General features: G+C 43.1%; 47 protein-coding genes and 2 pseudogenes (2 of these 49 only partly in view). 23 read left to right on the forward strand and 26 right to left on the reverse strand.

Translation table 11 applies throughout. The annotated features are described in order from the left end of the window. Positions 1 to 308, reverse strand: the 5' portion of a protein-coding gene (locus LYNGBM3L_RS32465; RefSeq protein ID WP_131826842.1) for a surface-adhesin E family protein. Its footprint begins 133 nt before the window's first position; 308 of the gene's 441 nt are visible here — the first part of the coding sequence; it begins with the start codon at positions 306 to 308; its stop codon lies off the left edge, out of view. A 98-nt stretch (positions 309 to 406) separates the two neighbouring features. Next, positions 407 to 1531, reverse strand: coding sequence for an SGNH/GDSL hydrolase family protein (locus LYNGBM3L_RS32470; RefSeq protein ID WP_044495733.1), 1125 nt, complete (start codon positions 1529 to 1531; stop codon positions 407 to 409). 358 nt (positions 1532 to 1889) lie between these two features. Here LYNGBM3L_RS32470 and LYNGBM3L_RS32475 point away from each other — a divergent pair, with 358 nt between their 5' ends. From LYNGBM3L_RS32475 to LYNGBM3L_RS32510, 8 genes are all read left to right on the forward strand, one after another. Further along, the gene (locus tag LYNGBM3L_RS32475; RefSeq protein WP_008191425.1) at positions 1890 to 2138 is read left to right on the forward strand and encodes a hypothetical protein; all 249 of its coding nucleotides are present in this window, start codon (positions 1890 to 1892) and stop codon (positions 2136 to 2138) included. Further along, positions 2135 to 4201: an AAA family ATPase gene (locus tag LYNGBM3L_RS32480; RefSeq protein ID WP_008191426.1), complete on the forward strand. Its 2067-nt coding sequence runs from the start codon at positions 2135 to 2137 to the stop codon at positions 4199 to 4201. The genes LYNGBM3L_RS32475 and LYNGBM3L_RS32480 overlap by 4 nt, the downstream gene beginning before the upstream one ends. A 200-nt stretch (positions 4202 to 4401) precedes the next feature. Continuing rightward, entirely contained in the window at positions 4402 to 5028 is a 627-nt protein-coding gene (locus LYNGBM3L_RS32485) for a hypothetical protein (protein WP_008191428.1), read from the forward strand. A gap of 403 nt (positions 5029 to 5431) precedes the next feature. Beyond that, on the forward strand, positions 5432 to 6832 hold the full coding sequence (locus LYNGBM3L_RS32490; protein ID WP_008191430.1) for a TldD/PmbA family protein: 1401 nt from the start codon (positions 5432 to 5434) through the stop codon (positions 6830 to 6832). 684 nt (positions 6833 to 7516) lie between these two features. Beyond that, positions 7517 to 8296 (forward strand): 16S rRNA (uracil(1498)-N(3))-methyltransferase, encoded by a 780-nt coding sequence (locus tag LYNGBM3L_RS32495; protein WP_008191433.1) that lies wholly within the window; start codon positions 7517 to 7519, stop codon positions 8294 to 8296. Positions 8297 to 8932: 636 nt separating this feature from the next. Beyond that, positions 8933 to 9367 carry a helix-turn-helix domain-containing protein gene (locus tag LYNGBM3L_RS32500; protein ID WP_008191437.1) on the forward strand — a complete coding sequence of 145 codons (435 nt, stop codon included), beginning with the start codon at positions 8933 to 8935 and terminating at the stop codon, positions 9365 to 9367. Positions 9368 to 9735: 368 nt separating this feature from the next. Then, positions 9736 to 11667, forward strand: a complete 1932-nt coding sequence (locus LYNGBM3L_RS34460; protein WP_008191438.1) for a right-handed parallel beta-helix repeat-containing protein — start codon at positions 9736 to 9738, stop codon at positions 11665 to 11667. 1588 nt (positions 11668 to 13255) lie between these two features. After that, positions 13256 to 14005 carry a filamentous hemagglutinin N-terminal domain-containing protein gene (locus tag LYNGBM3L_RS32510; protein WP_008191439.1) on the forward strand — a complete coding sequence of 250 codons (750 nt, stop codon included), beginning with the start codon at positions 13256 to 13258 and terminating at the stop codon, positions 14003 to 14005. Between the two features lie 521 nt (positions 14006 to 14526). Here LYNGBM3L_RS32510 and LYNGBM3L_RS32515 read toward each other — a convergent pair. After that, on the reverse strand, positions 14527 to 16176 hold the full coding sequence (locus LYNGBM3L_RS32515) for a response regulator (RefSeq protein ID WP_008191440.1): 1650 nt from the start codon (positions 16174 to 16176) through the stop codon (positions 14527 to 14529). A gap of 639 nt (positions 16177 to 16815) precedes the next feature. Between LYNGBM3L_RS32515 and LYNGBM3L_RS32520 the strand changes: the two genes are divergently transcribed. Both LYNGBM3L_RS32520 and LYNGBM3L_RS49240 read left to right on the forward strand, forming a co-directional pair. Further along, on the forward strand, positions 16816 to 17790 hold the full coding sequence (locus tag LYNGBM3L_RS32520; protein WP_008191442.1) for a 2-keto-4-pentenoate hydratase: 975 nt from the start codon (positions 16816 to 16818) through the stop codon (positions 17788 to 17790). A gap of 4 nt (positions 17791 to 17794) precedes the next feature. Continuing rightward, a complete protein-coding gene (locus tag LYNGBM3L_RS49240; protein WP_267872132.1) occupies positions 17795 to 17926 on the forward strand; it encodes a hypothetical protein in 132 nt (43 codons plus the stop codon). A gap of 124 nt (positions 17927 to 18050) precedes the next feature. Here LYNGBM3L_RS49240 and LYNGBM3L_RS32525 read toward each other — a convergent pair whose 3' ends face one another. Continuing rightward, positions 18051 to 18467 (reverse strand): ribosomal maturation YjgA family protein, encoded by a 417-nt coding sequence (locus LYNGBM3L_RS32525; RefSeq protein WP_008191443.1) that lies wholly within the window; start codon positions 18465 to 18467, stop codon positions 18051 to 18053. A 171-nt stretch (positions 18468 to 18638) separates the two neighbouring features. Between LYNGBM3L_RS32525 and dacB the strand changes: the two genes are divergently transcribed. After that, on the forward strand, positions 18639 to 20225 hold the full coding sequence (gene dacB, locus LYNGBM3L_RS32530; protein ID WP_008191445.1) for a D-alanyl-D-alanine carboxypeptidase/D-alanyl-D-alanine endopeptidase: 1587 nt from the start codon (positions 18639 to 18641) through the stop codon (positions 20223 to 20225). Positions 20226 to 20272: 47 nt separating this feature from the next. After that, entirely contained in the window at positions 20273 to 21439 is a 1167-nt protein-coding gene (gene wecB, locus LYNGBM3L_RS32535) for a non-hydrolyzing UDP-N-acetylglucosamine 2-epimerase (protein ID WP_008191447.1), read from the forward strand. Between the two features lie 320 nt (positions 21440 to 21759). Here wecB and LYNGBM3L_RS32540 read toward each other — a convergent pair whose 3' ends face one another. From LYNGBM3L_RS32540 to LYNGBM3L_RS48155, 13 genes are all read right to left on the reverse strand, one after another. Next, positions 21760 to 22536 (reverse strand): class I SAM-dependent DNA methyltransferase, encoded by a 777-nt coding sequence (locus LYNGBM3L_RS32540; RefSeq protein ID WP_008191449.1) that lies wholly within the window; start codon positions 22534 to 22536, stop codon positions 21760 to 21762. A 151-nt stretch (positions 22537 to 22687) separates the two neighbouring features. Beyond that, the gene (locus LYNGBM3L_RS32545) at positions 22688 to 23794 is read right to left on the reverse strand and encodes an RNA-guided endonuclease InsQ/TnpB family protein (protein WP_008191451.1); all 1107 of its coding nucleotides are present in this window, start codon (positions 23792 to 23794) and stop codon (positions 22688 to 22690) included. Continuing rightward, complete coding sequence (locus LYNGBM3L_RS32550) at positions 23781 to 24410, reverse strand: IS607 family transposase (protein ID WP_008191453.1); 630 nt, start codon at positions 24408 to 24410, stop codon at positions 23781 to 23783. Before LYNGBM3L_RS32550 ends, LYNGBM3L_RS32545 begins: the two co-directional genes overlap by 14 nt. A gap of 353 nt (positions 24411 to 24763) precedes the next feature. Next, entirely contained in the window at positions 24764 to 26704 is a 1941-nt protein-coding gene (locus LYNGBM3L_RS32555) for a DUF4335 domain-containing protein (protein WP_008191455.1), read from the reverse strand. A gap of 300 nt (positions 26705 to 27004) precedes the next feature. Beyond that, positions 27005 to 27592 (reverse strand): DUF3038 domain-containing protein, encoded by a 588-nt coding sequence (locus LYNGBM3L_RS32560; RefSeq protein WP_008191457.1) that lies wholly within the window; start codon positions 27590 to 27592, stop codon positions 27005 to 27007. A gap of 247 nt (positions 27593 to 27839) precedes the next feature. Further along, positions 27840 to 30440, reverse strand: coding sequence for an endonuclease MutS2 (locus LYNGBM3L_RS32565; RefSeq protein WP_008191459.1), 2601 nt, complete (start codon positions 30438 to 30440; stop codon positions 27840 to 27842). A 545-nt stretch (positions 30441 to 30985) separates the two neighbouring features. After that, positions 30986 to 31870 carry an SDH family Clp fold serine proteinase gene (locus LYNGBM3L_RS32570; protein WP_008191461.1) on the reverse strand — a complete coding sequence of 295 codons (885 nt, stop codon included), beginning with the start codon at positions 31868 to 31870 and terminating at the stop codon, positions 30986 to 30988. A gap of 746 nt (positions 31871 to 32616) precedes the next feature. Beyond that, positions 32617 to 34251, reverse strand: a complete 1635-nt coding sequence (locus LYNGBM3L_RS32580; protein ID WP_008191468.1) for an amidase family protein — start codon at positions 34249 to 34251, stop codon at positions 32617 to 32619. A 123-nt stretch (positions 34252 to 34374) separates the two neighbouring features. Then, on the reverse strand, positions 34375 to 34644 hold the full coding sequence (locus tag LYNGBM3L_RS32585; protein WP_008191471.1) for a DDE transposase: 270 nt from the start codon (positions 34642 to 34644) through the stop codon (positions 34375 to 34377). Positions 34645 to 34798: 154 nt separating this feature from the next. Then, positions 34799 to 35947 carry an RNA-guided endonuclease InsQ/TnpB family protein gene (locus LYNGBM3L_RS32590; RefSeq protein WP_008191473.1) on the reverse strand — a complete coding sequence of 383 codons (1149 nt, stop codon included), beginning with the start codon at positions 35945 to 35947 and terminating at the stop codon, positions 34799 to 34801. A gap of 56 nt (positions 35948 to 36003) precedes the next feature. Beyond that, a complete protein-coding gene (locus tag LYNGBM3L_RS32595) occupies positions 36004 to 36483 on the reverse strand; it encodes an IS607 family transposase (RefSeq protein ID WP_008191475.1) in 480 nt (159 codons plus the stop codon). A 579-nt stretch (positions 36484 to 37062) separates the two neighbouring features. Then, on the reverse strand, positions 37063 to 37293 hold the full coding sequence (locus LYNGBM3L_RS32600) for a hypothetical protein (RefSeq protein ID WP_131826843.1): 231 nt from the start codon (positions 37291 to 37293) through the stop codon (positions 37063 to 37065). Then, the gene (locus LYNGBM3L_RS48155; protein ID WP_008191478.1) at positions 37268 to 37429 is read right to left on the reverse strand and encodes a hypothetical protein; all 162 of its coding nucleotides are present in this window, start codon (positions 37427 to 37429) and stop codon (positions 37268 to 37270) included. Before LYNGBM3L_RS48155 ends, LYNGBM3L_RS32600 begins: the two co-directional genes overlap by 26 nt. A gap of 197 nt (positions 37430 to 37626) precedes the next feature. Here LYNGBM3L_RS48155 and LYNGBM3L_RS32605 point away from each other — a divergent pair, with 197 nt between their 5' ends. The 3 genes from LYNGBM3L_RS32605 to LYNGBM3L_RS32615 all read left to right on the forward strand — a co-directional run bounded on the left by LYNGBM3L_RS32605 (position 37627) and on the right by LYNGBM3L_RS32615 (position 41945). Continuing rightward, positions 37627 to 38331 (forward strand): OB-fold-containig protein, encoded by a 705-nt coding sequence (locus LYNGBM3L_RS32605; RefSeq protein ID WP_008191480.1) that lies wholly within the window; start codon positions 37627 to 37629, stop codon positions 38329 to 38331. Positions 38332 to 38447: 116 nt separating this feature from the next. After that, positions 38448 to 40553, forward strand: coding sequence for a flotillin family protein (locus LYNGBM3L_RS32610; protein ID WP_131826844.1), 2106 nt, complete (start codon positions 38448 to 38450; stop codon positions 40551 to 40553). Between the two features lie 228 nt (positions 40554 to 40781). Further along, entirely contained in the window at positions 40782 to 41945 is a 1164-nt protein-coding gene (locus LYNGBM3L_RS32615) for a GuaB3 family IMP dehydrogenase-related protein (protein WP_008191485.1), read from the forward strand. 582 nt (positions 41946 to 42527) lie between these two features. Here the strand turns inward: LYNGBM3L_RS32615 and LYNGBM3L_RS44785 are convergent. Then, on the reverse strand, positions 42528 to 42701 hold the full coding sequence (locus tag LYNGBM3L_RS44785) for a hypothetical protein (RefSeq protein ID WP_154659989.1): 174 nt from the start codon (positions 42699 to 42701) through the stop codon (positions 42528 to 42530). Positions 42702 to 43130: 429 nt separating this feature from the next. On the opposite strand from LYNGBM3L_RS44785, the gene trxA reads away from it, so the two are divergent. Next, complete coding sequence (trxA, locus tag LYNGBM3L_RS32620) at positions 43131 to 43454, forward strand: thioredoxin (protein WP_008191489.1); 324 nt, start codon at positions 43131 to 43133, stop codon at positions 43452 to 43454. Positions 43455 to 43520: 66 nt separating this feature from the next. Here the strand turns inward: trxA and LYNGBM3L_RS32625 are convergent, their stop codons facing one another. Together LYNGBM3L_RS32625 and LYNGBM3L_RS32630 are read right to left on the reverse strand one after the other, a co-directional pair. After that, positions 43521 to 46481, reverse strand: coding sequence for a methyl-accepting chemotaxis protein (locus tag LYNGBM3L_RS32625; RefSeq protein WP_008191491.1), 2961 nt, complete (start codon positions 46479 to 46481; stop codon positions 43521 to 43523). A gap of 443 nt (positions 46482 to 46924) precedes the next feature. Then, on the reverse strand, positions 46925 to 47287 hold the full coding sequence (locus LYNGBM3L_RS32630; protein ID WP_008191493.1) for a response regulator transcription factor: 363 nt from the start codon (positions 47285 to 47287) through the stop codon (positions 46925 to 46927). Between the two features lie 532 nt (positions 47288 to 47819). On the opposite strand from LYNGBM3L_RS32630, the gene LYNGBM3L_RS32635 reads away from it, so the two are divergent. Next, on the forward strand, positions 47820 to 49022 hold the full coding sequence (locus LYNGBM3L_RS32635) for an aminotransferase class V-fold PLP-dependent enzyme (protein WP_008191495.1): 1203 nt from the start codon (positions 47820 to 47822) through the stop codon (positions 49020 to 49022). Positions 49023 to 49405: 383 nt separating this feature from the next. Here LYNGBM3L_RS32635 and LYNGBM3L_RS49650 read toward each other — a convergent pair. After that, positions 49406 to 49669, reverse strand: a pseudogene (locus tag LYNGBM3L_RS49650) (ATP-binding cassette domain-containing protein); the annotation flags it as partial. A gap of 135 nt (positions 49670 to 49804) precedes the next feature. On the opposite strand from LYNGBM3L_RS49650, the gene LYNGBM3L_RS32645 reads away from it, so the two are divergent. After that, positions 49805 to 50782: a 2-hydroxyacid dehydrogenase gene (locus LYNGBM3L_RS32645; protein WP_008191500.1), complete on the forward strand. Its 978-nt coding sequence runs from the start codon at positions 49805 to 49807 to the stop codon at positions 50780 to 50782. Between the two features lie 46 nt (positions 50783 to 50828). Then, complete coding sequence (locus LYNGBM3L_RS32650; RefSeq protein ID WP_008191502.1) at positions 50829 to 51401, forward strand: hypothetical protein; 573 nt, start codon at positions 50829 to 50831, stop codon at positions 51399 to 51401. Positions 51402 to 51459: 58 nt separating this feature from the next. Here LYNGBM3L_RS32650 and LYNGBM3L_RS42370 read toward each other — a convergent pair whose 3' ends face one another. Continuing rightward, complete coding sequence (locus LYNGBM3L_RS42370; RefSeq protein WP_131826845.1) at positions 51460 to 51840, reverse strand: hypothetical protein; 381 nt, start codon at positions 51838 to 51840, stop codon at positions 51460 to 51462. Between the two features lie 470 nt (positions 51841 to 52310). Next, a pseudogene (locus LYNGBM3L_RS50735) lies at positions 52311 to 52779 on the reverse strand (class I SAM-dependent methyltransferase); the annotation flags it as partial. A gap of 120 nt (positions 52780 to 52899) precedes the next feature. Between LYNGBM3L_RS50735 and LYNGBM3L_RS32665 the strand changes: the two are divergent. After that, on the forward strand, positions 52900 to 53301 hold the full coding sequence (locus tag LYNGBM3L_RS32665; RefSeq protein WP_008191510.1) for a pre-16S rRNA-processing nuclease YqgF: 402 nt from the start codon (positions 52900 to 52902) through the stop codon (positions 53299 to 53301). Positions 53302 to 53444: 143 nt separating this feature from the next. Then, positions 53445 to 53582, forward strand: coding sequence for a hypothetical protein (locus tag LYNGBM3L_RS44790; protein WP_154659990.1), 138 nt, complete (start codon positions 53445 to 53447; stop codon positions 53580 to 53582). Here the strand turns inward: LYNGBM3L_RS44790 and LYNGBM3L_RS32670 are convergent. From LYNGBM3L_RS32670 to LYNGBM3L_RS32680, 3 genes are all read right to left on the reverse strand, one after another. Next, positions 53552 to 53815: a DUF3146 family protein gene (locus LYNGBM3L_RS32670; protein ID WP_008191512.1), complete on the reverse strand. Its 264-nt coding sequence runs from the start codon at positions 53813 to 53815 to the stop codon at positions 53552 to 53554. The two genes, LYNGBM3L_RS44790 and LYNGBM3L_RS32670, sit on opposite strands and share 31 nt — an antisense overlap. Positions 53816 to 54108: 293 nt before the next feature. Continuing rightward, positions 54109 to 55197: an RNA-guided endonuclease InsQ/TnpB family protein gene (locus tag LYNGBM3L_RS32675; RefSeq protein ID WP_287264024.1), complete on the reverse strand. Its 1089-nt coding sequence runs from the start codon at positions 55195 to 55197 to the stop codon at positions 54109 to 54111. After that, positions 55100 to 55570 (reverse strand): IS607 family transposase, encoded by a 471-nt coding sequence (locus tag LYNGBM3L_RS32680; protein WP_008191518.1) that lies wholly within the window; start codon positions 55568 to 55570, stop codon positions 55100 to 55102. The genes LYNGBM3L_RS32675 and LYNGBM3L_RS32680 overlap by 98 nt, the downstream gene beginning before the upstream one ends. A gap of 272 nt (positions 55571 to 55842) precedes the next feature. Here LYNGBM3L_RS32680 and LYNGBM3L_RS32685 point away from each other — a divergent pair, with 272 nt between their 5' ends. Together LYNGBM3L_RS32685 and LYNGBM3L_RS32690 are read left to right on the forward strand one after the other, a co-directional pair. After that, positions 55843 to 56022 carry a PEP-CTERM sorting domain-containing protein gene (locus tag LYNGBM3L_RS32685; protein ID WP_008191520.1) on the forward strand — a complete coding sequence of 60 codons (180 nt, stop codon included), beginning with the start codon at positions 55843 to 55845 and terminating at the stop codon, positions 56020 to 56022. 882 nt (positions 56023 to 56904) lie between these two features. Then, positions 56905 to 57671: the 5' portion of a DUF3598 family protein gene (locus LYNGBM3L_RS32690; protein WP_008191524.1), read on the forward strand. 82 nt of this gene lie beyond the right edge of the window; 767 of the gene's 849 nt are visible here — the first part of the coding sequence; the start codon lies at positions 56905 to 56907; the stop codon falls past the right edge of the window.

Below are 57671 nucleotides of genomic sequence, written 5' to 3' on the forward strand. Positions count from 1 at the left end.
CCCTGGGAATCGTATTGTTCAAAACGCGATGTACGTATGGAACGCTCAGGGCAATTAACTTGAACCGTGATAATGGCAGAATACACTCCTGGTTCGAGAGGATTACCAAATACTATCCTACTATCAAAGGAGTGGATGGGATTGCCCATTTCATCAGTGGTGGTGACCAAAGAATCGACATCAAAGTAGTGGATATTGCCTGTCTGAGCATTTGACATGACTCTGACCCAACGCCTTGGTTTTGTCTGAGCTATAGCAGTCTGAGATAGACAAGCGATCGCAGATAAGATTAACAGAAATTTACCCATAGAATTTACCAATAGTAGTATCAATTTATTTAGTATCAATTTAGTATCAACGGTGACAGCTCGGAAAGCTGCCACTGTGTTACACTTAATAGTAAAATCTAGCAGGATTTATTCAACTGTTTCCGAAGCAACCAGGCAAGCCCTATCACTCCTAAGGAAGCAGAAGACACTGGTTCTGGTACAGACTTAGATTCAGGCTTGTCTTGGGACTTAAGTGCTGCTAAGGTGGATTCCGCTAGGATCTGATGGCCAGCTGTCGTTGGGTGGAAGCTATCCCAGAATAAAAACTCGTCTGGATTAGCACAGGCAATCAACGTTGCTTGATCTAAGCACGTTTCCGTCACATTCGTGAAACCAAAGTCTCCAGGATTGGTCACAACCTGATTAAATAGGTCATATTCATCAAAGAATATCAGGTTAATGTCAGGTAATGATTGGCTCAAAACCTTAAGGGTGGAGTCCAACACAGAGTTATGCTGCTCGATCAAATCCGTGAGGCGAGTCGATAATGCACTACCTAGCCTCAGTGATTGAGGTATCTTTCCCAAATCCGGTAAGTTAAGCACTAGGAAATTGCGAGCACCAAAGTTATACAGGGAGTTCAGTGCTGTCTGTATATTCCCGACGACCTCAGTAGGATTAGGAGGTTCCACACTCTGGTAATCATTAGCACCTGACCACAGAATATAGAGGGCGTTGGGGTCAGCCATCTGATCAGATACGATTAGGTCATTGGTAAACCCTGGGACTTGGGTGAGTAATCCCGGTACAACCTCCCCGAACTGACCAATCCCAGCCAATCCGGTTCCAGCACCACCAAAAGCAAAGTTTACGCTTTGAGTAGTCGTCGCACCATTGAAGAAAAAACTCACCCGAGGGCCATCGGGAGTGATAGTGATTGGAGACAGTATCGGGGAATCCGGTAACAGCAACGACAAATCAGTAGATCGCTTCAGGTCTATGTCCAGAGCATCTGCTAGATAATCTACCCAGATCGGACCATTGCTAGAACGTCCCTGAAAGTAGGGTGGACTCTGGGGGATGATGGGAAGAGTGGGATTTAGCTGATTGCTTGCCTTACTGATATTGAACAAATTGCCAGTATCCGATAGGCTATCACCAAACACATAAAGATTAGTGAAATCTAAATCATATGCCCTAGCTTCAGAGGGCAACATTAAAGATAATAGAGAAAATCCGAAAGCCGTAATTGCGTTTTTCATTTTTGATTGTCTGTGATTGTGGGCAGGTTTCAATCGAAAACTAAAAACCTACAGAGATAGAGTACTGCTTTGGGTGACTCTCTTTATTAAGAGCTGGCAAAATTTTTGGGTTATAGTATAAATAAACAATAAAGTCTTACAATAAATTTAGTCAGGCTGGATATGGTATCATGTCCGGGAACATCGATAGTGTAAAGCGTGGGTAATTGATAATTGGTAATCGGGAATTGGTAAGTGTGATTACTACCAAGCTATTCCCTATTTACCCTTACCGATTACTAAAATAAACAACAAATAACACTACCGAAACAACCGGACACGATCTGACAGGTTAGTCGCTTTTTTAAAAAATACGGTTATGACATTTAGATACTCTACCAGTGGTGCTACATCAGTCATTTCCAGAAGAGTAGCTGAAAAATCTTCTACTTATTCTCCTAGCAAGAATGAACTCCATGATGTCCAGGAGCCGATTATCACTGCTCCCCTAGAAGTGCGCCGAATTATAGAGCGAGTCTTGCAGGCAGAAAAGGATAAACTCTATATGAAAACTCCCCGTAATATTAATGATGATATCCTGAGAATTGTCAAGGAAGAAGTTCAATGAAGCTGCTATCTATTCAGCTATTTAATTTTCGTCAGTTTTATGGTAAGACTCCCGTGATTGTGTTAGCCAGTGGCGAGCAAAACACTACGATTATTCATGGGAATAATGGTGCAGGTAAGACTACCATCCTGAATGCTTTTTCGTGGGTACTCTATGAAAAGTTTAGTGCTGCTTTTGCTTCAGAAGACCAACTGCTGAATAAGCGAGCTCTTGCTGAAGCTCAGTTCAATAAACCAGTAGACTGTTGGGTAGAAGTGGCATTTGAACATAATAATAAACGCTACCAAGTCAAACGTCTATGTCGTACTTACAAAACTGAGTTAGGAGTCGATCAAGGTAACACAGAATTGTATCTCCAAATCGCTGGAGATGATGGACGCTGGTTATTACCTCAACAACTACCCGAGGATATCATTGGTCAAATTTTACCAGCTAGTTTGCACCAATACTTCTTTTTTGATGGGGAACGAATTGAGCAACTGGTACGCTCCGATAAAAAGTCAGAAGTTGCGGAAGCAACCAAGACCTTGCTAGGGGTAGAAGTTTTAAATCGCTCCATTAAACATTTAAGGGAAGCGAAAAAAACCTTAGACTATGAATTGTCTTTAATTGGCGACTCTGAAACTAAGCAATTGCTTAAACAACAGCGAAAATCGGAAAAGAAGAGCCAGAGTCTAATCAAGCGTCAAAGGGAAATCAAGCAGGAGTTAGAGGAGCAAGATGAGCTAAAGAAGATAATTGGTCAACGGTTATTAGAACTCGGTGGCGCTCAGGAGTTACAACAACTGCGGGATGAACTAGAAGCTAGAGAAAAGTTAATTAGAGAACAGCTAAAACAAAGCCAAAATATCTTGAAACGAGCTATATCAACTCGTGGCTATACGGTGCTGCTCTCAGAGGTAAGCTCAACTTTTCAAGAGATTGTCAAAGACTTAATAACGGAAAGAGGGGAATTACCTGTTGGGATTAAGCGGCAATTTGTTGGGGATTTACTTAAACACAAGCGCTGTATCTGTGGTGTAGAATTAACTGAGGGAACTCATGCTCATCAGCAAGTAGCAGCCTGGATGGATAAAGCCGGAATGGCTGAAGTGGAAGAAACGGCAATTCGTATGGGTTCCCAGGTTGATGAAATTAACCAACAGGTGCCAGAATTTTGGCAGGATGTTGACCAACAACAAGATACTATTGCTCAGGGAAGAACTGAGCTTTCTAGAATTGAGACCCAACTAGATGATATCAAGAAAAAGTTACGTAACTTTCCCGATGAGGATATCAGTCATCTCCAACAACAATTGGATGAGATAGATACTAGGATTCGGGAGCTAACCCTAGAGCAAGGAGGTAATCAACAACAAATTGAACAGTTGGATACAGACATTGACTTAAAGGATAAGCAGATTGCTAAGCACAAAATGAATGAAAGTAAGCAGGCGTTGATACAGCGACGGATTGCTGCTGCTCAAGATTCTATTGAACGGTTAATTGAAGTTAGGGAACGTTTAGAAACTCAGTTTCGGACTTCTTTGGAGAAGCGGGTCCAGGAGATATTTATCTCAATTTCCTTTACACCTTACATTCCTAAGTTGAGTGATAAGTATGAGTTAACCTTAGTAGAAAGTACTCTTGGGGAAGAAAACCTAGTTGCTGCGTCTACGGGAGAGAATCAGATTCTAAGTTTATCCTTTATCGGCGGAATTATTGACCGAGTTAGGGATTGGAGTCAAGAGCATTCTCTGATGGGACCCGATAGTAGTACTTTTCCTATTGTAATGGATTCTCCCTTTGGAAGCTTGGATGAAATCTATCGTCGGCGAATTGCTAATATCTTACCTAGACTGGCGAATCAATTAGTAGTTTTAGTGACTCAGACTCAGTGGCGAGGAGAAGTGGCTGATGAGATACTTCCTTTTCTTGGTAAAGAGTATGTGTTGACTTACAATTCTCCTAAGTCTGATTGTGAAGAAGATGTTATTGAGCTAGCTGGAAATCGTTATGATTTGGTAAGGCGTAGTCCAAATCAGTTTGAATATACTGAGATTGTTGAGGTAGATTATGAGTAACTATTCAGCTTATGCTTAGATGGGCAAATTACCATAGTTTCAATACTCTCAATCTCGAATGATTAAATTCTCCTGTTCCAGATTTATTTTAAGCTGTTCGCGTAGGATGAGCTTTTAGCTCACGGCTGACAGCTGACCACTGAATTCTTATGATAGTACCTCAAAGGATTGATAACAGCTACATATAGCTAGCTAAAGCCATGTCTTACAGTGAATTTACTCTAGATACACTCAAACATCAATTTAACCTATCGATTCAAGAACGAGTTAACTTATTTGAATCAGTTGAACCAGTTACTCCTAGTCCTTTATTGAAAGAGATTTTAGAAGAAAACCTACCTCTAGGATTGGAAATCGATACGGAAAAAGCGCGCTCTGAATTGATTGTTGCTCCTATTTTAGTGGAAATTCGCAAGCAATTCAAGCGTCAAATCAGCCTTTTCTCTGGCACAGAGTTTACTATTGATAAAAGTAAAGGGCTAAACGGTAGGTGTGATTTTATCATTAGTCATTCTCCTGAACAGTTGGAGGTTACTGCTCCTATTGCTATTCTAGTAGAAGCCAAAAATGATAACCTTAAATCCGCTATCCCTCAGTGTATTGCTGAAATGGTTGCTGCTCAAATTTTTAATGAGCACAAAAATAATCCTATTCCGTTTATCTATGGTGGAGTCACAACTGGAAGCCTATGGAAATTTCTCAAATTAGTCAAAAATTCGGTTTATATTGAGTCAGAAGAACACTTTATTGGTAATTTAGATGCTCTGCTCGGTATTCTGTCACATATTATTAATAGCACTCGCCCTCAATCTGTTGCTGAAAGTTAGTGATAATTTTGGGATAGTGGCAAGAAAAGTCGGTAAGTAAATAGACACTACATCAAGGGTTAAGCAATAATATTATTGGTCTAATTCTTATTGTTATGATTATCGAAATAATTAAAATTTAGAATAACGTCGATAATTATGTATAATAAGGTTAATTGTTACAAGTAGTCAATATTATTGAAGTGACTAGGGTTGAGGCTTACCTTACTGCTTATGTTGAATAATCTAAGGGGTAAATTATGCTATAATAGTGTAAGTTTTAACATGATATGACGTAAAACAAAGAACATAAGCTGTTCGCGTAGCGTGTGTGTAGCACATAAGCTGACGACTAAATGCTTACGATAGCACTAGAGCCCCTACTCATTGCACAATAGAATAGTTATTTGCTCTTTCCCCTACTATGCCAATTGTCCTAACTGATACCAAAAACTTACTCTGTGACCTAATTGCTCAATATGGCTCCCGTGTCGATTACTTAGCTATTCGCTTAGAAGAAGCCGAAGGAACTAGCATTTTATTACGGGGTGACAAGATAGAAACCCTTAGTGAAGGTCTTTCTATCGGTGGACAAGTAAGAGCATGTTATAATGGAGGATGGGGTTTTTCGAGTTTTAACCAGCTTAGCGCTATTAAAGAACGAGTCGAAGACGCGATCGCAGCAGCTAGGATTGTGGGTAATCAAGAAACCACCCTTGCTCCCATTGAACCAAGACAGGATGTTTGTAAGTTACCCCTGACTGGTACAGACCCTAGACAAATTCCCTTGGCGCAGAAGAAAGCATTATGCGATCGCTACAATCAAATTCTCAGAAGTTATGACAGTAGCATTGCTACCACTTCTGTCCGGTATGGGGATGTTAACCAGCGCATCATCATTGCTACTTCCGAAGGTACCTTGATAGAGCAATCTTGGGCAGATCTGGAAATGCGTTTTGCTGCTACTGCTCGTAATGGCGATAGTGTCCATACTGGTAGAGAAACCATTGGCTCTCGCCAAGGCTATGACGACCTGACCAATCTTGATCAACAAGTCCATGGAGCAGCTCAACGTGCTGTAGATGCTCTATCCTTACCACCTGTAACTGGTGGTAATTATACAGTAGTTATCGACCCCATCCTGACTGGTTTGTTTGTTCACGAAGCCTTTGGACACCTTTCTGAAGCCGACATGGCTTATGAAAATCCTGACTTACTAGAAGTGATGAGTATAGGGCGTCGTTTTGGCTCAAAGGAGTTGCAAATCTTTGATGGAGCTGCGACCCAAGGACACCGGGGTAGCTATTTCTACGATGATGAAGGCACTCCAGCCACTACCACTCAGTTGATTAAAGATGGTGTATTAGTTGGACGTCTTCACTCCCGTGAAACTGCTGGTAAGTTAGGCGAAACCCCTACTGGTAATGCTCGTTGTCTCAATTACCACTATCCCCCGATTGTTCGGATGACTAATACTTGGATAGGACCCGGAGCTACTCCAGTAGCAGAGTTATTCGATGATATCCCAATAGGAGTCTATGCTCGAAATTGGCTAGGAGGTATGACTAATGGTGAAATGTTTACCTTTAGTGCTGGAGAAGCGTGGATGATTCGCAATGGTCAAATTGCTGAACCTGTGCGAGATGTCACTCTTTCTGGTAATGTGTTCAAGACCTTAGCTGATATTGAAGCTATTGGTGATGATTTCTATTGGGATGAATCCGGTGGCTGTGGTAAAGGTGGACAAAGCGGCTTAGCTGTAGGTTGTGCAGGACCAAGCTTAAGGATTCGGAATGTGGTAGTTGGTGGAGAAGCTGAAGGTTGAAGGTTGAAGGTTGAAGGTTGAAGGTTGAAGGTTGAAGGTTGTCTGTCAGAATGAAGAATTTAGAATGAAGAATTTAGAATGAAGAATTTAGAATGAAGAATTTAGAATGTAAAATTTAGAATGTAAAATTTAGAATTTAGAATGAATTATACATTCTGGTTGTTCCGTACTTGTTATCCTAAATAAACAGTCTGTAGTCTGTAACAGGGAAAAGCGGCTCTGGAAATAACAGTGGTCAAAGGCCGTATTCAGAAAATTTTATCAGTTAAATAGCCTAATTTTCCCTGTAGATTAAGCTTTATGAGCTTTTTAACGGCAATTATAGCATAAAAGGTACTGAAGAGCCAAAATTCTAAATTCTAAATTCTAAATTCTAAATTCTAAATTCTAAATTCTAAATTCTAAATTCTAAATTCTAAATTCTAAATTCTAAATTCTAAATTCTAAATTCTAAATTCTAAATTCTAAATTCTAAATTCTAAAATGTTGAATAGCCTAATTTACCCTGTAGATTAAGCTTTCTGAGTTTTTTAACTGGAATTTTAGCATAAAAGCTACTGAAGAGCCAAAATTCTAAATTCTAAATTCTAAATTCTAAATTCTAAATTCAAAAATATCGAAGCCTATTCTCTGTGATTGTTATTTAATCCGGAATTCCCTACAACTGCGGCAACAGTAATGAGTATGCAACGGTTGGTGATATCACCTGCACAGCGTCAAGACCAAGGGATTGTTTTAACTGATGCCCAACAGCATTATCTAATTAGAGTGTTGCGGCTGAGAAAGGGCGATCGCTTTATTGCTATGGATGGAGAGGGTGGCTGGTATGTTAGTGAGTTAGAAGGTGATTTGACTCAAGCTAAAATTGTCGCATCTGAGCACATTCAAACCGAATTGCCTAAACAGGTAACCTTGATGGCTGCGATGCCTAAAGGGAGTGGATTTGAGCAAATTTGTCTGATGGCAACGGAGTTGGGAGTGACTCGGATTGTGCCGTTGAAAAGCGATCGCACTTTACTCAATCCTAGTCCTCAAAAGCTCCAGAGGTGGCGGCGCATCACCCAAGAAGCAGCAGAGCAATCAGAACGGGAAGTTGTGCCGAAAATTCTTGAACCTGTTGACTTTTCCGATAGTCTTCAGTTACCGGAAACCCGAGAAGCCTATCGCTATATTTGTGTAGCTCGGGGAAAGGCTCCCCATCTACTCAATTGCTTATTAGATTTACGATTAGGATTCGATACTGGCCAAACAGACCCTGCTCAACATCCTGGTATTGTAATTGCTACCGGACCGGAGGGTGGTTGGACAACTCAAGAGCTAGAACAAGCTACTGCTGCTGGATTTATCGCTGTTTCTCTAGGAAGTCGCATTCTTCGAGCTATCACTGCTCCTATTGTTAGCTTGTCTATAGTAGCAGCAGTCTCGGAGTCATCAGTTAAGACAAAAGGTGATAATTTTGCTTGAGCAATTGACAACATCCATCGGCAAGTGAGCCAATAAACTTGATTTATCCTACTCAAATCAGACTAGTGCTCAATAATGACAATCCGGTTAACTATAGCGCTATTTTAAAAGCAAGATTAAATCCAATTACTTGATCTATCCCTTAAGCCCTGAATAAGGTTCGCGCTATACTAAATAATGTTTACTATAGCGCTATAAATAAATCTAATCTGCTCATCCTATATAATCCTTAAATCCTCTAAAAGGGTAGCGCTAATTAAATTTCCCAGATCCCCAAATCCTCTAAAACTATAACGCTATATTAAACTGGCTTAAATAAAAATAGCGCTAGATAATTTGTGATCTTCATAACTATAGCGCTATTTTAAAAATAAGGATTAAATCGAATTACTTTATATGCCCCGTAAACCCTTGACAAAATTAGCGCTATAGTAAAGCGTCCATAAATCCCAAAATTAAATTAGCGCTATAGTAAACCGACCATAAAACCCAATAATCCCATATAGTCTTTACCACCTCTAAAAGACTAGCGCTATTAAAATTCCCTGCATGAATTTGTAAAAATTTGTAAAAATTACCCACAACCATAAATAATGTGTTAAGCTAAGTATAGCGCTATTTAAAGGAGCAAAAAAAATGACAGTGGTCGGAACTACCCAAGCAGCTTTTCTTCTAGGGATTTGTGTCCAACGAGTCCGTCAACTTCTGAAAAATGGCAGAATTAAGGGCGCTCAAAAAGTTGGCAGATTTTGGCAAATTCCCTTATTTAATGGCTTGCCCAAGGTCAGTCCCGGTCGCCGTGGACCAAAGGGAACCTGGAGAAGAGGTTTCCAAAAGGTGGCCACTTACGTTCATGTCAACCAGAACGTCATTAGGCAAAATAAAAAGAACAACACCTACGAGCCTGTCCTAACCGTCAAACAAGGTAATCGCAACACCTACGGTCATTATGTAGAAATCAAAGGACCGTCTCGGTTGGTTTATCAGCCCAATTGTCCCAAGGATTGTGGAGCTACAGTGTGGCTGGAAGTTGATCCTTCTGTGGAAATTTTGACCAAACTTTTTGGCTAGTGGGACTTTACTATTTTTGGGTCTGTTTAGGGGAACTAGCGGTGAATCGTTCTCCCAATCTGGGGTGAGCGCTCATGTGAGTGTAAGATTGTGTCAAACTTTATTGGCGCTGATTGCTTTTAAGACCTTCAAAATTTCTGCCTTCTGCCTTAAAAAGATAAGCAAAGTACTTCACCCAATTAAAAACTGCTATACTATTTATTTATCTAAGTAAACCTGCGGCATGAATGTAGGATAGAGTTTCATCAGCAATCTTGATCTATATAAAAATTTATTTTGGATAGAAAGAGAGACGCTTCTTCTATCAATAACTTGGGAACTGCTTATAAAGTTATTTTTTGTCGTTTTACCGAAAATACTTTTAGACTGTGACAAGTAATTTTAATTCAAATAAAACCGTAGTTGTTGCTAAATCGGATAGGGCTGACTACACAACAATTGGGGAGGCGATTAAAAATGCCCAACCTGAAACCAGAATTTTAGTAAAGCCAGGGATTTACAGAGAAAGTATTGTTATTGATAAATCCCTAGAAATTTTAGGAGATGGTAAAGCCTCCGATATCCTTATTGAGGGCACTAGCCTTAACTGTATTCTGATGCAAACAGACTATGCAATAGTGCGAGGCTTAACTTTGCGAGAATGCAGTGTAGGTGTGTGTATTCCCAAGGGAGAGTTAATCCTTGAAGATTGTGATCTGACCGCCTATGACTGTGGTATAGTTATTTGTGATTCTAAAGCAAATCCCATTATTCGTCGCTGCTGTATTCATGATGGGCAAGGTAACGGTATTAAGATTAAAGATAATGGTCAAGGAGTAATAGAAGACTGCGACATTTATGGTCATACTTATCCAGGAGTGGAGATCTCTAAAGGTGGCAATCCCATGATCCATCGCTGCCGTATTAATGATGGTAAACAAAACGGAATTTGGATTACAGACAATGGATTAGGAGCTATAGAAGACTGCGACATATATGGCAATACTTATTCAGGATTGAAGAGCGATAAAGGTAGCAATCCTACTATCCGTCGCTGTCGTGTTTATGATGGTAAACGAAGCGGAATTTGGATTACAGACAATGGATTAGGAATCCTAGAAGACTGCGACATCTATGGCAATACTTATCCAGGAGTGCAGATCGATAAAGGTAGCAATCCCGCAATCCGTCACTGTCGTATTTATGATGGTAAAGGATACGGAATTTGGATTCAAGACAATGGATTAGGAACTCTAGAAGACTGCGACATCTATGGCAATACTGATACAGGAGTGTATATCAATGAAGCTAGCAATCCCACTATCCGTTGCTGTCGTATTTATGATGGTAAAAGTTTCGGAATTGGGATTAGAAACAATGGATTAGGAACTATAGAGGACTGCGACATCTATGGCAATAATAGTCTAGGAGTGGTTATCTCTGAAGCTAGCAATCCCACTATCCGTAACTGTCGTATTTATGATGGTAAAAGTTTCGGAATTTGGATTACAGACAATGGATTAGGAATCCTAGAAGACTGCGACATCTATGGTAATACTTATTCAGGAGTGTATATCAATAAAGATAGCAATCCCACGCTCCGTCGCTGTCGTATTTATGATGATAAACAAAACGGAATTTGGATTACAGACAATGGATTAGGAACTCTAGAAGACTGCGACATCTATGGCAATACTTATTTAGGAGTATATATCTCTAAAGGTAGCAATCCCACGCTCCGTCACTGTCGTATTTATGATGGTAAAGGAAACGGAATTTGGATTACAGACAATGGATTAGGAACCCTAGAAGACTGCGACATCTATGGCAATACTAGTCTAGGAGTGGAAATTAATAATAATAGTAATCCTACTTTCCGTCGTTGTCGAATTGAAAACCATCCTTTTCCAGGAATTCAAATTGAAGAAGGATGTAATCCATTGTTTCGTCGCTGTATTCTTAGGAGTAATAGACCATTCTATTTAGGAATTGCTGGTATACTAAGTCTTTCTATTGCCTTACCTGTAGCTATAGCTGGGGATTTGGTAATCACTCCCACTATAGCTGTAGCCTTAGCTGTGATTGGATTTGTATTTTACAAACTGCGTAAAAATAGGTTTAATAAACTTGATAGTATCGAAATAATATATCTCACCCTAGCATTAGGCGCAAATTTAGGATTAACTTTTTTGCTAAGTTTTAATATTTATAGCTGTTTAGCTTTATTGGTAACGGGTTGGCTCTGGCAAAGGAGGCTTTTTAAGCCACTTTTTAAGCAATCTAAGTTAATATCTAAGTATCAGATTAATAGATTGCCTTAATTAAATTATTTTTCCCTCAACTATGTCCTAAATTTTGAGGCATGATCAGTTTTAAAGACTGGGCAATTATCAATAAGCATAAGTTAATGACATGAGGTGAATTCGGACTTTTTCAGTCCAATTCGTTGACTGTCGTAAATTTCAGCAATTTTTGATGATCGTGCATACGCCTTCAGCCGTGTTGATCGCGCTATCATTCACATTCGCATGCTTAAGCTGTGGATAACTATAGCGCTAGTTAATGCTTTAGCTCAATTAGTTTCCTATCGTGAATTTTAACAATTTGGGATGATCGCGATCGCGTAGCGTGACTGCATTTCAATCGCACTAGCAATCACAATGCGCGATAGTTATCGAAAATTCCAGCAATTTTGGAGTCGGCGCGATCGCTTTTAGCGGAAGCTGAGGCCGTAGGCCACGCTTTGCGAACGCTTCATCACGTAGCGTGACTGCATTTCAATCGCACTGGCAACAGCAACAAAGCCGTGAAAATCCTTTACTGTCAGAAATTACAGCAATTTGGGATAATCACAATAGCGTTAGCTTGAGCAACGCGCGATAGTTATCAAAAATTACAACAATTTCGGATAATAGCGATTCGGGCAAAGCCCGACGCTACGCGAACGCGCTAGGTTAATCAGCAAAGGGTGAAAATCCTTTACTGTTGGACATTTCAGCCATTTTGGATAATGTTGACTGTTGGAAATTCCAGCAATTTGGGATAATAGCGATTCGGGCAAAGCCCGACGCTACGCGAACGCGCTAGGTTAATCAACAAAGGGTGAAAATCCTTTACTGTTGGACATTTCAGCCATTTTGGCTAATCACGATAGTGCTAGCAACAGCAACTTCGATGAAAATCCTTGACTGCCGGAAATTACAACAATTTTGGATAATGTTGACTGTTGGAAATTCCAGCCATTTGGGATAATAGCGATTCGGGCAAAGCCCGACGCTACGCGAACGCGCTAGGTTAATCAACAAAGGGTGAAAACCCTTTACTATCGTAAATTCTAGCAATTTTCGATAATCTTGACTGTCGCAAATTTCAGCAATTTCGGAACGATAGCGCTAGCTTAATTAACTTCAGTCGAATTCATTCACTGTTGGAAATTTCAGCAATTTTCGATAAGCGTGCGATGCTAGCTATTAGCATCCTATTCCTAAACTATAGCGCTAATAAAAATTACTCAGATTAGGCGGGGGATAACTATAGCGCTAGTTTTATGAGTTTCAGCCCAATTGATTCGCTGTTGGAAATTGCAGCAATTTTGGATGTGATTGGATGTTATTTATCAGTCGCTTCTTCGGATAAGCATTACCTGTCGCACTGGTTAACCTAATTTAACATAATTAACCTAATTTAACAAAACTTTACATCAAGAGCTGCCACCTATAAGTGTATAATAGCCGAAATTATTCTTTCGACAGAAAATAACAGCCTCAAGCCATTATCAATCCGACTGATCAGTTGTCAGTAGGTTAATCAAAATTAGATTAATCAAAATTAGGTTAATTGATGGCAAGACATTGATTAACCTTAAGTGCAGTAAAAACACTCTACCCAGGATCAGGAGAAATCTAAGCAATGGCATTATATGTCTGGAAAAATTATAACACTCAGTTAGGTTTAGCGCTATGCTTAGCCATTAGTGGAGCGTACGCATTTTCAGTAAAGCAAGCTAATGCTCAGATTACTCCTGATACTACTTTACCAGCAGCCGAAAGGTCTTTGTTTCACCAAAGCTCGGGTCAGGTAAATGGAGAAATTGTTGATCTAATTAAAGGAGGATCAATCCGGGATATCAATTTGTTCCACAGTTTCCTAGAGTTTAATGTCGGAGATGGGCAAAGGGTTTATTTTGCTAATCCAGCTGGCATTGAAAATATTCTGTCTCGGGTAACTGGTGCGAATCCCTCTAATATTTTTGGCACCTTGGGTGTCGATGGTGGAGCAAATTTGTTCTTGATTAATCCCAATGGGATTTTCTTTGGTAATAATGCCAAGCTGGATGTATCGGGTTCATTTGTGGGCACTACTGCTGATGGGATTGGCTTTGGAAATCAAGGAGTGTTTAGTGCCTCTAATCCAGAGCCTCCTTCCCCATTGTTGACCGTTAATCCTAATGTGTTTTTCTTTAATCAAATTCCCGGTAATATTACCAGTCAAGCTAAGTTGGAGAAGCTGGCGGTTGATAACCTGTTGTTACTCGGTGGTGATGTTGAGGTTATCGAAGATAGTAAGATATCGACTAATCTTCGAGCCACGATCAACCGATATCCAGCCAATGCACATTATGGGCAATTTTTTCTTGCGCTTACCCTGGACATGATATGATTTGACATCATAGTATTTAAAAAAAAACTTTAGCTGTCCGGCAAAAGAAGCCCCACACCTAATGCGTAGCATAGGTGTGGGATGAATTTTGCACAGGGTATTATAAAATTGCTATAATATATGTACTGATAAACAAAGCCGTTCGCGTAGCGTGGCCTACGGCCTTAAATGCTGGGCAAGTCAGCCACTTACGTGCCTAAAAAATAGAACTTATTGTATTGTTCCGGTGGGTCGGGGCATCCCGTGTCGTTAATAAAGTAACCCGTGTATCCGAACGCGCCCCGCGTCGGCGAAAGCCGATAGTGATGGCTGGAGTTGGTAAGAAGCCCACACTGTAATCTTCGATGAGCGTGTGGGAGTATGTCACTGACTTAATAAATCTCAAAAAAGTTAAAGGTTAAAAGGGAAAGGTAAGCATATGCGCTACGCGCACACTACTTGAGGTGCGGTCAGCTATCAGCCAACGGCTGACCGCTTATGGCTGATAGCTGAATGCTTACTAAAATTGTTCTTAGAGTACCTCAGTCATCAACCCACTGCAATTGCAACAGCTGCTCCAACAAACCAAGTAACCGATCCTGGTCAATGGGTTTCGGTAGAAAACCTTCACAGCCCAGCATCTGACTCTGTTTCTGAACTATTTCAAAAGTACGGGCTGAAAGGGCAATGATCGGCACATTTTTCAGATCAGGTATTTCCCGCATTTCTGGCACCATGGTAAAAGCAGTTTTGACGGGCATGAATAAATCAGTCAAAATCAGATCGGGTCGGATCGCTATGGCGACATCCAATCCCTGCTGACCATTTTCTGCGGTTACCACTTCAAAGCCTAAGGGTTCAAGCATGTTGAGTAATACCAACCGATTTTCTTTGTTATCATCCACCACTAGCAGTTTGCGTCGTTTTCCGTGGTAACCCATCACAAGACCTGCAATATTCCGTTTTGCTTCGGTAACTTTAACCACAGGTAAGGCAACATCAAACCAAAACATTGACCCCTTAATTAACTCACTTTTAACGTTTAGTTGGCTTCCCATAAATTCCACCAACTGCCGAGATATGGCTAAGCCTAAGCCGGTTCCAGCTGCCCGATATTTGCTATCCCCCGTTTGTTCAAAGGGTTGGAAGATAGTCTCTAATTGTTGAGGGCTAATTCCTATCCCGGTATCAATCACCTCGAAGCGAATCGTCCGATGTTGGATTTGGGAATCTTTCCCCTGATCAAGGGAGGTAGGGTTTTGGTCTTCAATCACTCCAACGTTGAACGTTACATTGCCTTGGTCGGTAAATTTTACTGCATTGTCTAACAAGTTGATCAGTACCTGTCGGAGCCGTTTCTCGTCTGCCTTAACACCAGTCGGTAAGTTAGTGTTTTGTTCAAATCTCAACACAATATTTTTTTCACTAGCTCGCATGCGGATGATTCCAACAACTTCCTCTAAGAAGGTTAGTAAATTAAATTCTGTGGGATACAGTGCCATTTTGCCAGCTTCGATTTTAGATAAGTCTAAGATATCGTTGATCAAAGTCAAGAGATGGCTACCGCTTTTCTGAATGATTTTTAAGCCTTCGAGTTGCTTGGCGGTTAAATTTCGTTCACCTTTGGAGGCGGCTAAAGCCGCATCACGTTGGAGAATTTGAGCATATCCTAGAATACCGTTGAGGGGAGTACGGAGTTCATGACTCATGTTAGCTAGGAATTCACTCTTGGCTTGGTTAGCTACTTCTGCTTTTTCTTTAGCCTCTTGGAGATAGGCATTTTGTTCAGCGAGGGTTTTTGTCAAAAAATATAGTTTTAAATGGAGCCTGACTCTAGCTAATACCTCTTCTTGTTCAAAGGGTTTTGGGATATAGTCTACTGCACCTAACGATAATCCTTTTATCTTATGGTTTATATCAGCAAACGCGGTCATGAAAATTATGGGAATATCTTTAGATATTGGATTATTTTTGAGTTTTTTGCAGGTTTCAAATCCATCAATAACGGGCATATTTACATCTAACAATATGAGATCAGGGGGTTCATACTCTACTTGTTCAATAGTTCCTTCACCATCCATTTCCACTCTGACTTGAAACCCAGCACTTTCCAAAGTTTTGTAGAGAAATGATAAATTATTGGGATTATCATCAACGATTAAAATTGTTCCAGTGTTTGGTGATTGGTTCATTTTCACTTATTGATATATTTCCTAATCGCCAAGGTATGATAGCAAGTCCGGAGGTGCGCTTGACCTTGGCGAATTTAATTCGCCAAGGTCAAGCGCACCTCTTAATCACTTCCTATTCAGGGAAATTGTGACTTGTTACTTATTACTCGTTACTTGTTACTTGTTACTTATTACTCGTTACTTGTTACTTGTTATTGTGTAGTGCAAGCATCTTGTTAGCTGACTATAGGCTAGTCAGCGAGACGCTCACACTCCAGTTACACATTTCGGATGTTCCGAGATCAGTGTTAAACCGGACATGATCTGACTTGGACTAATAATCTCTTGAAGCTGATCCTCGAAGACAGGGAATAGGATTTTCCGTTGACGGCTGAGTGTATTCAGTCAACCGTTAACAGTTAACCGTCAACACTACCGATTGCTGATTAGCTCGCCGAAAGTCGAGATCAACTAGTGTATTGATTCAGTCATGGGATAAGCTGAAATCATCCCCCCTTTGTCTAGGCTTTTGTCTAGACTTTTCTCTACGCTTATGGTTACCTCCTCTTGGTCGTCAATTCTCTATATGTATACTTCCCCTTCTGTAACTCATAAGTAACACCACAAAATTGAACTGAAGCAATTTTCGGCTCTTGAGTTATGCCAAATGGTTTGAATCCTGAAAACAGCTCTAGCAACACCATGCAAGATATCAAATCTATTTCCCTAGCAATTTTACTATTGGCTTCCGTTGTATATCTGCCAAGCTGCAACCTTACTGGGGCTAAGAACAACTCCAACTCAACTAGTAGCTCTCCTACTAAAGTTTTAGATCAAACCCCTGATGCTCGTCTGGTGGAGGAATTGACAACTAGCTATCTCAACAAAACCCCAGCTAGGGCAGTTGCGACTCAGCTAACCGTTGAACAAGCCCAGGCTTTGCAAGACCAATTTGTACAACAGTTGAGCTCTAGTTTAGGAAACGTTGTAGGTTACAAAGCTGGACTGACTAATCCTGCTGCTCAAGAGCGCTTCAAAGTCTCTGAACCCATACGAGGTGTACTTCTCGAAAAGATGTTGCTCAACAGTGGAGCGGTTGTCTCTGCCAACTTCGGTGCTCGACCTGTATATGAAGGAGACTTAATCGTTAGAGTTGGTAGCGAAGAGATTAATAGTGCTACTACCCCTAGGGAAGCTTTAGCTGCTCTTGATGCCGTCATTCCCTTCATGGAACTACCAGATTTAGTTTATGACCCAAAAGTGAATCTTGATGGGCCTGCTTTGGTAGCCATTAATGTCGGTGCTCGCTTGGGAGTTTTAGGAACACCGATTCCTTTATCTGCTACCCCTGATTGGGAAGAACGATTAAAAAATATAAAGATTGTAATTGTAGATAAGGCTGGCAATGAGTTAGCTGTTGGTAAAAGTAGTGCTTTATTAGGAAATCCGTTACAGGTAGTACTTTGGTTAAAAGATTCTTTGAAGGCATCAGGTAAAGTTTTGAAGAAAGGCGATTTACTGTCTTTAGGCTCCATGACTCCCCTAGTTCCTGTTAAATCTGGTACTACTCTTCGTGCTCAATATATTGGATTATATCCCAAAGAAAAGGTAGAAATATCCGTTAGTTTTGAGTAATATCATGTCGGGTATAATAAAGGGAATAGGGAGTCGGGAGTCGGGAGTCGGGAGTTGGGAGGTAAGCATTCAGCTATCAGCATTAAGCTATCAGTTAATGCGCTACGCCCACGCTGCGCGAACAGCTTTTGACTAAAACAGGTAAGTATTAGTTTAATCTATTTTATGTCAGCTGTTCCCATAGCGAAGGAGGTTTATTTTAAGCTGACGGCTGACAGCTGACGGCTGAATGCTTACTGATTAATTAAGCGGATTTACTATTATCTGATCAGTTTCCGAAACTGGGAGATTTGCCGTAACCATAGCCAACCTAAGACGCTGCCAATGGCATAATAGAGGAAATCCCACCATACAAAGGTAGTTCCTAAGATGAATTTACCGATTAAGGAAGCACGAATCGGGGCTAAGAGAGGGGTTTGCCAAAGTTGTAATAATTCTAGGGCACAGGTAATGCTAAAAACTACTAAGGTAATTCTGGTTATTGCTTGGCGATTGGGGATAATAAAAAATATCAATAAACACCAAAAAATCTCATATAAAATAGCACCAGAGTAGTCATGAACCCATTTTTCTCCAAGACCAGAGTAGTACTTGGAAAGAATCCCTAATGGTGTGATAATCAATAGGGATAGGATAATGAGCCAGCGTTGATGAGTAATTTTTAATAGTTTAGTCATTAACGGATTAGACAAATGAATTGAGTGCTGAGGGCGTCAGTAGGTCAGTTGTGAGTTGCGGCAGGAAACGGGCAAGATGCCCATTCCACGCCTGATGCCCGTTCCACGCCTGATGCCTGTACCTCAGTTATGAGTTGTGAGTTATGAGTTGTGAGTTATGAGTTGTGAGTTATGCCAAATCCCTTACATCGATGGGGAAAACCAATAACTTTGCTGCTGTTGTGGTTAGCTGTACAGTTAGTCATCAAGCAAGGGGTGATGGCGACACCGGCAGCAGTTGAAGTAGTTGAGGAACCGAAATCCTTTGGAGACAAGATTTGTCCTGCTGACTTAACTACAGCCATTGATGCCATAATCAGTCGTCCCGAATTTATGCGATCGCGTTGGGGTATTTTGATTCAACCCTTAGCCGACTCAGCTCCCCTCTACAGTCTTGAATCAGAACGTTTCTTTATTCCAGCATCCAATATCAAACTCCTTACCACAGCAGCAGCGTTACGTCAACTAGGTCAGCAATACCGGATTCGCACACCGGTTTATGGTACTGGCACTAGCCCCTATTTGACTTCCTTACGGATTGTGGGACAAGCAGACCCAAGCTTAACCAATACCCAGTTAACAGATGTGGCACAACAACTAAAGGGTCAAGGGGTGACGTGGGTGCAACAGTTAATTGTAGAAGATGGCTATACTCCCTATGGTATTATCAATCCAACCTGGGAGTGGAGCGATAGTTATCTATACTATGGCGCTTCGGTTAATCGACTTATTCTCAATCAAAATACTGTTGGACTAACCCTATTGCCCCAACAGCCAGGAAAACCATTGCGCGTTAGTTGGAGTGATTCCATAGCGGCTAGACAGTGGCGTGTGGATAATCGTGCTGTTACCGGTAAGGCCGGAATACCATACTCAGTAGAAATAATGGGAGTTTTAGGTGAGCCGGTGTTAGTGATTAACGGTCAACTGGCGGCAGATGCTGCACCAGACTTCTGGGGGTTAGCAGTTCGCGACCCAGCCCATTATTTCCTAGAGTCCTTCCGCCGTATCCTGGAAGCTGAGGGAATTGGTGTGATTAAGGCATTGGTAAAAGACAGTTCAGCTGAGATGGTCAGATCATCAGATCAGGGGATGGGAAGAGAGGTTAATAATAGATTTCGTTCTAATGTTAATAATACAGAAATAACCAATACACAAACAACCAGAGAGTTAGCAGCAGTAGAATCTCTTCCGTTAGCGCTATTGTTAAAGGAAATCAATCAGCACAGTAATAATTTGTATGCTGAGGCATTATTGCACCAACTGGAAACAGAGGTAGGGAGTGAGTCTAGCCCTAAGTTGGGTCTGGTCGCGGTTCAACAGAGCTTAACGGAGTTAGGGGTTGACCCAAAAAGCTATAGCCTGGCTGATGGGTCTGGGCTATCTCGCCATAATTTAGCTAGTCCGTTTGCGATCGCACAAACTCTGAGACTGATGGCACAAACCCCATTAGCTCAGGTTTATCGAGAATCCTTGGCTACGGCTGAGGTTAGTGGAACTTTACGCGATCGCTTTCGTGATACCGCAGCTCTTGGTAAGCTCCAGGCCAAGACTGGTACATTAAGTGGTGTCTCAGCCTTATCCGGCTATCTTGATATTCCTGACTATAAAACTTTGGTATTTAGTATTCTGGTAAATCAATCTGACCAATCTGCTGCTACACTCCTTCGTGCTATTGATGAAATTGTTCTATTATTGACTCGCCTGGGTTATTGCTGAGTGTTGAGTAACGAAACTACCTCACCCAATTGAGAAATATTATAATTATGAAACCCCTGGAAATTCCCCCAGACCTTAGACCCGAGACCCTAAATCAGGGTTCAACCAAGTCTCCAATTCAAATCTGTATCACATTAGGGACTCGTCCGGAGGCAATTAAGTTAGCTCCAGTGATTCTTGAGTTCCAAGGCTCTGGGAAATTTAAGACTCAGGTGGTGTTAACGGGTCAGCATCGGGAAATGGTAGACCAGGTAATGCAGATGTTTGAGCTGAGGGCGGATCGGGATTTAGAAATTATGCAGCCCAAGCAAACTCTGACCGATATTACTTGTTTGAGTTTACGGGGGTTAGAGGAGTTATTTCAGGAATTGCAGCCCCAGTTGGTAGTTGTGCAGGGGGATACAACTACGGCCTTTGCTGCGGCCTTGGCAGCGTTTTACCAACGTATCCCGGTGGGTCATGTGGAGGCAGGATTGCGCACCAATGATTTGTTTAATCCCTATCCAGAGGAAGCGAATCGACGGCTGATTTCTCAGATTACTCAATTACATTTTGCCCCCACTCCCCTAGCAGTAGAGCATTTGCAGGGGTCTGGGGTGACTGGCGCAATTCATAAAACTGGGAATACAGTGATTGATGCCCTGTTGATGGTGGCTGAACGGGAACCAGTGTGTGAGGTTCCGGGTTTAGATTGGGAAGGATACCGGACGATTTTGGCAACGGTACACCGTCGGGAAAACTGGGGGAAACCACTGGAAGATATAGCCCAGGGGTTCCTCCAGATTTTAGATAAGTTCCCAGATACAGCATTATTGTTACCTCTCCATCGTAATCCTACGGTCAGGGAACCCCTAAGGGCAATGTTAGGTGACCATGAGCGGGTATTTTTAACAGAACCGCTGGATTATGTGGAATTGGTAGCAGCGATGCAACGGTGTTATTTAGTGATGACTGATTCTGGCGGATTGCAGGAGGAAGCACCGAGTTTGGGTAAGCCAGTGCTGGTGTTGCGTAAGACCACGGAACGACCGGAAGCGATCGCAGCTGGGACTGGGAAGTTGGTAGGGACTAACCCAGAGCAGATGGTGGGGGCGGCAAGTTTGTTGTTGAGTGATTCAGTAGCTTATCAGGGGATGGCAAATGCCATTAATCCCTTTGGGGATGGTCGTGCGGCGGAGCGTATAGTAAAGATTGTGGAGGATTATTTTGGGTAAGCATTCAGCTATCAGATATCAGCTATCAGCCAAAGGCCAAGGTCTATGGCCACACGAAGCGAATGGGCACACTCATTGAGGTACTTATGCGCTATGGGCACGCTACTGTTGGCGCAGCGTGCGCGTAGCGCAATCGGTGGTTTTGAATAAAATAAGCTGAGTGCTGAGTGCTGTTCGCGCAGCGTGCGCGTAGCGCATATGCTTACTAATTTGGTTGTAATCCCCGTTATTGGGCAATAACCGGTTTGTCTGCATATTAGCTTCCCGGTTAGCCGAATTTTAGATAGCTTTGCCCTGTCAGGATGACAACCCAAGTGAGTCTATTCAAGTGAGTCTATTAAGGAGAGCGGAACATCAGAATTTTTTTTGCCCCCTAGGGCAAAGTAATAGAGCTTTTCACCTTCGAGGGAGAACCGATGCCGATACCTTTTCAGATGATAAAGATCCAAAAATTCCGAGAAGATCAGTTTCCGAATCAGCTGTGAAAATCCAGAATCATCACTTGAATCAAGGAAGGTTTCTTTGATATTAAAGGCAACCCAGGCATTTTCGCTAATTACATTGAAGGCTTCCAAGAAAGCCTTTGCTGGTATGTCACCGAACCCAAGTGCTGCTACTGAAACCAGGCAGTTAGGTGACCAAGAATTGAGTTCATCACGATCTTTATCACTGAGATTGCAGAAATCCATCACATAGAATTCATCGTAGATTCCAGGCCGATCTCGCTCAGTAGCAGCCTGGGCTTCGGGAATAATATCAACTCCGATCAGCCGTGATACTCCGTGTTGTTTCAGCTTTTCACCAACTATCCCGTTTCCTGCCCCAAGATCAATTACCCGAAGCTCGTTGAGGCTCTGGTCCCCTTGAGAGACGGCAGACTGCAGGATATCCACTACAATTGATGGAGACTGGCACTTCAGACGCTCATATACAACCTGCTCGTATAATTCAGGAACTTCGAATATCCGCTCATAGTCATGTAGACGGATTTTCTCCCTGGATTCTCCATTAACAAGGTAAAAATAGACCTCATCTTGGCCAAGCTCTCGAACATTTGTAGGTGGAAATTGGATTTTATGCTTCTTCATAACTTTCATGATTCCTTTCAGTTTGAACCCAGATAAAAACGAATTGTGAAGGGTGGAGGATTCTAATAGCCAACGTCAGCAGCGCAAGACCAACTCAGGGCTTACCCAAAGACTCTAGATATAGAGTTTAGTTAACTTGCTTGTGCAACATTTAACCTGTCTAAACCTGCTCATCAGCAGGAATGACCTGTATAGCACCAGGTGAAAACCTGATGGTTGTTGCCGACAAAGCGCGGATCATTATGTTCCGCGCGCCATTCCAATCCCGTGGTAAAAAGAAACCACATTCTGGGCATTGAAATTTTTTGTTACCGCCTAATTTATCGTGAATGTGCCCACATTTTGGGCAGGTTTTACTCGTGTAAGATTCATTAACTAAGACCACCTTCACACCATGGCGATCAGCCATTTGAATCAAATGCTGACGAAACTTATAGTGGCTCCAATTGAGCAGATTACGAGCTGTCTTCTTATTTAACTTTCTGGCTGATTTTACTACCATCTCAGAGGTCTCAAATGTGGGGATAAAAATCAGCTTGTAGTTCTTGACAAGAAAAGAAGCTGATTTATTGTGGCAGTCTTTAATTAAATCTTGGATTTTTTGACGCAATCGATGGGCAGCTTTCCTCATTGCTCGTCTCTGACGCTTTGCAGAGCTTAAGTCAATACGACTCATCAACCGATCTAGTTGCTGACAAAGTCTTTGAATCCTGCCAATATCCCCAGACCCGATCTCGATATAGTTTTTGCCATCAAAACCAGTAAGAAATGTCCTAATGCCCGGATCCAAGGCTATTACTTGATCCTTATTAGTAGGAGTAGGTTCAATATATTCAGGAAAAATACCGTACCACTTACCTTTGATCCAAACTAACTGAGTACCATAAATGCACTGATCAGGCCAACCTTGAGGGCAACGTAAGGATAAGCCTTTTACCTTGGTGGGATACCAGGAACCTTTTTTGAAATCTCCAACTTTGAATTTGATCACTTGACTTGTTTGCCGACAGGATTTGAACTTGGCAAAACCGCCATTGGCCAAGGCTTGTTTGACAGCATCGATCCCATCAGCAACAGCTTCTTGTAATTGATGTCCTGGTAAGGTTTTCACCCATTCTGGCCTATCAAAATTTCTGGCCAGTTTCTGTAAATCGTAAGCACTGCCTTTATAGCCATTTTTGATAGCATCTATTGACCAGTTGTAGATCCACCTGTATGCGTTAAGCCAAGTTTTCCAGACCCTGTGAAGCTCTTTAGATGGAAACACCCTGATCTTCAATACACTGTTTGGTGTCAACTTCACTGTCTGGTTCCGAGGTTTTCTCTTGTACCGCTTGCGTGACTTGCTTTTGATATTTTCGGAGTCCGTAAAGCCTAGCAGAGAAACAGTGGAGGATGGACAGGATATCTTCGACGAGCTCTTGTTCTGGGGAGAGTTTGCGTTCATTGAGAACCACGAGCTTGACTCCACTTTTTTGGCATAACCACTCAAGTAATGGAAATCCAAATCGGACTGCTCTATCTGGGTATGCGACCACAAATGCCGAGATATCACAGCTGTATATTCGTTCCAATATTTTGAGGAACTTTCGCCGTTTAAAATTGAGTCCCGATCCAACTTCTGAAACAACTTCAGCATTTGGGTATTTTGACCGTAAAAATTCAGCTTGTCGATCAAGGTCATCTCGTTGGGAGTGTGTAGAGACTCTTGCATAACCGACAATGGGCTTACTCTGCGGATCTTCCCCTTCAATACAGAACCTTCTTTGATTGCCCTGAGTTCTGATGCTGTCAAGTTTTCCGTATTTGTCCCATCTTCTGAGGGTTGTAATGGAGACACCGTAATATTCGGCTGCCTCTTTTGGGGTGACATATTTTTTCATAACGGCTTAACCTCTACAAATCTATACTAAGAGATTTGTAGATTTATGACAAGGTTTGGAAAGATTATAGGCTAATAGCTACACCTCCGGACTTACTATGCCAAAATGCTACTTAAAACAACTGCCAAGATAGTTATACCTAGATTTTAAACTTCCCCATGGTAAATAAAAGGTTAATAGGGTGAGACCCCGCATTTTCCAAAGGAGCGCTAGGGAGCGCACACAAAAATACTGTCCAAAATTTCCTAACAATAGTTTTGGACATCCTAGGAAGGAATTTAACCTATTTAACCTATATTTAACCTATATTTAACCTAATAGGTGGTAAGCAAGAGCCCCTATTATTAATTACCTCAATTCATCCCTTCCAACAAAGTTTGTACTTTACCATCCGGGTGTAGCAGCACCCGAATTTTTGGTATACCTTCCCCTTCTAAAGGGGAAACAAAGGATTCACCGATCAGAGGTATGGGGGCGTTATCTATATAGGTTTTGGCTGCTTGCCCAAGGGGAATTATACGTCGGATTGTACCATTATTATTTAACCACAAACTATAGTTCAAGGTTTTCTGTAGCCCTTCGGGAGGTTGCCAGCGCTCCTGGAAATATCGTCTAGCTTCTGCTACCTGAGAAATCTTATCCAACAGGGTATTTTGAGATATCTGATTCGCAACGGTAGGCTCGGATGGTTTTAAGGAATCAGAAACAGGGCTACTCGGGAGATTCAGTCCAGGCACAGCTTGATCGATAACAGGGCTACTCCCGACATTTAGTCCAGGCACAGCTTGATCGATAACAGGGCTACTCCCGACATTTAGTCCAGGCACAGCTTGATCGATAATTCTAGAGGTAGAAGAACCTCTCTGGAGACTGGACACATTCTGTTGAGGAGCAGGGATGGCTTGAACCGCCACATTAGTAGTATAAGACCTAGAAGAAGTAGAAGTAGAAGTAATAGAAGTAGAAGAAATAGAAGACTCGGCCTCAGGGATTACCACTGTTTCTGTGGGGATCGATAGACTTTCTCTAGAGGAATCCTGAGTTGCCACGTCAGTAGGAGAGGGCGCTGGTTTAATCACTGGCAATTCTGACACAGTTTGTACTACAGCGATGGGACTGGGTGGAGTTGGTTTGGGTTGGGTATTTGCATCAGCAGTAGGTACATTGGTTTTACTAGCCTCAGAAACAGGTGCATCACCGTTACTAGCCCCAGGAGCAGCAGCAGGACTAACAGCAGAACTAGCTACAGGACTAGTAACAGAACTAGCTACAGGACTAACACCAGAACTAGTAGCACTCAGTTTAGGAGAGTCTGGTGTCCTAGCTGGAGCAGGAACAATCTTGAGCATCGGACGTGAATTCGGGCGTGAGGCTATTGCTGGCGCAGTGCGTACTGGTGCTGGAGAGGGTGGCTTAACGGGAGGCGGTGGTGGAGTGCGTACTGGTAGAGAGGGTGGCTTAACGGGAGGCGGTGGCGGTAACTTGGTTCCTGGGGATAAACGGGGTGGTACCGATGGAGTTGGGATGGGAGTGCTCGGTGCTGGGGGAACCTTGGAGATGGCTCGCTTTTTCCCAATTTTGCTGGAGTCTAATGCTTTTGTTTGTGATTGTGCTGTTGTTAGTGTTTTCGCTTGCTCAACAGGCTGAGGTTTATCAAGCAACTTAATCACTGCCGCTGTTACACCCACTGCCAAAAGCATTGATGCTGCTGTACGCATCCAAGCCGATGATTCTGGTTTCCAACTGGGCTGATTGAGTTTTGGTAGGGATACTACTTCAGCCGCATATTCATCCAAAGCGCTAGCTAAATCAAACAGCTGTGTAGCACTTAAATCAAGTACTGACCCAGATTCTTCATTAGCCAGCTTACCGAGAAACAGGCTATGGCTCAGTAACCCTTTCGATTGCAGATGGATTTGCTGAGTTGGAACTGCTGTGGCATTTTCTTCCTGAGGGGTTGGAAGAGTTAACAGATTTAAGGGAGTAACCTCAGCCGATCGCGTAGCGTGGCCTACGGCCTTAGAGTTTCCAGAGGCAACCAGTTGCTTTGGGGACGGCTCAAGGAAGTGCTGAACATAGCCATCTACCGCTTCATACAACACATCTAAATCTTCTGCGTTGCCTCGTAAGGTTACCTGTTGTTCTTCTGGCTTGCGGGGGTCATCAAAACGCAACTCAAACCGCAACTTCTTCACCACAGATTCTCCCACCCAGCGGGATAAGGGTGAGCGGTTTGCCCAAATTGATAGGGTACAGGTAGGAGGAGTGTAACGTCGCAGGACTATGTTGGTCATTGGTGATTATGTATTAGTCATTTGTTAATTGTTAATTGTTAATTGTTAATCGTTAATTGTTGATTTTTATAGCATTTACAAATAGATCATAAAACCAAATGCTGATTTATCATAACACCAAAAAATCAAAGGCCTTAGGCCACGCTACGCGATCGGATAGTCTTAATTCAATAGCCAGTGGACGAAACCGTCTGAGGTTGGCGCTGTATGGATATTTTATACTGTTCCCTGTTCCGAATTTCCCATCAATCCTAGTTTTACATCTCAAATAAAAATGCTATATTTTACTGCATACAATTATTAAGATACTTTACCTAATAAGGCTAACCATAAACGCTGATGACCTTTGGCTCCACTATAGAAGAGTAAATTGATTAATAGTTTAAGAGCCAGTTGCTTTAGACTATCAGTTGATACCTTTTCTTCTTGGGTCATCCGTTCTCGGTAAGTGTTGTTAAAGTTATCTAAATAATCTCCCAATAAAGCAGCACGATGAGGTTCACTGTTTTGTTGTGTCATTTGTTCGAGTAAAGCCACCGCACGACGGATCAATTCTTGATGGTTTTTAGCCAAGTGACAGATGATTAAAACTAGCGATCGCGCTTCCTCCACATCCAGCTTTTTCCGACCTCCTGAACTTTTGCGCAGGGGATTGGACTGACGCAGACGCCACAATGCTACTCGGTCTGTGATCATTGAGTCTAAATTTAATTCAGCAGCAGCTTGCAGCATCTCCTCTGAACCAATACCTGCTAGAGCTTCTAGACTAAGCAAGACTAAATCTAGCTGGGTTTTGATATTATCGAGATCGATTGAGTCTGCGGCTTGACTCAGAGGCAAATCCTCCCAAGCAGGAGGTGATTTTGGCGTCTTGACAGTGGAAACCATAATTTTATTTTAATAAAGCAAATCCGGTTTACCCGTCGCTGTTACAGGTTTGGAAACAGGACTACCAAAGATTAAGGTATGTTTCCTGCTGGTAAAGCTTTGGTTTAAAATTAGAAGATTGAAGGTTAGAAGATTGAAGGTTAGAAGGTTGAATGTTCACGCATTGCATTCTAACTCGCTAACCTGTTAACCGGCTAACCTGTTAACCGGCTAACCTGTTAACCCGCTAACCGGCTAACCTGTTAACTTATTTAAGGTAAGCAACGGTAACACCAGTCCCACCATCAGATTGTTCGGCTAGCTTAAAACGCTCCACTAGAGGGTGCTGTTCCAAGAAAGCGTGGACACCTTGTCTTAATCGACCAGTTCCTTTGCCATGAATAATCCAGAGTACTCCAAAGTCTATCGCCTTAGATATTGCTTGGTCGATGTCAATCTCTGCATTAGCTACCCGACTTCCTCGAATATCAATGGTATTTTTTGAGGTGCGCACAGCCGTAGCTGGCGGCGAGACTAGAGTTGGGGCAGGATCTGGTTTTGATGTAGTTTTTACCACATTTTCGGGTTTTTGTCCATCCAAAGATTCCACATCTGCTAGGGCAACGGTCATTTTCATTAAGCCAAAGCGTACCGTTAGCTCCCCATTATCTGCGGCACTGAGGATCTCAGCTGTCTGATTCAATCGGGGAATGCGAATGCGATCGCCTACTTTGGGACGGAATCCTGGTTTTGGTTTAGGAGGCGGTGCGGCTGGGATTTGACGCTGGGCAATCTCCTTAAGAGCGTTTGTGGCTTTTTGGGCATTTTGAGCAGTTTGGGAGCCTTGCTGCAACTGGCGAATCACTTGGGCAATTTCTTTCTTAGCTTCTGCGATCGCATCTTGCACAGACCGTTCCTGGGAAAGCTTCAATTCCCGTTCCCGCTCCTGCAAAAGTTTTGCCCGTTCAGAGAGTTTCTGATGGAGAGATTCAGCTTGTTGCAGTAACTGATTGGCCTCTTGGGCTTTAGTTTCCTGAGTGCGCCGTTGAGCTTCTAAACCCGCAATTACCTGATTCACATCTTCCGAAGCTCCCCCCAAAAGGGTTTGAGCCTGATCCACCACCGATGGGTTTAACCCTAAGCGTCTAGCAATGCTCAAGGCATTGGAGCGACCGGGAATACCCCACAATAAACGGTAAGTTGGTGACAGGGTTTGATCATCAAACTCCACCGAGGCATTCTCAAACCGCTCGTCTTGATATTTTAGTGCTTTGAGTTCCCCATAATGGGTAGTCGCAATGGTTAATTGTGTTGTGTTTGCCAGGTATTTCAGTAATGCGATCGCTAATGCACTACCTTCTGCCGGGTCAGTCCCTGCTCCTACTTCATCTAATAGTACGAGTGACGCACGAGGAGTTGAAGGTTGTTTAAGGTTGGCCGGTTGAATGTTGGCCGGTTGAATGTTGGCCGATTGTTCGCGTAGCGTGGCCTTTTGGCCAAGGTTATCTGGTTCAAGGTTAGCCGGTTGAATGTTGTCTGGAAAACCTTGGCCTTGTGGCCACGCTTCGCGAACAACCTTCAACCTGCCAACTTGCAACTCCCTGCCAACTTGCAACTCTTCTTTTGGGGTAGTTATCGCCTCAATAATCCGACTAATCCGACGAATGTGACCCGAGAAAGTGGATAAACTCTGTTCTATAGACTGCTCATCCCCAATATCTGCCAGAATTTGCTCAAACCAAGGCAGTTCTACTGGTTCCCTTGCTGGCACAAATAAACCAGCTTTTGCCATCAGTGCCGCTAAACCAAAGGTTTTCAAGGTAACGGTTTTACCGCCAGTATTGGGACCGGTAATAGCAACTACCCGAATGTAGGACTGAATCTGGACATCAATCGGAACAACTGATGTGCCTTGTTCATGTTTTTGCTGCCACACCAGTAGAGGATGGCGCAGTTGCCGCAGAGTAATGCTTTCATTCTGATTGCGGTCAATGAATCTAGGGGGATTTGCTTCTAACCACAGACTATACCTTGCCTTAGCGGTAGCTAAATCTAGGGTAGTTGCTACAACCAGCAACCGTTCCAAGTCTGCCTTAACTGCTGCTACTTGTTCACTCAAGGCACGACGTACTGCTTCCGCTTCCACTTGTTCTTGCCGCCGCTGGGTCCGAAGTTGATTGCCTAACCCAACAATGGCCTTCGGTTCTACGTATAGGGTGGCACCGGTACTAGAGGTATCGTGAACAATACCAGGAATAGCATCTTTCTGGGGAGCTTTAACCGGGAGTACAAACCGATCACCCCGTTGAGTAATTAACTGTTGCTGTAATGCGCCCCCTTTACGCTGGACAATCCCCTGGAGGATTTCATAAATTCGGTCTCGTAATGATTTCATCTGAGTCCGAATCCCTGCCAGCTTCGGGGTTGCCCGGTCAGCTACATCGCCTCGGTCATCGATACAACGGTGAATTTCTTGTTCAAGTTCTGGGTAGGTGCGGCTGTCAGCCACCAGTTCCTTCAGAATTTCTACATCCTCTTGGTCTTCAATAAACCGCCGTAGACGCCTCACACCAGCTAAGGTTGTTGCGATCGCTAATAGTTCCTCACCAGACAAAATGCCTTGGAGCTCTGCCCGATCCAGAGATTCACCAATATCTTGGATGCCGTCAAAAGTTAGTCCTGTGTCTAAACTCGTTTCCAGTTGATAGGCTTCTTTGGTTTGGGCTAGCAGGTCTAGGCTTTCCCGTTGAGTTGCTGGGGGGTGGAGATAACGAGCCGCAAAGGCTCCCAGCTTAGTAGCCGCAAAGGTAGCCAGGTGTTGGCACAGGCGGGACCATTCCAGTAGTTCTAAGGTTTCAGATTGAATCAAGGCTCAGAGACAAACGCATACCTCAATTGTATTATCCTATAATTCGGTTAGGACTGGGAAAGTTAAGATTGATCAAATTACCAATTACGTAAGTATTCAGAAGTCAGCGGTCAGCCGTCAGCTTATTTTATTCAAAAGTCTCGTTCCCTTAGCCTGGCCTACGGCTAATGGGAATAGCTGATTGCTGAACGCGCACGCGTGCGCGTAGCGCATATGCTGATGGCTGATGGCTGATGGCTGATGGCTGATTGCTCCTAGCTGATTGCTGATAAATGATATATCATAGCTTACCTAATTACTAATTGCCATCTGAAAAAGACAAAAAAAAACCAAATTGGGATATGCTGGGATAAGTTGATGTATGCCCTGCCAGATTTATCCTAAATTCTCCTTCTTCAGATGGTTTAATCGTATGGTAGGGCTTCCCTAAGGTTTTTAGCCCCAGTACGAGTAATGATTACTGAGTCCTGAGTCCTGAGTGGAGCAATTGAGTTTATCCACCTCACCCGATTATCTCATCATTCCACCATTATCAAAAATTTCTACTACTTGTCCGATAACGGTCTGCTGGTGGTATCCGGTAACGTAGGAGTAGGTTTATAGGGCAGAGGAATATACTGTACCGATGGACGTCCACCTTGAGGTTGGGGGTACAAATCCATTAGTTTATAGATAGCTTTAGGTAGACCAACCGTGACAGGTAGACCTAGTTCAGAGGCTTCCTCGACAGTAATCGGACAGTCATGGGTGATTTGACCAGTAGTAAGAAAGTCAATAATTCTATCGATGTGTTCTGGGTCAATCTTCTGCTTAGGGATATCGTCTAGCAGCAACGTTCGCACGAAACGTTGCACCTGCTTAATGGCTTTACTTGCCAAATCAGCCATCATCAAGGTTTGGTCATCAATAGCCTCAAGGGGCTTTTGCTCCACAACTCTTAGAATGCTAGCAGCAGCAGTATTCCCTAGTTGAGGGTCAACTGGTCCAAGGACAGCATTGGCATCCATCACAATTTCATCAGAGGCTAGGGCTAACATAGTACCACCACTCATGGCATAGTGGGGTACAAAGACAGTAACTTTAGAAGGATGACGAATTAAAGCTCTAGCAATTTGTTCTGTAGCCAGCACCAATCCCCCAGGAGTATGTAAAATAAGATCAATAGGAACATCTGGTGGAGTTAGACGGATTGCCCTGAGCACTTGTTCAGAATCTTCAATAGATATGTAGCGGGACACAGGGATGCCAAACAAGCTAATAGACTCTTGTCGGTGAATCAGTAAAATTAACCGACTTTTGCGGTTCTCCTCGAATTCTTGCAAAGCTCGAAAACGTCTATATTGCATCTGGCGACGTTGCCACAAGGGCTGCAACGACGAGATGATTAGAAAAATCCAGAACAGATCAAAAAAGTTAAAGCTAAAGTTCATCGCTTACTTACAGGTATCTAGTAGTTTTACCCTTTAGTTTTCCCGTGCTTAGGATGCTTTATTGCTAATTTTTAGTTTTTTTGGCTTAGTGTTGTGGGCTGATGCCTTGCTAGAGAAACCCAGACTGTTTTTAAGTCTTCAGCAAGTCCTGATAATAGTGTGTCCTATCACCTGTAGTTTAAGCAACGCCAAAACTCCTGTACATTAAATTAAGTTAAGTTTTGTTACAAAAAGCCAACTTCAGTCATAAAAGTTAAGGGTTAACCCTGATAAGTATTTAGTGACTCAACCCTTGAGTATATGCCCTTACTAATCAGTTTGGTGATTGCCGCAGTAGCTACTTACCTTTCTCTGAACACTACAGAAGAAATCTTGAAAGTGGCATCATTATTAATAGTGATAATTTGCCTGTTGCTAAGCTTTGTTTTTGCTCCACTACTAATTAAAGTGTTGATTGTCGGAATTTTCCTAGTAATTCCGACAATCCCCAAGAAATCTTAAGTCTTGTGGCTGAATGCTTAAACCCACATTCTGCAGGTTGGAGAGGAGATTAGAAAAACCCCTACAATAACTCGTAGAGGTTTGTGAATGATTTCGATTGATTTATTGGTTGTTACTAGATTGCTGAATTAGGCCATCTAAAATAGTTCCGATTGGCTCATTAGCAGCACTAGTAGTACCTTGATACTCAGTTATTTGTGATTTGGTCTGTACTTGTCTAGATCCCAAAAAATCTCAGTTACCCACTAATAGTCAAAATTTTCACCAGGCAAAGCAGGAGTGGTTGTTGGAGGTCGCCGAAACTGGGTTGCCTGTTCATAAGCATAAGCGAATCCCAGTAAGGTAGGCTCACTGTAAGGCTTACCAAAGAAAGTCAGTCCTAGGGGTAATCCCTGCTCAGTAAAGCCCATTGCCACGGAAATGCCGGGAAAACCAGAAACATTGGCTAAGTACCCTGGTATGTAGGGGTCATTTGAGGCACATTGATAGGTTGGATCCTCGACATTATAGAGCGGACCGGCAGGACAAGTCATGGTGGGCCAAATAATCGCGTCGAGATTTTGGGCATTCATAATCGATAAAATCTCCTGGCGAACCCTGGGAAACTCGAAATGGAGAATATAAAGATATTCGGTATCAGCCAGTTCTGGATGCTTTAAAGACTCTCCAAACCCTCCGACGCGACCGGGATTGAGAGCCTGTTCTGAATTGACTAATGGGTTAGATAAGCTCATCGAATACATTTCCCTCAGGGTGTCAGGGAATGGAAGCTGGAGGTTTTTGAGGTAACTATCGATCTGGGGTTCAAACTCAGCCTCTGTTACCTCTTCCATGAAAGGCCAGAGGTTTTCCAATTTGGGAGAGAAATCCACCGACTCAACTGTTGCACCTAATTCCCTCAGCTTAGCAACTGCTGCATCAGTTGCAGCATCTACCTCAGGGTTCCCACCCCGAAAATCAATCGCCACCCCAATTCTTGCCCCTTTTAGGGCTTTTTTATTGAGAAACTGGGTGTAGTCCTTATATGTTTTCCCAACACTTTCCAGGGTACGGTAATCATTGGGATCAACCCCTGCCATTACACCCAAAGCGATCGCTGCATCTGTCACGGTTCGAGCCATAGGGCCTGCACTATCAAAGGAGAGGGTTAGGGGGATAATACCATCTCGACTAACCAGTCCCTGAGTGGGTTTGATACCGACAAGACCTGCTACTGCTGCAGGGCCACGAATTGAGCCTGAAGTATCGCTTCCGGTGGCTAAAACAGCAAAATTTGCCGCAATTACAGCCCCACTGCCTCCACTCGAACCCGAAGGATCACGAGTTAATTTGTAGGGATTGCGTGTCAGTCCCCCAAGGGAACTGTAACCTAGCCTACCATAGGATTCAGCAAATTCACTCATGTTTGCTTTACCAAGAATAATGGCTCCTGCCTCTCGCAACTTCTTAACAGTAAAAGCATCATCGGGGGGTAAGGAACCTTCCAGCAGCACCGATCCTCCTGTTGTGGGTAAATCGGTAGTGTCATAGTTATCTTTCAGAATGATGGGGATGCCATGTAAAGGACTTCGCGGTCCTTTCTGCTGGCGTTCTTGGTCTAACTCCCTTGCTTCTTTAAGGGCATTGTTATTGATAGAAATTAGCCCATTAATTTTCGGTCCCTGATCGTCATAGGCTTCAATACGATTGAGATAAAGTTGCACTAATTGTTCGGAAGTGAGTGCATTCTTCTCAAAAGCTTGGTTAATCTCTGCGATTGTTGCTTCCCTGAGACGAAAGGTCTCAGCGACTGCCTCTGAGGGAAAAGTACTCAGACCTAACATGAAAAGATAAGTCAGCCCTTGTTTAGCTATTTGCCACCAGGTCAGTTTTTGTTTCATATATAAATTGAAATTGCCGCATCAAGAATATTACTGATTGAACTAAGAGGATGTTTCACAAGTGATCAGAGGTCAAATTTTAGGCCAAGCGGCGATCCATGATCCGTATCATAGCCAGATAAATCAATGTCTCTGATGTTTGAGCCAATAACTCATAAGTCTCTGACCATATCGACAGCATCCCATCAGCCAACCAAAAGTGCGCTCCACTACCCAACGCTTTTTAAGCAGTACGAAGCTTTTGGTCTGTTGGGGTCGGAGTAAGAATTGTACCATCCAACCGCACAAATCCATGACCCACATGATCAAAGGCTCACAACTATTGCCTCCATCAACCCAAATCAGATACAACCGCGAGACCGCCTTGCCCATCTGTTTGACTTTGTCGAGCACTCGTTTACCGATACTTTTTAGCTACCAAAATCTACCAAAGTACATCTTAGCCCGCCAATGCAAGCTGATTTCTCAGCCAGGGGGTATCTCCCAAAGCGCGAAGAAAAATTCCTCGCGCGCCATTGATGTCCCGTTCGCGAAGCGTGACCAAAGGTCAATCCATTACCTGACCATCAATTCTTGACTTAATAGTCTTGTTACCGCCAATGTTTACTAATTCGCCAGTCCAACTAACAGTTTTACTGGTATAAGCTTCACAGACGTCAACTACAAACTTCCCTGTCTCTTGAGCCTTATGCTTGAGAAACTCTTTGAAACGATAGTGAGCAAATGATAGTAAGTTGCGAACCGTTTTAGATCTGATTTTTCTGTTTCCTTTTTTGGACATTTCAGAAGTTTCAAAAGTAGGAAGCAGTATCACATCAAAGTTATCTACTAGGAATCGGGCAGCTTTGTGATGTAATTCGTTGATCAGATTTTTGATCTTGATGACTATCCGTCTGGCCGCTTTTCTCATCCGATATTTCTGCTTGCCTTTTGCTTTACTTATTTTTGACAAAAGGCAATCGAGATGGGAACAAAGTCGCTGAACCCGAGAAAAGTCACCATTCCCAATCTTACCAACAGAAGTCTCACTAAAAAAGGTCAAAAATGTCCTAACACCGGGGTCTAAAGCCACTACTATACCTTGGTTTTCGGTCTTAATTTGAGTTGTCTTGTGGGGAACTGTTAAGTAGTAGTTCCCATTGGTGCTAGTTAATCGACAGTCCCCAATCTGATCGGGGACTGTCTCAGCAAAGGTCAATCTACCTAGTTTTGTGTGATAAACACCTTTGTCTGAGACAGCTGACTTCGGGATATAACAAGACTGAACTGGATTCTTACGAGACCTAAATCGAACTCGGTTAATTTGCCCAGTCTTCTTAGATTTTTTCTTCGCCTCCCTAACAGCAGTGCAAGCATCCTTAATCGCTATGGATTTAATCTGATAAGGCACTGTCCCGCACCATTCAGGAAGACCATGCAATATTCCGGTTTTAAGGGCTTTCCAGTTAGCTTTTATTTCGCCATTTTGCAGTATTTTGACGGTTTTATTAAAAACATACCGGGACACTCCGAACCACTTACGGACAGTCGCCCTCTGCTGTGCATCCAGGAATATCCGGATCTTTTTTGATTTTTGACCCGTACTTCCTGAGTCCGTGGACAAGGCAACAGAAGACGTGAATGATTCAGAGAAGATCTGCGGTAAGCTCGGATTCTGGACAACTTTCAGGTTGGTCGAGAACCAAGATTTTTCCACCGTTGAGACTGACCGGAGATGAAACCTTAGAGTAGTGCAGCCTTACTACAAAACCTTTACCCTATGCTGCATAATTTACCAACTATAAAGGCTGCACTACTCTTACGGTAACTTCTAACCAAGTACTCAATGAGTTCAAACCCAAATCGGGTAAGTCTGTCTCTACAGGCAACAACAATCGTGAGCTGATCACAGCGCATAAGTCGCTCCAGTATGGTTCTAAGACCAAAGCGTTTGTAGTTAAGTCCTGAACCGATGTCCTGGATGATTTCTGCTTGCGGGAAGAGGGAGTGCATGTAGGCAACTTGTCTGGCAAGGTCGTCAAATTGTTTGCTACTACTGACTCGGCAGTAACAGATTGTAGCCCGTTGAATTCCTTGGCTTTTCCCAAGGCGTTGGAGACTACCTGTGTCAAAGAGCCTGTATCCGCTTGGGGTTCTTTCAGATTTGATCGTGCCATTGTCTGCGTACTTCCTTAAGGTGTTCCTGGAGAGTCCCGTAAGTTCGACCGCCTTACGGATTGGTACTAATGCCATTATTTAAGTCTAACAAATAATTCTAGAGATTGTTAGACTTTGTTAAACTTTTTACTACTGTTTACCAACCCTCAAATTGTTCCGTCCTATAGCAGTCGAAGCAAATAATAGGACATACTAGTCATCAAGTCAATGGTTATTAATTAATTAATAAAAGCCTAGTTTCTGACAGTTACGATTTAAGAACAAAAGTCATGAGTGCTATTGACGATGCCATGGGAAAAACTCAAGCTAGTCATATCTTGGAAATTAGCCGAAATACAATTATCTGCTTAAAAAAGAGAAAGTCAACAGAAAATTATAGGTAAAAAGAGGGTTATAAAAATAGATAAACTCCGAAAATCAGGGATTTTTATTAATTTATTGATATTAAAAAAATCAGTTAATTTAATAACGAAATAGCAAAGTTGTGAAAAAAAAATTATTTATATCACTATAAAGCAAGCCTTAAAAATTATTTTTATCCGAAAAAATAAACTTACGGCTATGGAGAAAATAATGAATAAAAAAGGCAAGATTTTCTAGATAAAATTTCTAAAGCGATGCAGAGGTGCGACCCGTGGCGAATTTAATTACGGGTCAAGCGCACCTAAGCGGTCTTGGGGTTTTCCGCCATGAGCGACTGCCGTGGGCTTGAACGTGATAGGTGATGTCGTTCGGTTGGGTTCGAGCTTTGGGCTTGCCCCGTTTCTGATAGTGGGGTTTCGACACCACAGTGCGGGTCTCCAGTCGATGCCAGGGTAAGCGCTGTTCAAATTGATCGAGACCAGCCCATGCATCTGGCTCACAGGCCAACTCTTGCACGCTCAATTTCTGTAGTTTGGTTTGCCAGTGGGGTGTTGCAATGGCTAAGTTTCTTCTGCAGTTGCTTTAGGTCAGACTCCTTGGGCTTCTGACTTTCTACCACAAACCAGTGTTGTTGCACTCCTGGGTATTTGCTATACATTCTCGGATCAGCGATAGCCTTCTATTCCTTTCTCAGTTAATTGTGATTGTGAGACTTTAAAGTCCGGAATATCGGCTAATGGTTAATCTTTCAAGAACATTAAAAATACTATACATTTTCCCGATTTCCAAGAAAGCAGTCGTTAGGCTGAATATATAGAGCAACAATTCATTCAAAAAACGCGATCGCATACACCCATGCTATTTAACCTAGCCAACCTCCCCTACTGGATCTTTTTGGGTATGGGAGTTCTACTGTTTCTGTTAGTCATTGTTTCTGGTGGCGGAGACGATGACATTGATATAGATGCAGATCTAGATCTAGATGTGGATCTCAATGTAGATGTGGATGTCGGTACTGATACAGATACTGATGCCGATGATGATTTAGGTGGTATTGAAATTCTAGGATGGGTAGGTATCGGCAAAGCCCCCCTAATTTTACTCTTGGCAACAGACTGTAGTCTTTTGGGACTTTTCGGCTGGATGTTCAATGTCATGATTGGTGGTGTTACTGGCAGTATTCCCACTGGGTTTTTGGCAGGGGTGGTATCAGTAATGTCATTGTTCCTGACCCTAGTTACCGGAGGATTCATCTCTCGACCGATAGGAAAAATTTTCGCCTCCTTTGGAGAAGATACCAGTAGCGATCGCTTAATTGGCTGTCAAGGTACAGTTTCATCTGCCACCCTTCCCAAGGAAAACCAAGGCAAAATCGGTCAAGTCGATGTCCTAGATCCAGCTCGTAATTTAGTTACAGTCAATGCCACCTTACCAAATTGGGCAACAGTTACTCCTAAACGGGGGAACAAAGTGTTAGTGATTGACCGACACCATCATAACTATCTCGTAGTGCTTAAAGATAGTGCTGATCAGCAAGCCTGGTTTGACAATGCTTATTAGTCAGCAAAGGCCCACAACCTGCTGTGATGTATATCAGTTCGTCAAGATTATCATAAATTTTCTGATTTTCCCTGATTAGTATATAGAGCTCCATTTATCAGCAAATCGATTTAGCCATGTCAAACTCATCGATGAATACAACAACAGTGCAAACTGTTCCGGTACAGTCATCTATAGCCCAGCTTCCTCCTGGAATTCTATTTTTCCCCGGTGTAATTGGAGGTCTGATTGTATTATTGCTATTAAGCATCTGGGCTTACACCAGAGTTTATGTCATCACCCCCAACAACGAAGCATTTTTGCGGACAGGTGGTGTCTTTGTCAAAAAGAAAACGGTTATTCTCAGTGGCGGGTGTGTGGTTTTGCCAGGATTTCATGAACTTACCCGTATCCCACTCAGAGAAATTTCTATTGATGTTGAGCGAACCGGTAACCTAGCAGTTCGGACCCAAGATTACCTGCGGGCTAATATGCGGGTAACCTTTTATGTCTGTATCAATGCCAATGAAGACGATGTGATTACCGCTGCCCAACGACTATCTCGTGAAGGTAAAATTTCCCCCGAAGATATTAAAGAAGCTATCGAAAAACGGGCGGATGATGCTATTAGAGCAGCAGCCAAGAAAAAGAATTTGGCAGAAATTGATTCCGATAAATTAGGATTTGCTGATGAAGTGTTGAATTTAATTCAGCAAGACTTAAGAAAAGTCGGATTAACCCTCAATAATATCGCGATTTCTGAGATAGAAGAAAGTGATACCTACGATACGAATAACTTCTTTGATGCCCAAGGAGTACGTCTGCGCACGGAAACTATTCAAAAATCAATTCAGCAAAAAACTGAAGTTGAGCTAAATACCAAAGTTGCCATTGAAGAGAAAGAACTCAACGCTGAAAAGCAATCCCTACGCATTGCCCAAGAACAAGAAGAAGCGAAACTGGGTCAAAAGCTTGAGGTTGAAGCCCTAAAAGCCCAGCGTGAGCGGGAAATCGAAGAAGCTAAAGCCACAGAAGCAGCCACAATTCAGCGGACTAAAATTTTACAGAATAAGTCTGTAGAAGAGGAAGAAATTCGGAAACTACTGGCCTTGCAGCAAAGCCAAATTGAAGCCGATATCACCCTAGAGGAAAGGAATAAAGCCCTTAAGGTAGCACAAACCCTGCAAAAACAAGAAGCTGAATTGGCAGAAATTAATCGTCAGAAAACCTTAGAAGAGGAAAAGATTCAACAACAGCTGGGAGTCCAAGCTAAGAAAATTCAGGCAGATATTGAATTAGAAGAACGGAATAAAGCCCTCAAGGTGGCACAAATCCTGCAAAAACAGGAAGCAGAAGTAGCTGAAGTTACTCGTCAGAAAACCGTCGATGCTGCGTTGCTTAATTCTCAGGTAGAATTGGCAGAAGCAGAACGAGAGTCAAAAATTGCTCAACAAGACGCTGCGATCGCAATTTCTGAAAAAGAACGCGATCGCTTCAATTCCGAAGCCGAACGAGCTCAAGCTGAAGCCGCTGTAGCCACGGCTAAGGAAGTAGAAGAGGCCGAACGGCAACAACGCCTTTCTATGATTGCTGCTGAACAAGAAGCCGAACAACGGCGGATTGGTGAGCAAAACGTGGTGGAAATCGATGTATTCCGCCGGTCTCGTCAAGCTGAAGCAGCCAGACAAGCAGCAGAACTAGAAGCTGAGTCGATCCGCACCCTAGCAGACGCAAATCGGGATAAAGCCTTGGCAGAGGCAGAAGGTAAACGATCCCTGATCGAAGCCGAAAATTCCATCAGCGATGCTCAGCTAACTGCTAAAATCATCACTACCATATGGCCAGAGTTGGCAAATCAACTACCAGAAATTGCCAAAGCCTTGGCTCCCCAGCCAGGAATTTTGGGAGATACTCGGATTTACTCCTTCCCCGGTGTCAATGGCAATAATGGTAACGGAGCTAGCAGTGTAGGTGACATCAACAAACTACTACTGTCTACCAGTGGCTTATCAATGATTAATGGTTTGTTAGAGGAAGGCAAGCTAGGGGAGTTGATTAGTCAAATCCGCCAGATGATGACTCACAACAGTAGCACAATCACCAGTAACACAATCACACCAAAGGAGAAGAAAACCCCGACCACGGATATCATCCCATCACGGCCACCAGCAACCTCAAACCTTACCGAAAAAAACCACCTTACCCAGCCAAGCATCAAGAAACCGAAATCAGGGAAAGGCTAAGGTGCGCTTGACCTTGGCGAATTAAATTCGCTATAGGTGGGCTTTCCAATGGGCGAGTAAATCGCCCTTGGATCCCACCTCAAGGTGCGCGAACGGGCGCGCACCTGAAGTATTAAGAATTCATAATTGATACTTCATGCTTCACAATTCATAGTTTCTTTGTATAGTTCGAGCAATCTTCGCTCCAATTTGATAACCTAGCTAAAATAATCTCGGAAGAAAAACAGCGTGGATATTCAAATTGGGCGAGGTAAGATAGCTCGCAGAGCCTACGGCATCGATGAAATTGCACTTGTTCCCGGACAGCGGACACTCGACCCCAGTTTGGCTGATACTCGCTGGCGTATTGGCGGTATTGAACGAGAAATTCCTATTATCGCCAGCGCTATGGATGGGGTGATTGATGTGTCCATGGCAGTCAAGTTGTCCCAAATTGGGGCAATGGGGGTTCTCAACTTAGAAGGGATTCAAACCCGTTATTCTGACCCATCACCCATTCTAGACCGCATTGCCTCGGTGGGAAATTCTGAGTTTGTTCCCCTGATGCAGGAACTTTATAGTTCACCGATTAAGCCAGAATTGATTACCCAGCGAATTCGGGAAATCAAAGACCAAGGTGCTATTGCAGCTGTGAGTCTGACCCCTGCTGGAGCCAGTAAATATAGTCAGGTAGTGGCAGAGGCTGGTGCTGATTTAATGTTTGTTCAAGCAACAGTCGTTTCTACAGCTCACCTGTCACCAGAGTCCATCAATCCCCTGGATTTGGCACAGTTTTGTCAGGATATGCCCATGCCAGTAATTTTGGGGAATTGCGTGACCTACGACGTTGCCCTCAATTTGATGAAAGTTGGGGCAACTGCTGTCTTGGTGGGTATTGGTCCTGGTGCTGCTTGTACCTCTCGGGGTGTCTTGGGTGTCGGTGTACCTCAGGCAACAGCAGTTGCAGATTGCGCTGCTGCCCGTGACGACTACTATCTCGAAACCGGTAACTATGTGCAAGTGATTGCTGATGGCGGTTTAATTACAGGAGGTGACATCTGTAAGTGTATTGCTTGTGGTGCTGATGGGGTGATGATTGGTTCTCCTTTCGCCCGTGCCAAAGAAGCTCCCGGACAAGGATTTCATTGGGGGATGGCAACCCCTTCCAGCGTGCTACCCCGTGGGACACGAATTAAAGTGGGCAGCACTGGCACACTTGAGCAAATTCTGACTGGACCAGCCCAAATGGATGATGGCACCCACAACCTTTTGGGAGCATTGAAAACCAGTATGGGAACCCTCGGAGCAAAAAACCTCAAGGAAATGCAACAAGTGGAAGTAGTGATTGCTCCCTCTCTGCTAACAGAAGGAAAAGTATACCAGAAAGCTCAGCAGTTGGGTATGGGTAAATAATATAGTGTCTAGTTGAATACTTATCATTCTTGGTTGTTCATCAATTTAAAATTGAAACTTGACCATTGACAATTACCAAATATTATGGTATTAGATATATCAGCTTTTCTACAGCTTTCTAAAGTTCACTAACAACTGTTGTCAATAGTTCAAGCACAATAGTTCAAGCACAATAGTTCAAGCACAATAGTTCAAGCACAATAGTTCAAGCACAATAGTTCAAGCAATGAGTAGATATACTTATCACGCTCACCGCCTATCGTCAAAATTTTTCGACTGGTAGGATTTTTTCAGAAAGTGCCGGAAAACCTGGTATCATTAAATAAATCTATGACATTGAAGCATCAGACAGCTAATCAAATCTGTTTTGTAGTAAATGTCAAATATGCCCAGATTCTGGGCAAGCGCTTTTGGGAAAATCCCAAAAGCTTTGAGAGATACCTCCCCATCAGTTAATGATGTGCTATACAAGGCTTCTGCAGATGCGGCGGAAATGCTGGGTTAAATGTATCTGGCTTGGAAATTGCTGAAAAAAAATCAACGGTGACATACAATGGAAAAAGCGGAGACAAATGTTTCCGTTCACTCCTCACACCACACTCCGCCCGGACCTAGTTCGGGCGGTTCCTTATTTGGCTCATTTTGAAGGTTGTTCGCCTTTGGCGTCCCTTGTAGGGTAGGTTGTTCGCGTAGCGTGGCCAATAGGCCAAGGTTAGCTGGTTGAAGGTTGTTCGCGTAGCGTGGCCAATAGCCCAAGGTTAGCTGGTTGAAGGTTGTTCGCGTAGCGTGGCCAATAGCCCAAGGTTAGCTGGTTGAAGGTTGAAAGTTGAGAAGATAACCTGTAACCTTCAAACTGCCACCTGTAACCTGTAACCTAATAACCTGTAACCTAATAACCTGTAACCTAATAACCTGTAACCTAATAACCTGTAACCTAATAACCTGTAACCTAATAACCTGTAACCTGTAACCTGTAACCTGTAACCTTCAACCTGTAACCTTCAACCTGTAACCTTCAACCTGTAACCTTCAACCTGTAACCTTCAACCTGTAACTTCTAACCGCGTCACCTGCTGTTCCCGCCCCATGGGAGTGTCAACTTTTGCCCAAGATATTTAATCGGTGTTGTGACTATGGTAGAATTTCGTAGGTACGTAGCAAAAGTATTCGCAAGGATTTCCAGGCATGTCAAAAGCCGCCCCAGTTACAGACTCCAGCTTTCAGAAAGAGGTACTTGAGAGCGACATCCCAGTATTGGTAGATTTTTGGGCACCTTGGTGCGGTCCCTGTCGGATGGTGTCTCCGGTTGTAGATGAGATAGCAGACCAGTACGAGGGTCAGGTGAAAGTCGTTAAGCTGAACACCGACGAAAATCCTAAGGTGGCAGGTGATTATGGTATCCGCAGCATACCAACGTTGATGATTTTCAAGGGAGGTCAACGAGTAGATATGGTGGTGGGTGCAGTCCCCAAAACTACCTTGGGGAATACTCTCGAAAAGCACCTCTAATGGCAAAAGGCTTGTAGGCAAAAGGGGAAATGTAAAAGATTGCTTCCCACCTCCTCAGCTCCTCAGCTATTCGTCACCAATCTTAAATTGACCAACGGACATCTGCAACTTCTGGGCAACCTCTACAGTTGTTCGTAGGGATTGAGAGACTTCCCCAGAAGAATGAGAGGTTTGTCGGGAGGTGGCAGCAATTTCCTGTATTAAGTCAGTAACGTCCCGAGATGTTTTGGCTTGGGAAACTGTGGCGTTAGAAATAGATTGGACTAACTGGTCAATCTCATGGGAGACGGCAACAATTTCTTCTAGGCTCTGTTTAGCCTTGAAAACCATTTGGGTTCCATCAACCACTTGTTTTTTTCCGTCTTCCATGGCTTTGACCACCTCTTGGGTTTCCTGCTGAATGGTGTCAATCACCTGTTCAATGTCTTTGATGGCATTGGCTGACTGGGTTGCTAGTCTACCCACTTGTTCCGCAATCACTCGAAACCCTTCTCCCTCTTCTCCCGCACGGCTCGCTTCAATCCCAGCATTGACTGACAGTAAATTAGTCTGTACGGCTATTTCCTGTACCAACCCCACTACTTTAGCAATCTCCTGAGAAGATTCCCCTAGCAGCTTTACTTTTTTTGCTGTGTTGACTACAGTCTCTCGCAAATTTACAATAGTCTTAACTGTGCTATCCATGGCTTGCCCACTAGTAAGGGCAGCGTTTGAGGCGATGTGAGAAACGTCTGCTGCTTGGCGGGCATTTTTTGAGACGGCTTCAATCGAGTACATCATCTGCTCAATAGAGCTTAGAGTGTTGGTAACCTTATCTGACTGCTCGATGGCTTGCTGGGCTAATTCACCCACTGCCTGTTCATCAGCAGCAACAGCAGTATTAACTTGGGTCGAGGCAAGTTTGACCTGGATCACAATTTGCCGCAAACTTTCAATCAGGGCATTGAAGAAGTCCGCCACTGTACCAATTTCCCCCTCACCCACTTCCGCCCGGACTGTGAGGTCTCCCTTGGCAGCATTTTCCACATTATACAAAAGTTCCAGTACTTGGTGCTGGAGTGCTTCTTTTTGCTGACGTTGTTCAATAGCATTTAACTCCGCCGCCCGGCGTGCTTGTTCGATTTGGTCAGAGGTTGATGCTGCTTTCTTTAGCGCTAAGTCCGCGTCTACTCGTGCTTGTTGTAACTGTTCAAACAGATCAGCTTGGTTGAGGGCAAAGCCAATCTGAATCGCCAATTGCTTTAATAAATCCGCCTCTTCTGGCTGCCAGTCCCGTGGCTCAGAACACTGGTGAGCACATAATAAACCTACCAGTTCCTCCTCATGCAAAATGGGCGCAACTATGTTGGCTTTGACCTGTAGCCGTTCGAGAATCTCACAGTGGCAGCCCGTTAAGCTAGCTTCATAAACGTTATGGCAAACCCAAACTCGCCCGCTTCTGAACCGATCCACAGACCCTGGCCGCAATGGGTCATTGATAAATTTCCCCATGGCTTGAATCCAACCAGGTGCTACGGATTCCGCCATGATTGTTCCACTATCCCACCCTTCATTGAATCTATAGATCACCACCCGGTCGGTTTGCAAGATGCTGCGAACTCCATCTACTGAGGTACTGAGGATATTTTCTGATGTCACAGATTTATAAATAAGGCTGGTAAACTCAGCCAATAACTGGGAGCGCTCCGCTATGGCTTGCTGCAGAAAAGCCTGTTGAGCGAGAGCTTCTTCCTTAGATACGATGTTGTCAGCAAGTTTATTGAAGGTATCTGCCAGTTGACCAAGTTCATCAGTAGCTATTACCTCAGCACGGGTTTGGCGATCGCCTGCTGCAAATTTATGGGTAGTCTGGTGTAGCCTTTTAATCGGTTCAGCAATAGACCGCCCCAGCAGAATTGCCAAAAATACATCTATTGCTAATGCCAAGAACCCAATCGACCCTTGTACCAGTAGGCTACCTGTAAGAAAATCATTCAGGTCAGATTCGCTAGTCCCCCGGACTAATACTGCCACCGGTTCTCCCTGAGAATCCATTAGAGCTTTTGCTGCCATGGTGTAGGTTTGCTCTCCTACCTTCTGACGGTCGGTAACTAACTCGCCCACTTTACCAACATTAACAGCTTTCTCAAGTAGGGATTGGTTAGGTAAGGGAAGATCAGATTGGGCTTGCTCCAAATTGGCAGCTTTACCTTGGTCTAAGGCTGTTACTAAAGCAAATTCTCCCGAAGGCTGACGCAAATAAACAGCACTGTAGCCTCCGTTAAAGGTTTTCAGGGTTTCCTTGACAATCGGTTCCTTGCCATTAACAATATCCCCAGAAACCAAAGCACCAATCACCTCGTCAGTTTTTCGGTCTTTTACTGGTGTGACCGTGTAACGAATTAGGGCACCTTGCTTTAGGGCATCTTGCTTGATCAACCCCTCAGGCAAAGGGGGTGATTCTTTTTTTAATTCTTCCCAGCTTACAATTTGATTGGCTGTAATTTGCTGAGACTGCTTGAGGACTTGACTAACCAGGTTATTGGGATCAAACCTTTCTTCTTTCCGGTCAGCATTAGCATTAACAATAATTCGTAAATCTTTGTCCACCAGAGTGGCATATTCAATCTGGCGAGCCTTAACTTCATTCTGGAGAATCTGCTTAACTTGTCCCTTTAATGACTTGGACAATAACTGATTTCTACTATGGGCAAGAGCAGCTTCAATAATAGCAGTATTTTCCGATTGACCACGGAAACCAAACCCCATTTGGTTGATTTTAATGTTGTAGTTGATTTCTGTGACAGCCAATTCTGACTGAGCTTGTCCACGTAATTGTGCTCTTCCTCCGAATATAATTAATATTGCTCCTACACCCATTAGTGCAGCCACAGAGATTACTTCGGAGGAAAACAAACTAACAATTTGCTTACTCCTAACTGGTAAGTTATAAAACCATTGTAGGCGTGATTTTTTGCTTTGTTGAGAATAAGAAATTCTGAGGGTAGTCGTTGGCTTGATTACGGGGCGCAATTGTCTACCTGTCATTATTAAGTAACTATCCAACTAGTTTAATTAAAAAAAAATAAAAAAAATTATAAGTATCTTATTATTTTTTTTATTTGAATTTTTTGTGATTTCAATAAAATAGAATAAATTTTATTTTTTTTATAGCGGAGCTCATATTAATGAGGTACAGACACCTATTTTTACCCTGTGCCCTGATCCGAAGTTCCCTGTTCCCTAAAATCCAAAACTTGTGGACTTCACCTATTTGATGATAAATGCTATAATTTTTATGACAGTACTGTGTTGCCTGTAATATCGCTAGCCACAAAAAAAAAATAATCGCAATAATAATAACAGAAATAAATTAATTTAAATTAAATCGATTTTTATCTATTACTTTTATCTCTTTTAAGAGATAAATTATTAGGGGCTAATTAGTGTTATGACTCCTATGAATCAAATGATGTGAATCAACTGATGACTCAAACCACAGCCAACTTAACAATGTCCACTAGCTGCTGTTTAGAAAAAGGTTTGGTGAGATAGGCATCAGCCCCTTGTTTCATACCCCATAGACGGTCGATGTCCTGATTTTTAGAAGAACAAATAACAATGGGAATGCTAGTGGTATCCCGATGGTTCTTCAGGCTGCGGCACAACTCAAAGCCACTCATTCCTGGCATAACTATATCTAGAACTATAACATCAGGTTTTTCCGTTACTGCCTTATCCAAAGCATCTTTAGCATCGGCAATACAAATAACTGTGTTACCACTTTCCCGTAGGTATCTAGCCATTAACTCTAACTGAGCCAGGTTATCTTCAACAATCAAAACTTTACTCATAGTTCAATTAATTGGTGTTTAACACTATAATCTAATCATGAACTTGTTGACTGTTGACTATTGGTTTACTATTGACTGTTGACTGTCCAATAGGGTCAACTCAACAAAAAACGTTCAATTCAATAAACTTTTCAAGTTTAGTCAAGTTTGATTTTCATTGACCTAGTAAAAAATAAAAGTTTTATAAAACTTTTATAAAACTTTTATAAAACTTTTATAATTAATACGGCTAATTAGACCGGTTCTAGCTTACTGCTATGGACTTAATCCAAAGACAGTAGTAGAGTCAGTTGACTGGAGCATACATAATAAAATAACCCCAAGACCAACGGATTAGTGTTAGCTACCGTCAACTGAGGAATTGCTTAAATTTTATACATATGCACTTGACAAGCTCAAGCAGAGCTGTAGAAATGCACTAAATTTGCGCTGTTTAAATTAAGACATATGTCTTAGTTCAATATATCCAAAAAATTTTAGCTTGTCCACGGGGCTAATAAGATAAAATACCACGGGAATGACTAAAATGCTCATGACTGGTATATCTCCTACAGCAACTCCACGGGAAATCCACCGACAGCAATTTCCGGCATTAGCCCACAAAGCCTATTTCAATTTTGGGGGCCAAGGGACTCTGCCTCTGGCATCTCTAAATGCTATCCAACAAGCCTATGAGTATCTGCAGCGCTATGGCCCATTCTCTGGTAAAGTCAATGACTGGGTTACCGAGGAATCCCACAAAACTAGAAGTGCGATCGCATCAGAGTTGGGGACATCAGCAGACACCATCACCCTAACCGAAAATGTTACCGTTGGCTGCAATATTGCGATGTGGGGGATTGATTGGCAACCGGGTGATCACATCCTGATGAGTGATTGTGAACACCAAAGCATTATCGCTACTGCCCAGGAAATTTCCCGTCGGTATCAGGTAGAGGTATCTACTTGTCCAATTATGGCAACTCTAAATCAGGGAGACCCCACTAAAACTATTGAGCAATACTTACGACCTCAGACCCGATTGGTGGTATTGAGTGATCTACTTTGGAATACCGGTCAAGTATTGCCAGTCAAGGATATTACTCATGTGTGTCACAACTACGATCAGAGTAGCCAATTGGTGAGGGTTCTAGTGGATGCAGCTCAGTCAGTAGGTTCTTTGCCGTTAAACTTAACCGAACTGGGGGCAGATTTCTATGCCTTTACCGGTCACAAGTGGTGGTGTGGCCCAGCAGGAGTGGGAGGTCTCTATGTGAGTCCAGATGCCTTGGGCAGCCTCAATCCTACATTTATTGGTTGGCGGGGGATTATTCTGGATAAAGCTGGGAAACCTGTGGATTGGCAACCAGATGGACAGAGATTTGAAGTGGCTACCTCGGCTTATCCCCTGTATGGAGGATTACGTAGTGCGATCGCAATTCATCAGCAATGGGGAACTGCTGAGGAACGTTATCACCAAATTTGTCAATTGAGTGAATACCTATGGCAAGGCTTATCGAAATTAGAAGCAGTCAGCTGTTTGGCTACTTTACCTCCCAAAGCTGGTCTGGTGTCCTTTGTGTTGACTAATGGCAAGCGCCATAACACCTTAGTAGAGTTTCTGGAGCAGCAAGGCTTTTTGCTACGAACTCTCCGAGACCCAGACTGTGTCCGTGCCTGTGTTCACTACTTCACCCAGCCGGATGAAATTGATAGGTTGATTGAGGCCATTGATGGGTTTAGTTCTGATAATTAATCAGAAAAGCTTAAGTCAAAGCTTAAGTCAAAGTTTAAGGAAAGATGCACCCCATTAGATAGTCATGGCCTACGATTCACACACATTTCATACTTTCAATAATGAGGGGTTAGTGTTTGCGATCGCATTTGCAGTTAGGTTTGTTTTGTATTAGTTGATGTCTTTTTTCGTTGACGATTGACCGATTGACCCTTAACGGTTGATAGTTCACTGTCTTGATGCAATAGCGAGTGGGGGAAACCACGGCAATAGCGAGTGGGGGAGACCACGGCAATAGCGAGTGGGGGGAACCCCCTTTGGCGGCGCTGCCTCCCCAAGACCGCGCTGCCTCCCCAAGACCGCGCTGCATCGCTGTCAACCGTTAATATCATGTCAGGATAATTAGCCTCTTCTACATCATGGGTAATCATTAATATAGTGCAACCCGTTCGCTGCCAAATCTGGAGTAGAAACTGTTGCATGGTTTCCTTAGTTTCTACATCCAGTGCGCCAAAGGGTTCATCCATCAGCAGGATTTTAGGATGACAGGCTAGCGCTCTTGCGATCGCAACCCGTTGTTTCATGCCCCCAGATAATTCTTTTGGATAGGACTTAGCAAACCCAGACAGCCCTACCACATCTAAATAATAAGCAGCCTGTTCGAGGCGAAAATGCAATCAGCCAGGTCTAACTAAAGGGAATCACTATGCTAGAGTATCACCCACTACAATACCTTTATATTTGCCTTTCTACACTAAACTACTCAATACTAAGTACTAAACTACTCAGCACTGACCCACCCCATGTCTCAACCCAAAGTCTTCATAACTCGCCGCCTTCCTGATACCAGACTCGAACAACTCCACCAAATCGCCAATGTGGAAATCTGGCCAGAGCGTCAACCGCCTCCCTACGACGTATTGCTCAACAAAGTTAAAGAAATCGATGGCTTACTGTGCCTACTGACAGATTCCATTGACAAGCAAATCCTGGAAGCTGCACCATCCCTCAAGGTAATCAGCCAATTAGCAGTAGGTTACGACAACATTGATATCTCTGCTGCCACCATCCGGGGTATCCCCATTGGTCATACTCCTGGTGTGCTGACTGAGGCTACAGCTGACTTAGCCTGGATGTTACTAATGGCAACAGCACGGCGAGTGATTGAAGCAGATAAATTTGTACGTGCTGGTGATTGGCAGACTTGGGAACCTACTTTATTGTTAGGACCAAACATCAGCGGTGCTACTTTAGGAATTGTTGGCTTTGGACGCATTGGTCAAGCTGTTGCTCGTCGTGGGCGAGGGTTTGATATGGAAATTCTTTATTACAGTCGGCATCGACGGGACTCAGAATTAGAACAATCCCTTGGTGTAAAGTATGCTGAATTCGACGTGTTGCTAAGGCAATCAGACTTTATTACCATTCACACTGCTCTGTCTGAAGAAACCTACCATCTATTTAGTACTCCCCAGTTTGAGCTGATGAAATCCTCAGCGATCGTGATCAACACCGCACGAGGAGCAATCGTAGATCCAGAAGCATTGTACCAAGCTCTAAGCAATGGTCAAATCGCTGGGGCTGCTCTGGACGTAACTAAACCAGAGCCCATTCCCATGGATAGTCCTTTGTTGAGCTTGGATAATCTGATCATTACTCCTCACATTGGCAGTGCAACGTACCAAACGCGATCGCAAATGGCTACGATGGCCGTGAATAATCTTATTGCTGGACTTTTGGGTAAGCGATTACCCCATTGTGTGAATCCACAAGTGTATTAAAATGAAGTTTTAAAATAAATCGGTTTAGTTGAGTTCTAGACTTAATATGAACCCTAAAAAACCGATCCAATCAGCTATTTCAGATATCCAACCAAAACCCTCTAGTCGCCCTAGTCTGCGAGAGAGGTTCTTCGATACCCTCAAGACTAAATACCCTAACATCCAAGCTCTATATGTAACAATTTGTATCATAGCCATCTGGAGTGGTGTTGTCCTGATCTCGGATTCATGGGCACAAGGAACCAATTTGCTTGAGGAGCCTGCCCCTGATTTTGCCCTAAAAGTGGTTATGCGTCACTTTGCTTTGTTAATGCTTGGTCTGCTCATGATATGGATAGATGACCTATCATTGCAAGAGCTGGTAGTTATGAAAAAAACTCTTATAGAAAAAGATTTCGAGGAAATGAATTCGAGGGAAAAGCTCTTCTACCACTTCAAAACCAAATATCCCAACTTATCAACTATGTATACTCTGATCGCAATCATAATTTCCTGGTGTGGGATATGGGGGTTGTTTTGGGACATACCTATTCAACCTTTTTGGCGATCACTAATGACAATCTTTATAGGCTTCTTCCTGCTGTATATTGATGATTTGAAATTGGACGAACTAAACTAGACTAACTAAGTAGTAGGACACAATTAAAAATGCTATAGCGACAATTATTTATCTGGACTCAGCACTCAGGTTGAGCTAAGTAAACCTTGGTACGATATGTCAAGTAAACTAAACCTTTGTGATCACACCAGCTGTTGTACAATTCCTGCAAATCAGAGATAAGTTTCTGGTGCGCTAATCCTTCTCGTGGGATATAGGAGACGCTCATAGCACGACCAATCAGACCATCTTTGTCTAGCGCTTGCTGATAAGAAAAAGTGTAGGAATAGACATGAGGAAACAATCGACTAGCGAGCAAGGGGTCTACCGAACACATGCGGGACTCGGCGGGATGATGATTGGAGGCGATTTGCACTAGATGACTATAGCCTTGGTTGACACTCCCCGCCCTGGAAGGACGGGGATTCTTGCTTGGCCTATGGCCACGCTGCGCGAACAACGGGGTGACTTGTTTAACCAAGCCGGAGCCAGGAAAAATAGAGGTCGCCTCGACCCAAGCGTATTTAGTCTATGACCTAGGTTTCGGTGTGCCCCACCGTACCTAAATTATTTAATAAATTTAGACAAACAATGTTTTTTAATCTTAATTTTCATAGACGTCCAAATCCCTAGATTTGATTATGCAACATGATTATCTCAAAACAGGTTTTTTACATTGTCTACTTATTTTAAGATTATGTTTATCTAAAGTACCAAGTTATTTTTTAATTATGTGTCTAATCATCCTAACATGCTAGATGAAAACTGTCAAGGCAGATCTAAAAAAAGCCGTCCGTTGAAGTTACCGTAAGATAGTGGAGCCTTTATAGTCGGCAGGTTATGCGTAAAAGGTAACGGTCTTTTGTAATAAGGCTCCACTATCTAAGGTTTCGTCTCCTATAAGGACGGGGCTTTAAACCCAATTTTTTTGGTAAAATCATCTTGGCGGTTGCGGTCATTCCAGACCACAGCTAATTGTCCAGTAGGCTTCAGGATACGGCGAAACTCTAGCAAAGTTGGCTCTGGGTCAAACCAATGGAAGGATTGAAAGCAAGCCACTAAGTCAATAGATGCATCAGGTAAGTTGGTCTGTTGAGCAGTTCCATCCCGGATTTCAACCAATCGATGGGTCGTAGCAGCTTGTCTCATCTGAGTATTGGGTTCGATGGCAATAACTCGCACTCCCCGCCATCGCTAGTAGCCGAGAGGAAATTCCTGTTCCTGCACCAATATCCGCAGCTACCAGTTGCCCTCTGTTCTCAAGTCCTTCCAGAATCTTGTCGATAGCTACAGCTGGGTAACTGGGTCGGTATTTGGCATAATCTGCCACCAACTCAGAAAATCGACTCTCTGGGTTCATCTGGTGTAATGGTGTTGTCTCAAGGTTCGTTTCGCCCATGATTTATACCAATCAGGATTTAGGCAATCACTCTACTTGTAGGGTAGGGTTAGTGGACAGTACTAGTTGTGTTGCCAGATTAGCAATTTTGACAAAGATTTATATAACCCGTGACTTGAGATGATTTTAGGCTTCGATCCAGGACGAGATAAATGTGGTGTAGCAGTAATGGAGAAAGACGGTCAGCTGCTAACCCATGAGGTAGTGGCTTCAGGAAATGCGATCGCAAAATTCCAGCAACTGTGTCAACAATTCCCCATTGAAACCATTGTCATGGGAGACCAAACTACTGCCAAGAGATGGAAACAGAAAATCAAGGAAGAATTACCAGCATCAGTACCCATTGTCCTGGTAGATGAGCGCTACAGTAGTTTAGAAGCTCGCCCACGCTACTGGCAAATGTATCCTCCCAAAGGGTTCCAACGCCTCATCCCCCAAGGAATGCGCCAACCTCCTCGACCCATTGATGATATTGTGGCAATTTTGTTAATCGAGCGCTATATAATCAAAGGCAAAAGCTAGAAGGGATATCGTCGTCTTCCCTTGGGCATGAGCTATTGACAGGATGCTCAAGCCTGTGATCAACTTACCCACATCCCTGACTTTCCTGACTTTCCTGACTTCCCTCTCTTATCCCTTCTGAGAATATAGCGTTTCTCATAGTTATGAGGTACATAAGTTCCCTACTCCCGATTCCCTACTCCCGATTCCCGATTCACTACTCCCTACTCCCTAAAACCATGAACTTTGTACCTCACGGAATTGATAAATGCTATAGTTCGGCTCGAATCGTAAAAGCATAGTTTCCCCCTGGTTCGAGCTGGTAATCGCACTGTTCTAAAAATCGCCCCAGGGGTTCCTGAATCAAGGCACGTCCGAGAGAGGGGGTGACTAACAGCTGACTTACCCGAAAATGCCACTGAAACTGCCATTCATAGTCTGCGGCTTGAACTTCCCCTTCAATCTTGCCCTGTTGCCAGCAGTGCCGCGTAATTCTGACGTAGGCAGTGGTTTGAGGCAGACCCTTTGCACTCACAATGGTAAAAAATCCTAATCTGCTTTAAAGACATAGGTTAGCAGACCTGTTGGCAGATAAGTCAATAGCGATCAACCCAAATCTGATATCAGTGTGGTTGCTTGATGCCCAAGGCACCGAGGTGCTGACGGATGCTTTTTACAAAACCGATACTTTTTGGCTACTAAAGTCTACTAGCGCAGACTTTAGTTCACCAATGCAAGCTGCTCTCGCAGCCAGGGTGTATCTACCAAAGCCCTCAGGAATATCCCGCGAGCGCCATTGATGTCCCGTTCGCGAAGCGTGACCAAAGGTCAATCCATAGACCGGCCATCAATCTTTGACCTAATGGTCTTACTGCCGCCGATGTTTACCATTTCTCCTGTCCAGCTCACAGTCTTGGAGGTATAGGCTTCACAGACATCTACTACTGTTTTCCCAGTTTCGGAAGCTTTGTGTTTTAAAAACTCCTTGAATCTGAAGTGGGATAAAGTGAGTAGGTTTCGGACTGTCTTTGATCTGATTTTCCTTTTTCCTTTTTTTGACATTTCAGATGTCTCAAAGGTCGGAAGTAATATCACATCAAATTTATCTACCAAGAATCTAGCAGCTTTATGATGGAGTTCATTTATTAGGTTTTGAATTCTGAGAACAATCCGCCTGGCAGCTTTTCTCATTCGTCGTTTTTGATTCCTCTTGGCCTTACTTATTTTTGAGATTAAGTTATCAAGATGAGCGCAAAGCCTTTGAATCCGAGAAAAGTCACCGTGACCAATCTTGCCTGTAGAATTTTCACTCTTAAATGTCAGGAAGGTTCTAACTCCGGGGTCTATCGCGACTACCCTACCTTGGTTTTCGGCTTTTATTTGAGTAGTCTGATGGGGGACTGTTAAGTAGTAGTCCCCATTATTACTAGTCAATCTACAATCTCCCCTGTTCTCAGGCAAAGTCTCAGCAAAAGTTAATCCTCCCAGTTTAGTGTGATAAATGCCTTTGACTGAGACTGCTGATTTGGGGATGTAGCAAGACTGAATTGGGTTTTTCCTAGAGCGAAACCTAACCCGATTACTTTTTCCAGTCTTTTGGTATTTTTTCTTGGCCTCCCTAACAGCGGTGCAAGCATCCTTTATCGCTATCGATTTAATTTGATAAGGTACTTCCTTACACCACTCGGGAAGGTTATTTAATATGCCAGTTTTAATGGCTTTCCAATTAGCTTTTACTTTACTATTCTGAAGTATCTTGACGGTCTTGTTGAAGACGTAACGAGACACTCCAAACCACTTTCGGACAATCGATCTCTGATCAGCACTTAGGAATATCCTGATCTTCTTTGATTTTTGTCCCGTACTTTCGGAGTCCGTGGACTCGGCAAGAGAAGACGTGAATGATGGAGAGAAGATCTGCGGTAAGTTCTGATTCTGGACAACTTTTAGGTTGGTCGAGAACCAAGATTTTTCCACCGTTGTATCCGACCAAGTACTCAAACAGTTCAAAACCGAATCTGGTGAGCCGGTCTCTACAGGTAACAACAATCGTGAGCTGACATCCCTGCATAAGTCGTTCCAATATGGCTCTAAGTCCTTTCCTTTTGTAGTTAAGTCCTGAGCCGATGTCTTTGATGATTTCTGCTTCCGGGAAGAGCGAGTGCATGTACGCGACTTGCCTGACGAGGTCATCTTTTTGCTTGGAGCTACTGACCCGGCAATAACAGATGGTAGCTGGTTTTGGGGGTTGTCGTTTCCCCAAAGTGGCAAGGCTAACTGTACAAAACATCCTGTATCCGCTGGGGGTTCGTTAGCATCTGATCGTGCCATTGTCTGCGTACTTCCTTAGAGTGGTTTGAGAGAGTCCCGTAAGTTCGACCGCCTTACGGAGAGGTACTAATGCCATGACTAAAGTCTATGACTTTTCCATAGACTTTACTAGATATTGTGATACTTATTGTAACTGTCCACTAACCCCCTGGTGCGCGACCCGATTTTAGCAATCCCACTCTAGCTCAGGATGAAGCGATTGAAACCATTGCCCGTTGGAGTGCTTTGTTCTTGCGCGCTAATCTTCTAGATGATGCCAACGCTTTTGAGTTTGTATTCGATACAGGGGCAAAATTAGATCCTAATGTCACTGTGATTGCTGAGGTGAAAACTGTTCCGGAACCAAGTTCCCTGTTTGGGGTATTGGCAGTAGCTATGGGCGGTATTAGTTGGCTGTGGCAGCGTAAATAGGGGTTAGTGTGCTGCCCAGGGTAAGGGCAAAAATTAAGGCTCTCCTAGAGTGGCTATGATAAATTAGTATAAAATAATCGCCGTAAACCTTACTAAGTAAGCTTTTGAGTAATTTAAAAATGCATTTTTATTAAAATGGCATTTTTAGTTCATTGAATCCCTTGCTATTGAAGGGGTAATCGCTCATTTAAACTACTCATTTACCACACCCATTGTAGGAGAGCCAAAATTAATACAGCGGTTTGCACTTCAGTTAGGTACTTTCGTTTTGGGTTTGTAGGGACTTCGGAGCAGGGAGCAGGGACTGAGGCCGTGGGCCACGCGGGGCGCGTTCGGAAGTGGGAAGTCGGAAGTGGGAAGAGGAGAAACAATGTGTACCTGATAGTTATGCAAACCGCCGTAAGGAGTAATTATTACTAACAATATTGAAAAAAACTATTGAAAAAAAGTACAATAGTGCTGATAATCAAAGATTACTATGGTCATAATACTTGCCTTTTATCACATTTTGGCTCAATTTTTTCTGGGCTTACCCTGCTCTCTACTCCCTACTCCCTAAAATCCCAAGGGCTGGGTAACTCACCCGATTGATAACTGCTATCTATTTAATAGAAAGAAAGGGGTTGAAAAAAAATGCGATGCGCGAGCATTGAGCCGCTACGCGAACGCATTTGTTTTATGAATCTGGGGTATGCGATGCGCGAGCATTGAACCCCTACGCGATCGCATCAGGGAGTTGACTTGGTGATCGCGAGAGCTATGCCATCCTGTAGGTGCGAGTATATAGGTGCGAGTATAGCGATCGCGTAGCGTGGCCTACGGCCAATCGCTTTCTTTGTTAACTTAGAGTAGGTTAAGTCAGACTAGAGGGACTAAAGAACCATGAATGATCGTGATCAGATTCAGGACAAGCAGTCAACTGACCAGTCAGAGGAAAAATTATTCCGACAATGGTATCGTTTTATTAAGGATCATGGATTCACCTGGAAAGGAATTCTTTCTCGATATAAGGGTAACGGAAGTCTTGATGAAGTCCTTGATTCCACAAGAAGATTTACTCCTCTAGCAGATGCATCTCAAATTGAGCATTATGTGTGTTTTCTTAACCAAGACGATCCCTCGAAAGTCCAAGAAAATACGTGGATTATTGAAAAATGCGGTCCAGGTATCTCTCACCCCATCGATCTGAGTTCAACGACGATGTTTTCATCTAAATCCTCTGGTATATTGAGTAGACCTTTTAGGAAAGACCAGGTCAACTTGACCGAGATTTACCTGTTGGAAGGGAACCGTCGTATCAGTGTGGTAATTAGCTATTTCCCCGATCGCTCCAAGGAATCAGGCAATCCATGTGTACTCTCCAGGATTTCCTTGTTCCGGGAAGTGAAACTTGACGTTGTCCCATTTCCCTGGTCTAATCAGAGACCAGAGGTAAGTAATCGGGATTATCCGAGCATTAAGGCGATAGATACCCTGGTATTACGATCAGGCACATTTGATGAAATTCCCCTGCCAGATTACCCTGTCCATTGGCCGAAGGACGGTCGATTAATCTTTGATTTTCCCGACGGAATTTCCATAAACGTGCCAGAAACCCTTGAGCCTGGCCACGATAGCACTCTTATCCTTAGTTGGAGATACAGCACCGA

Source organism: Moorena producens 3L (genome assembly GCF_000211815.1).
Taxonomy (GTDB): Bacteria; Cyanobacteriota; Cyanobacteriia; order Cyanobacteriales; family Coleofasciculaceae; genus Moorena; species Moorena producens.

Coding starts and splice junctions, on each gene's coding strand:
- LYNGBM3L_RS32475 (WP_008191425.1), top strand. CDS start 1,890: ATGACATTTAGATACTCTACCAGTGGTGCTACATCAGTCATTTCCAGA.
- LYNGBM3L_RS48155 (WP_008191478.1), bottom strand. CDS start 37,429: ATGTATAGCAAATACCCAGGAGTGCAACAACACTGGTTTGTGGTAGAA.
- LYNGBM3L_RS32540 (WP_008191449.1), bottom strand. CDS start 22,536: ATGAAAGTTATGAAGAAGCATAAAATCCAATTTCCACCTACAAATGTT.
- LYNGBM3L_RS32665 (WP_008191510.1), top strand. CDS start 52,900: ATGATTTTAGGCTTCGATCCAGGACGAGATAAATGTGGTGTAGCAGTA.
- LYNGBM3L_RS32500 (WP_008191437.1), top strand. CDS start 8,933: ATGACAGTGGTCGGAACTACCCAAGCAGCTTTTCTTCTAGGGATTTGT.
- LYNGBM3L_RS32520 (WP_008191442.1), top strand. CDS start 16,816: ATGCCAAATGGTTTGAATCCTGAAAACAGCTCTAGCAACACCATGCAA.
- LYNGBM3L_RS32605 (WP_008191480.1), top strand. CDS start 37,627: ATGCTATTTAACCTAGCCAACCTCCCCTACTGGATCTTTTTGGGTATG.
- LYNGBM3L_RS32610 (WP_131826844.1), top strand. CDS start 38,448: ATGTCAAACTCATCGATGAATACAACAACAGTGCAAACTGTTCCGGTA.
- LYNGBM3L_RS32510 (WP_008191439.1), top strand. CDS start 13,256: ATGGCATTATATGTCTGGAAAAATTATAACACTCAGTTAGGTTTAGCG.
- wecB (WP_008191447.1), top strand. CDS start 20,273: ATGAAACCCCTGGAAATTCCCCCAGACCTTAGACCCGAGACCCTAAAT.
- LYNGBM3L_RS32525 (WP_008191443.1), bottom strand. CDS start 18,467: ATGACTAAACTATTAAAAATTACTCATCAACGCTGGCTCATTATCCTA.
- LYNGBM3L_RS32495 (WP_008191433.1), top strand. CDS start 7,517: ATGCAACGGTTGGTGATATCACCTGCACAGCGTCAAGACCAAGGGATT.
- LYNGBM3L_RS44790 (WP_154659990.1), top strand. CDS start 53,445: ATGAGGTACATAAGTTCCCTACTCCCGATTCCCTACTCCCGATTCCCG.
- LYNGBM3L_RS32635 (WP_008191495.1), top strand. CDS start 47,820: ATGACTGGTATATCTCCTACAGCAACTCCACGGGAAATCCACCGACAG.
- LYNGBM3L_RS32570 (WP_008191461.1), bottom strand. CDS start 31,870: ATGAACTTTAGCTTTAACTTTTTTGATCTGTTCTGGATTTTTCTAATC.
- LYNGBM3L_RS32480 (WP_008191426.1), top strand. CDS start 2,135: ATGAAGCTGCTATCTATTCAGCTATTTAATTTTCGTCAGTTTTATGGT.
- LYNGBM3L_RS32550 (WP_008191453.1), bottom strand. CDS start 24,410: ATGAAAAAATATGTCACCCCAAAAGAGGCAGCCGAATATTACGGTGTC.
- LYNGBM3L_RS32485 (WP_008191428.1), top strand. CDS start 4,402: ATGTCTTACAGTGAATTTACTCTAGATACACTCAAACATCAATTTAAC.
- LYNGBM3L_RS32580 (WP_008191468.1), bottom strand. CDS start 34,251: ATGAAACAAAAACTGACCTGGTGGCAAATAGCTAAACAAGGGCTGACT.
- dacB (WP_008191445.1), top strand. CDS start 18,639: ATGCCAAATCCCTTACATCGATGGGGAAAACCAATAACTTTGCTGCTG.
- LYNGBM3L_RS32490 (WP_008191430.1), top strand. CDS start 5,432: ATGCCAATTGTCCTAACTGATACCAAAAACTTACTCTGTGACCTAATT.
- LYNGBM3L_RS32560 (WP_008191457.1), bottom strand. CDS start 27,592: ATGGTTTCCACTGTCAAGACGCCAAAATCACCTCCTGCTTGGGAGGAT.
- LYNGBM3L_RS32625 (WP_008191491.1), bottom strand. CDS start 46,481: ATGACAGGTAGACAATTGCGCCCCGTAATCAAGCCAACGACTACCCTC.
- LYNGBM3L_RS32645 (WP_008191500.1), top strand. CDS start 49,805: ATGTCTCAACCCAAAGTCTTCATAACTCGCCGCCTTCCTGATACCAGA.
- LYNGBM3L_RS32650 (WP_008191502.1), top strand. CDS start 50,829: ATGAACCCTAAAAAACCGATCCAATCAGCTATTTCAGATATCCAACCA.
- LYNGBM3L_RS32470 (WP_044495733.1), bottom strand. CDS start 1,531: ATGAAAAACGCAATTACGGCTTTCGGATTTTCTCTATTATCTTTAATG.
- LYNGBM3L_RS32595 (WP_008191475.1), bottom strand. CDS start 36,483: ATGGCATTAGTACCAATCCGTAAGGCGGTCGAACTTACGGGACTCTCC.
- LYNGBM3L_RS32555 (WP_008191455.1), bottom strand. CDS start 26,704: ATGACCAACATAGTCCTGCGACGTTACACTCCTCCTACCTGTACCCTA.
- LYNGBM3L_RS32515 (WP_008191440.1), bottom strand. CDS start 16,176: ATGAACCAATCACCAAACACTGGAACAATTTTAATCGTTGATGATAAT.
- LYNGBM3L_RS32630 (WP_008191493.1), bottom strand. CDS start 47,287: ATGAGTAAAGTTTTGATTGTTGAAGATAACCTGGCTCAGTTAGAGTTA.
- LYNGBM3L_RS32680 (WP_008191518.1), bottom strand. CDS start 55,570: ATGTTTTGTACAGTTAGCCTTGCCACTTTGGGGAAACGACAACCCCCA.
- LYNGBM3L_RS49240 (WP_267872132.1), top strand. CDS start 17,795: ATGTCGGGTATAATAAAGGGAATAGGGAGTCGGGAGTCGGGAGTCGGG.
- trxA (WP_008191489.1), top strand. CDS start 43,131: ATGTCAAAAGCCGCCCCAGTTACAGACTCCAGCTTTCAGAAAGAGGTA.